This window comes from Cupriavidus pauculus, assembly GCF_002858765.1.
Taxonomy (GTDB): domain Bacteria; phylum Pseudomonadota; class Gammaproteobacteria; order Burkholderiales; family Burkholderiaceae; genus Cupriavidus; species Cupriavidus pauculus_B.
In genome coordinates, this window is record NZ_PJRP01000002.1 from 403035 (window position 1) to 458203 (window position 55169).

A 55169-nucleotide genomic window follows, 5' to 3' on the forward strand; every position below is an offset into this window, starting at 1 on the left:
TACCTGGACAGCGGGGGCCTCGCCGAAGAAGTTCGGCAAGGTGTAGGTGATACCGATGGCGAGGGCCACCAGGATCACGATGTATTTCCAAAGCGGATAGCGATTCATCTTTGGCCAGTCATTGCAGTTGGCATGCCGACAAGTCGCGCACGAGGCGCGCCGGTTCGGCGGGACCGGTTGGCAAACAGCCGCCTGGCAGCGCTGTCACGGTTCAGCAAGAACCGTGGAGGCTGGTGCAGGCGGCTGCGCAGGGCAGGGTCGGCGGAGCGTCTGGCGCCACACGACACCTGCCAGGATCAGGCTGGGAAGACCGTCCGGGCTCAGAGCGACTTCAGCGAGCCCTTCGGCAGCACGGTGGTCACGGCGTTCTTCTGCACGGTGATTTCCGTGCCTTCGGCCACTTCCAGCGTCACGTAGTTCTCGTTGACCTTGACCACACGGCCCAGGATACCGCCGGCGGTCACGACTTCGTCGTTCTTTGCCAGGGCTTCCAGCATAGCCTTCGATTCCTTCTGGCGCTTCATCTGAGGGCGGATCATGATGAACCACAGCACCGCGAACATCAGGATGATCGGCAGGAAGCTCATCAGGCCACCAGCCGCGCCGCCGACACCGGCGGTCTGCGCAAAAGCGTTCGAAATCAGCACGTTACTTCTCCGTCACAAAGGTCAATCAGGGAATCGGGCATTCTATCACCCGGTTGTTGTCCCGCCTTGGCATTCTAGGGCGAATTACGGGTTTGTTCGGGGTGCTTTAAAAGTACTTTGCGTACGTTGCAGAAAACACCCCGACGGCGTCCGTTGCGGGCAGTTATTCGACCAGCAGGCCGCCAAAAGTTCGGCTGCCTGTCTGGTTTTCAGAACATTCTCTATTTGGTGCCGCGGGCGCGGTTTTCGGCGAACTGGCGGCGGAACGCCTCGAAGCGGTGTTCCTCGATGGCCTTGCGCATCTCGCGCATCAGTTCCAGGTAGTAATAGAGGTTGTGGATCGTGTTCAGGCGTGCGCCCAGGATCTCGCCCACGCGGTGCAGGTGGTGCAGGTAGGCGCGCGAGAAGTTGCGGCAAGTGTAGCAGCCGCACTGTTCGTCCAGCGGGCGCGGGTCGTTGCGATGTGCCGCGTTGCGGATCTTGACGTCGCCAAACCGCGTGAACAGCCAGCCGTTGCGGGCATTGCGCGTGGGCATGACGCAGTCGAACATGTCCACGCCATGCGCCACGCCGGCCACCAGGTCTTCCGGCGTGCCCACGCCCATCAGGTAGTGCGGCTTGTGGGCCGGAAGGCGCGGGCCTACGTGCTCGAGCACGCGCATCATGTCTTCCTTGGGCTCGCCCACGGACAGGCCGCCGATGGCGTAACCGTGGAAGTCCAGTTCGGACAGCCCGGCCAGCGATTCGTCGCGCAGGTCCTCGAACATGCCGCCCTGGACGATGCCGAACAGCGCGTTCGGGTTGGCCAGGCGGTCGAATTCGTCGCGCGAACGCTTGGCCCAGCGCAGGCTCATACGCATCGAGCGGGCGGCTTCGTCATGCGTGGCCGGGCGACCGTCGATCTCGTAGGGCGTGCATTCGTCGAACTGCATGACGATGTCCGAGTTCAGCGTGCGCTGGATCTGCATCGAGATCTCGGGCGACAGGAACAGCTTGTCGCCATTCACCGGCGACGCGAACGTGACGCCTTCTTCGGTGATCTTGCGCAGTTCACCAAGCGAAAACACCTGAAAACCACCCGAATCGGTCAGGATCGGCTTGTCCCAGCCAATGAACTTGTGCAGGCCGTCGTGGGTGTCCACCACGTCCAGGCCCGGGCGCAGCCACAGGTGGAACGTGTTGCCCAGGATGATCTCGGCGCCGATCTCGTTCAGTTCCAGCGGCGACATCGCCTTGACCGATCCGTACGTGCCCACGGGCATGAAGATTGGCGTTTCCACTACACCGTGGTTCAGCGTGACGCGGCCACGGCGCGCGTTGCCATCGGTGGTCAGCAGTTCAAAGTTGAGCATGTTCGGTTCTCGAAATCGGTCGGTCGCGCCGGTCAGTCGCGGCGGGTCAGCAGCATGGCGTCGCCGTAGCTGAAGAAGCGGTAGCGTTGTGCCACGGCATGGCGGTAGGCGGCGCGGATCGCTTCCACGCCGGCCAGCGCGGATACCAGCATCAGCAGCGTCGACTTGGGCAGGTGGAAGTTCGTGATCAGCGCGTCCACGGCGCGGAAACGGTAGCCGGGGGTGATGAAGATGTCGGTGTCGCCAGTGCCGGCGCGCAGCGTGCCGTCCGCGTCGGCGGCCGATTCCAGCGCCCGCAGCGACGTGGTGCCCACGGCGATCACGCGGCCGCCACGGGCGCGCGTGTCGCGTACCGCATCGGCCAGTTCCGGGGTGACGGCGTACCACTCCGAGTGCATCTTGTGGTCGGACAAGTCCTCGGTGCGCACCGGCTGGAAGGTGCCGGCGCCCACGTGCAGCGTCAGGAAGGCGCGGCGGATGCCGGTCGCGTCGAGCCGCGCGAACAGCGCATCGTCGAAATGCAGACCGGCCGTGGGTGCGGCCACGGCGCCGGGGTTACGCGCGTACACGGTCTGATAGCGCGTTTCATCATAGGCGTCGGGATCGTGCGTGATGTACGGCGGCAGCGGCAGGCGGCCATAGCGTTCGATCAGGTCGAGCGCGGGTTCCGGAAAGCGCAGCGTGAAGAACTGGTCCACGCGGGGGCCCACGGTGACCGTGAAGGCCCCATCGGCCAGATGCAGCGGGCTGCCTTCGGCCGGCGTCTTCGACGCGCGGACCTGGGCCAGCACGGTGTGGCTGTCCACCACGCGTTCGACCAGCACCTCGATGCGGCCACCGCTGGGCTTCTGGCCGAAAAAGCGCGCCTTGATCACACGCGTGTCGTTGAAGACCAGCAGATCGTTGGAGCTCAGGTATTCGAGGATGTCGCTGAACGCGCGGTCCACCAGCCGCACCGCGTCGGCGGTGTCTTCGGGGGCTGTCCGCTCCACCACCAGCAGGCGGCTGGCGCTGCGGTCGGGCAGGGCAGACTGCGCGATCAGGTCGGGCGGCAGCGGGAAATCGAAATCGGACAGGGTCAGCATTGCGGTTCAGCGGGTATTCGGAGGGCAAAGCGCCAGGCAATACGCGAGCCGGGCAGCACTCCGGAACGAAGTGCCGCCGCAGGCATCGGTACGTCATGGGTACAATCGGCGAATCCGACATTGTAAGGCTTGGGCGCCCGGCTTCGCCCGATGCCCGCTTGTGACCCCTATATTCCCGCGCTGATGCCAGGCACCGCCACCGACCCGATCGACGATCCTGCCCCGACGGCCGCCCAGTCCACCCCGTCCACCCCGCCTGGCGACAAGCCGGCGCGGCGCGGCGCGGCCAAGGCCGAAGCCAGGGCAGAGGCCAAAGCCGGCGCCAAAGCCGGCGACAAGGCCAAGCCGTCGTCGGCCGTGGCCCGATTGGCCAAGCTGGGCCTGAGGCGTCCGGTCGACCTGGTGTTGCACCTGCCGCTGCGCTACGAGGACGAAACCACGCTGGAGCCGATCCGCGACGCCATTCATCGCGCGGGCATGGGCCTGGCCGCCCAGGTGGAAGGCGAGGTGGTGTCGAACGAGGTGACGTTCCGACCGCGCCGCCAGCTGGTGGTGAAGATCGCCGACGAAACGGGCGAACTGACGCTGCGCTTCATCAATTTCTACGGCAGCCAGACCAAGCAGATGGCCGAAGGCGTGCGGCTGCGCGTCCGAGGCGAGATTCGCGGCGGCTTCTTTGGCGCGGAGATGGTCCATCCCTCGGTACGGCCGATTACGCCCGACGAACCGCTGCCGGACCGCCTGACGCCGGTCTACCCGGCCACGGCCGGCATTTCGCAGGGCTATCTGCGCAAGGCCATCGGCGGGGCGATGTCGCGCACGCCAATGCCGGAGACCTTGCCGCAGGCCATCCTGCGCGGGCCGCTGGCGCCGCTGAAGCTGACGCCGCTGATCGACTGCCTGCGCCTGCTGCATAACCCGCCACCACAGGAAAGCGAGGCCGCGCTGGCCGATCGCTCGCATCCGGCCTGGGTCCGCATCAAGTTTGACGAACTGCTGGCGCAGCAGATCTCGCTGCGCCGCTCGCAGGCCGCGCGCAAGGAAAAGAACGCACCGCCGATGCCGCGCCGCGCCGACGGCCTGCTGACGCGCTTCCTGGCGGCGCTGCCGTTCAGGCTGACCGGCGCGCAGCAGCGCGTGGTGGAGGAAATCGCCGCCGACATGGCGCTGCCGCACCCGATGCACCGCCTGCTGCAGGGCGACGTGGGCAGCGGCAAGACCATCGTGGCCGCGCTGGCCGCCTGCCAGGCCATCGATGCCGGCTTCCAGGCCGCGCTGATGGCGCCGACCGAAATCCTGGCGGAGCAACACTACCGCAAGCTGTCTGCCTGGCTGGAGCCGCTGGGCGTGCCCGTGGCATGGTTGGCCGGCAGCCTCAAGACCCGCGCCAAGCGCGAAGCCGTGGCGCGGGCTGAATCGGGCGAAGCCCGGCTGGTGATCGGCACGCACGCGCTGATCCAGGACGGTGTGAAGTTCGCCAACCTGGGTTTGGCCGTGGTCGACGAGCAGCACCGCTTTGGCGTGGCGCAGCGGCTGGCACTGCGCGGAAAGGCGGGCGAAGGCGATCCGCCGACGCCCGTCGACGAGAAAGTGGCGCACCAGTTGATGATGTCGGCCACCCCGATTCCCCGCACGCTGGCGATGACGTACTACGCCGACCTCGACGTGTCGGTGATCGACGAATTGCCGCCGGGCCGCACCCCGATCGTGACGCGCCTGGTCAACGATGCGCGCCGTGACGAGGTGATCGAGCGCGTGCATCACGCGGCCGCCGAAGGGCGCCAGGTCTACTGGGTGTGTCCGCTGATCGAGGAAAGCGAGGCGCTGCAGCTGCAGACCGCCGTGGAAACCTTCGAGACGCTGGTGGCCGCGCTGCCCGACCTGCGCGTGGGGCTGGTGCATGGCCGCCTGCCGCCTGCCGCGAAGGCGGCCGTGATGGACGATTTCAGCGCCAACCGCCTGCAGGTGCTGGTGGCGACCACCGTGATCGAAGTGGGCGTGGACGTCCCCAACGCATCGCTGATGGTGATCGAGCATGCCGAGCGCTTCGGTCTGGCGCAGTTGCACCAGCTGCGCGGACGCGTGGGACGCGGCAGCGCGGAATCGGTCTGTCTGCTGATGTACCAGGCGCCGTTGTCGCCGACGGCGCGTGAACGCCTGGCGACGATGCGCGAGACCACCGATGGCTTCGAGATCGCCCGGCGAGACCTGCAGATCCGCGGGCCGGGCGAGTTCCTGGGCGCGCGGCAGTCGGGCGAGGCCATGTTGCGCTTTGCCGATCTGGAAACCGATGCCTGGCTGGTCGACTATGCCCAGGAGGCCGCCGAACAGATGCTGGAGCGGTTTCCAGAGGCGGTTGAAGCACATTTGTTGCGCTGGCTGGGCGGGCGCGAGCACTTTCTGAAGGCGTAGACGCTGTCAGGCGGAGTCGTCTGATGGGTCAGTAAAAGTGGTGCATGGCTGACATTGCTTCGACGATCTGACAGACGACGCAATCGAAGCTAAAATCTATCGCCTAACCGGATTTGATTAATCATGACGCTCACCGAACTCAAGTACATCGTCGCCGTAGCGCGCGAGCGCCATTTCGGCCGGGCGGCCGAGGCGTGCTTCGTTTCGCAGCCGACGCTGTCGGTTGCCATCAAGAAGCTGGAAGACGAGCTCACCGTGCAGATTTTCGAGCGCGGCACGTCCGAGGTGTCGGTGACGGCCATCGGCGAACAGATCGTGGCGCAGGCCCAGCGCGTGCTGGAACAGACCATGGCAATTCGTGAAATCGCCAAGCAGGGCAAGGATCCGCTGGCCGGTCCGCTGCGCGTGGGCGTCATCTACACGATCGGGCCGTACCTGCTGCCGGCGCTGGTCAAGCAGATGATCGACACCGTGCCGCAGATGCCGCTGATGCTGCAGGAAAACTACACGAACAAGCTGATCGAACTGCTCAAGCAGGGTGAAATCGACTGCGCGATCATGGCCGAGCCGTTCCCGGATTCGGGCCTGATGGTGCGTCCGCTCTATGACGAGCCGTTCGTGGTGGCCGTGCCGCGCGGACACAAGCTGGCCGAGCAGACCAAGGTGGACCCCGACGAACTGAAGCAGCAGACCATGCTGCTGCTGGGCAGCGGCCATTGTTTCCGCGACCACGTGCTGGGCGTGTGTCCGGAGCTATCGCGCTTCTCGCAGGCGGCGGACGGCATCCAGAAGACGTTCGAGGGTTCGTCGCTCGAGACCATTCGCCATATGGTGGCCAGCGGCGTGGGCATCACGGTGCTGCCGCGCACGTCGGTGCCCGATCTCAAGCCGCGCAACGACATGCTGTCCTATGTGCCGTTTGCCGATCCCGTGCCCGACCGTCGCGTGGTGCTGGCCTGGCGCAAGAGCTTTACGCGCCTGCCCGCCATGGAGGCGCTGGCCAACGCGGTGACGGCCTGTGACCTGCCCGGGGTGCACAGGATCAACAGCACGCCGGCCGAGGAAGCCGTGGCCGCCTGATCCGGCACCTGGACGACGCGATTTTTTGAACGGCAGGGGCGACCCTGCCGTTTTGCTTTGAGCGTCGCAATCTCCACATTCATACCAGATCCCATATGCAAGACATGGATATAGCAATCGCCTATTCAATAGTTTGAAATTATCAAATAGTCACATCGATAGCACGCGAATAGACTTATTCCATCGGTCGCAGGGCACACCAGGCGGATGTGCCGGACCCTTGGAACAGATGTGGAGAATCGTCATGGCAATGCTGAATCTTTTTGTGAGCGAATTCCGGCAGTTGAAGTCCGACGCGGCGCGGGATGGCGATGCCGGACGGCTGCACCGCAAGGTGGTGCGCAAGGAAATCGGCATGGCCGTGGTTGCGCTGGGGGCGATGGTCATGTTCCTCGATGCCGCGCAGGGGCTGTCCGTCCTTGTGACTTGAACCTGATACGATAATGGCCGCTGTTCGTCCGTGTAGCGCGGGCGGTCGATCCTCGTGGCCAGACCAGAATGGAGCTTAGAAAAATGGCAAAGAAGAATGAGATGAGCGTGAACATCGGTATTTCGGACAAGGACCGCAAGAAGATCGCGGAAGGCCTGAGCAAGCTGCTGGCTGACACCTACACCCTCTATCTCAAGACCCACAACTTCCACTGGAACGTGACGGGCCCGATGTTCAACACGCTGCATACCATGTTCGAGACGCAGTACACCGAACTGGCGCTGGCGGTTGACGCGATTGCCGAACGGATTCGCGCGCTGGGCTACCCGGCACCGGGTACCTACAAGGAATACGCGAAACTGTCGTCGATCGCCGAGGAAGAGGGCGTGCCCGAGGCCACCGAGATGATTCGCAAGCTCGTGGAAGGCCAGGAGGCCGTGGTGCGCACCGCGCGTTCGCTGTTTGCCGTGATCGACGCCGCGGGCGACGAGCCGTCGGCAGACCTGCTGACCCAGCGCATGCAGACGCACGAGAAGACGGCGTGGATGCTGCGCTCGCTGCTGGCCTGATTCCGGCCATGCCACACACCGGGTGAACCGGTACGACGCGCCTCGGCATGCCGGGGCGCGTTTTTGCTTTGTATTGCCCGAAGTATCTTCAGAAGTCTCGTCAGAAGTCTCGTCAGAAGTCCGCCGCCATGTCACATCCCTCCGCCGCCCCCCATCATCCGAGCCGCCTCGCGCTGTATGCCCGACTGGTGCGCATCGACAAGCCGATTGGCACGCTGCTGCTGCTCTGGCCTACGCTGTGGGCGATGTGGATGGCTGCCGGCGGGCCGCCGTCCTGGCAGATTTTCTGGATTTTCTTCGCCGGCACGTTCCTGATGCGCTCGGCGGGCTGCGCCATGAACGACTGGGCCGATCGCGATTTCGACAAGCACGTGAAGCGCACGAAGGAGCGGCCGCTGACCGCCGGGCTGATCGCCAGCTGGGAAGCCCTGGCCGTGGCCGCCGTGCTTGCGCTGATCGCGTTTGCACTGATCCTGCCGCTGAACGGGCTGACCAAATGGCTGGCCGTGGTGGCGGCGGTGCTGGCCGGGACGTATCCGTTCTTCAAGCGGTTCTTTGCGATTCCGCAGGCTTACCTGGGCATTGCCTTCGGGTTTGGCATTCCGATGTCGTTCGCCGCCATCCAGGGCGAGGTGCCGTTCGTGGCCTGGTTGATGCTGCTGGGCAACGTGTTCTGGGCGGTGGCGTACGACACGGCCTATGCTATGGTCGACCGCGATGACGACCTGCTGCTGGGCATGAAGACGTCGGCCATCACGTTCGGTCGCTTCGACGTGGCGGCGATCATGATCTGCTACGCGGTGTTCCTGGGGATGATGGCCTGGGCTGGCGCGCTGCTGGGCCTGGGCTGGGCCTACTACACGGGGCTGGTGGCTGCCGCCGTGCTGGCCGGTTACCACTACACGCTGATCCGCGAGCGCGACCGCATGAAGTGTTTTGCCGCGTTCCGGCACAACAACTGGCTGGGCGCCTGCGTGTTCGCGGGGACGTTCGTGGCGTACGTGCTGAAATAGACCCACTGCTTTCTCCCCTCTCCATGAAATGGGAAAGGGTCGAGGTAGCGGGGGCGGGGAGCGCGCGAGCGAGTCAATTCACGACAAGTCGCAATTTGAGCCTCGATGCCCTGTCCCCAGCCCGCCTCTCGCACGGCGGGAAACGGGAAAGAACCTCAGTCCTTGCCGAAGTCCGCGCCCATTTCGCGCCCGCGTGCTGCCGCCGCGTGCATGGCCTTGACGAAGGCGTCCTTCATGCCGCTGGCCTCCATTGCCGTCAACGCGGCGTAGGTTGTGCCGCCCTTGGACGTGACGCGCTCGCGCAGCGTAGCCACGGGCTCGGGCGACTCCGCGGCCAGCGCCGCCGCGCCGCGGAACGTTTCCACGGCCAGTTGCCGGCCCTGTTCGGCGGACAGCCCCATTTCCACGGCTGCGCGCTCCATCGCTTCCACAAAATAGAACACATAGGCCGGGCCGCTGCCCGAGATGGCGGTGACGGCGTCGATCTGGTCGTCGTTTTCCACCCAGACGCACCGGCCGACGGCTTCGGCCACGGCCGTGGCGATATCCCGGTCGGTGCCCGACAGACCCAGGGCTGCGGCCAGCCCGGTCATGCCCATGCCGGCCAGCGCCGGCGTGTTCGGCATGGCGCGCACCAGGCGCGTACGGCCCAGCCAGCGCGCCACGTCCTGCAGCCGGATGCCGGCCGCGACGCTGATGATGAGGTTGTCGGTCAGCAGCGGCACCAGCGGGGCGATGGCGTCACGGAACTGCTGCGGCTTGACGGCCAGCACGATCACGTTGCTGGCGCCAAAGGCGACATCCGGCGCCGCCAGCGCCTTTACGCCGCTCTGCGCCAGGCGCTGGCGGGCGTCTTCCGAGGGATCGACCACGCGGATCGCGCCCGCAGGCACGCCACGGGCCACCAGGCCGCCGATCAGGGCAGAGGCCATGTTGCCGCCGCCGAGGAAGCCGAAGGTGAGGGAATCGAGCATCAAGTTTCCTGGTCTGCCAGCGCGATACGTGTCGGCTGGCGTTTTGTCATGTCATGGGGAGGCGAAGGACCGGCGCGGACCCTGTCGGGCGCCGTCAGCGCCGCGCGCCGAAAATCGCGGTGCCGATACGCACCAGCGTGGCGCCCTCGGCAATGGCCGCGTCCATGTCGGCGGACATGCCCATCGAGAGCGTGTCCACCTTTAGCCCGGATTGCCGTAGTTGATCAAGCAACGCACGGAGGGCGGCAAACGGTTGACGCTGGGCGGCCGGGTCGGCCGCCGGCGCCGGAATGGCCATCAGGCCGCGCAGTTGCAGGTTCGGCAGGGCGGCGATCGCCTGGGCCAGCGCCGGCACCTCTGCCGGCGCCACGCCGCTCTTGGTGTCCTCGTTACTGATATTGACCTGGATGCAGACCTGCAGCGGTGGCAGCCCGGCCGGACGCTGGGCGGACAGCCGCTCGGCGATCTTCAGCCGGTCGATGGCATGGACCCAGTCGAACTGCTCGGCCACCGGCCGGGTCTTGTTGCTCTGCAGTGGGCCGATGAAATGCCACTGGATCTGGCCGCGCAGGGCGTCCAGCGCGGCAATCTTGTCCACCCCTTCCTGGACGTAGTTCTCGCCGAATGCCCGCTGGCCGGCGTCGAAGGCCTCGCGTACACGTCCGGCGGAAACCGTCTTGGAAACCGCCAGCAATGTGACAGCGTCAGGCGATCTGCCGGCTTGTTGTGCGGCCGCCGCGATGTCATTTTTCACGGCTTGCAAGTTGGCGGCGATTACAGACATAATCCAGCGGACATATTCCAAGAAGTACAACTAGAAGTACAACAATAAACCAGTGAAGGCCCGGTCAATCGATATTCCGCCAGGGCCTCTTTAGGGTGGGGTCATTATAGATGGACATCGCACAGCTTCTGGCCTTCGCGGTCAAGAACAAGGCTTCCGATCTTCACCTCTCGGCCGACATGCCGCCGATGGTGCGTATTCACGGAGACATGCGCCGCATCAACGTCGCGGCCATGACGCACAAGGACGTTCACGCCATGGTGTACGACATCATGAGCGACGTTCAGCGCAAATCCTATGAAGAACGGCTGGAAATCGATTTCTCGTTCGAGATTTCGGGCCTGTCCCGTTTCCGGGTCAACGCCTATACCACGCAGCGCGGGGCGGCCGCCGTATTCCGTACCATTCCGTCGAAGGTGCTGACACTGGACGACCTGCACGCGCCGGCGGTGTTCGCCGACCTGTGCATGAAGCCGCGCGGGCTGGTGCTGGTGACGGGGCCGACCGGTTCGGGCAAGTCCACCACGCTGGCGGCGATGGTCGACCATCGCAACGACAACGATATGGGCCACATCCTCACGGTGGAGGACCCGATCGAATTCGTCCACAACTCCAAGAAGAGCCTGATCAACCAGCGCGAACTGGGGCCGCACACGCATTCGTTTGCCAACGCGCTGCGTTCGGCGCTGCGTGAGGACCCGGACGTGATCCTGGTGGGTGAATTGCGTGACCTGGAAACGATCCGCCTGGCGCTGACCGCGGCCGAAACGGGCCACCTGGTCTTTGCCACGCTTCACACGAGTTCGGCCGCGAAGACCATCGACCGGGTGGTGGACGTGTTCCCGCCCGAGGAAAAGGACATGGTCCGCACCATGCTGTCCGAATCGCTCGAGGCGGTGATTTCGCAGACGCTGCTCAAGACGCGCGACGGCAACGGCCGCACGGCGGCACATGAGATCATGATCGCCACGCCCGCCATCCGCCACCTGATTCGAGAGAACAAGATCGCGCAGATGTACTCGATGATGCAGACGTCCAGCGGCATCGGCATGCAGACGCTGGACCAGTGCCTGAGCGACCTGATCAAGCGCGGCATGATCAACTACAACGATGCCAGGGCGAGCGCCAAAAACCCTGACGCATTCATGGGATAAAGGGTGATCATGCTCGACCGCGAATCCGCATCGAAGTACATCAACGACCTGCTCGAGCTGATGGTGAACAACCGCGGCTCCGACCTGTTCATCACCTCGGAATTCCCGCCGGCCATCAAGGTGGACGGCAAGATCACGCCGGTTTCGCAGCAGCCGCTGAACCCCACGCAGGCGCTGGGGCTGGTACGTTCGATCATGAACGAGCGCCAGGTGAAGGAATTCGACGACACGCGCGAGTGCAACTTTGCCATTACCGCGCCCAACGCCGGCCGGTTCCGGGTGTCGGCATTCATCCAGCAGGGCCGCGCCGGCATGGTGGTGCGGACCATCAATACGCGCATCCCGTCGGTGGAAGACCTGGATCTGCCGCAGTCGCTGCACGAGATCGTGATGTCCAAGCGCGGCCTGGTGATCGTGACCGGTGCCACGGGCTCGGGCAAGTCGACCTCGCTGGCGGCCATGCTGGACCACCGCAACGCGCATTCCTACGGCCACATCATCACGATCGAGGACCCGATCGAATACGTGCATGCGCACCAGAACTGCGTCGTCACGCAGCGCGAGGTGGGCATCGATACCGAGTCGTGGCACATCGCGCTGAAGAACACGCTGCGTCAGGCGCCCGACGTGATCCTGATCGGCGAAATCCGCGACCGCGAGACGATGGAATACGCGATGCAGTACGCCGAGACGGGCCACCTGTGCCTGGCCACGCTGCACGCGAACAATGCCAACCAGGCCATCGACCGGATCGTCAACTTCTTCCCCGAGGAAAAGCGCCAGCAGCTGCTGATCGACCTGTCGCTGAACCTGAAGGCGATGATCTCGCAGCGCCTGCTGCCGCGCGCCGGCCGCAAGGGCCGCGTGCCGGCCGTGGAAATCATGATCGGCACGCCGCTGGTGGCCGACCTGATCTTCAAGGGCGAGATCCACGAGCTCAAGGAAGTCATCAAGAAATCGCGCGAGCAGGGCATGATCTCGTTCGACCAGGCGCTGTTCGAGCTGTACGAGACCGAGAAGATCACGTACGAGGACGCGCTCAAGAATGCCGACTCGCTGAACGACCTGCGCCTGATGATCAAGCTCCATAGCGCGCGGCATCGCGACGCCGACCTCGGTGCCGGCACCGAACACCTGAACGTGATCTGACGCGGGCTGTCTGGGCGCGGTATCCTTGCGCCCATTACCTATCAGGAGACCGACGATGAGCAACGTCTACCAGTTCGAGGCCAGTTCGCTGACGGGTCAGCCGGTGCCGCTGACCGACTTCCGGGGCAAGGTGCTGCTGATCGTCAACACGGCCAGCGAGTGCGGTTTCACGCCGCAGTACGCGGGCCTGCAGACGCTGCAGGACACGTACCAGACGCGCGGTTTCGACGTGCTGGGCTTTCCGTGCAACCAGTTCGGCAAGCAGGAGCCGGGCGATGCCGAGCAGATCGGCGCGTTCTGCGAATCGCGCTTCCACGTCACGTTTCCGATGTTCGACAAGATCGACGTCAAGGGCGCCGACGCGCACCCGCTATACAAGTGGCTGACGTCGGAAAAGCCGGGCCTGCTCGGCACGCAGGCGATCAAGTGGAATTTCACCAAGTTCCTGGTGCGCCGCGACGGCACGATCTTCAAGCGCTACGCGCCGACCACCAAGCCTGACGAGCTCCGCGGCGACATCGAGACGCTACTGAACGACCCGGGCGCCTGAGCAGCCCGAACGACCCAAGGAACCGGCTTTCAGCCGTGCGAGTCCGCCCGGACCGCGCGCAGGAAGCCGTTGAGTGACCGTTCTGGCGTTTCGTGGAAATGCTCGGCGAGCATGGTCAGCTTGCGGCAGCGGTCCAGCCGGAAGCTGCGATAGTCCTCGCGCGCCGTACACCAGGCAGCCACCAGCCAGACATTGCCCCAGAAGAACAGCCCCAGCGGCTGCACCACGCGCACCGTGTCGCGCTGCTGTGCATCCGAATAGTCGATCTGCAGCAGCCGCTGCGCGCCAATGGCCGTGTGGACGATGTCGAACGCCTCGCGCACGGCGGGGTGGTTGGCATATTCGGGCGCGAAGATGCGGCTTTGCTGCGCGGCCAGGCGCCGTTGCGGCGGCAGGGCGGCCATCAGCTTTTCCAGCGACGGCTCGGCCGCAGCGGCCAGTGCGCCGCCACCCCAGGCCTTGAGCAGGCGCAGGCCCGCGACCATGGCCTCGACTTCCATCGACGTGAACATCAGCGGCGGCACATCGTAGTCCGGGCGCAGGCGGTAGCCGATGCCGGCTTCGCCTTCCACGGGGACGCCGGACAGCGACAGGGCCTGGATATCGCGGTAGACGGTGCGCTCGGACACGCCCAGCCGCTGCGCGAGCAGGGCCGCCGTGGTCAGGCGGCGCCCGCGCAGGACTTGCACGATCTGGAAGAGGCGGTCGGCGCGTCGGCTCATGGCGATGTCAGTGCGCGACGGCCGAGGGCGCGTCCGCCATGGCCGGCTCGTGCAGCCCGATCCGGTTGCCTTCGCTGTCGGTGATATGGGCGAAGCGGCCCATGTTGTCGGGCAACTGCACCGGACCGCGCACGGTGCGGCCACCGGCGTAGGTCACCCGCGCCAGCACGTCGTCGAGTTGCGGGGCATTGAAGTACGGCACCGGGCCATAGAACGCGCTGGACCGGTACTGCTCGCCGCGTACCAGCGCTCCGGCCGAGGCCGCGTGGGTGAACACGGCCAGGTCGACATCGCCGACGGTCTCGCGCCGCAGCGGATGCTCGAACACCGTTTCGTAGAACTGCATGGCGCGCTTCATGTCGGTCACCGGGATTTCCAGCCAGTTGACCAGCGCATTGGACGGATTGGCCATGGGGCTCTCCTCTTCATCATGTCGGGAGAACGGATGATGCGCGGGCGCTCCTGACAGCGTGCTGTCAGGAGCTTGTCAGGGGCGTCAGTGGGGCATCCAGGCCGCCATCACCGGCACCAGGATAGCCGTCAGCACGCCATTCAGGCCCATGCCCAGCGCCGAGAACGCGCCGGCTTCCTGGCTGACCTGGAAGGCGCGGGCGGTGCCGATGCCATGCGCCGCCACGCCGGTGGCAAAGCCGCGCACGGTGTAGTCACGCACCCGCAGCAGGTTCAGCAGGCCGGTGGCGCTGACCGCGCCGATGATGCCCGTGGCCATCACCATCACGGCGGTCAGCGACGGCAGGCCGCCGATCTTCTCGGACACACCCATCGCAATCGGAATCGTCACTGATTTCGGCGCCAGCGAACGCACCACCTCGGGCGATGCCCCAAGCAGGTACGCGATGCCGACGGCCGATACCACGGCAGCCACCGAACCCGCCAGCAGGCCCGCCAGCAGGGGCAGCACATTGCTGCGCAGCTTCGGCAACTGCGTGTACAGCGGCACGGCCAGCGCCACGGTAGCCGGCCCCAGCAGGAAGTGCACGAACTGCGCGCCGTCGAAGTAGGTCTTGTAGGGCGTGCCGGTCACGGTCAGCACCGTGACCAGGATCGCCACCGAGATCATCACCGGATTGGCCAGCGGCGAGAACCGGGCGCGCTCGTAGATGCGGAAGGCGAACACATAGGCGATCAGCGTGGCGGTCAGCCCGATCAGGGGACTGGCGGCCAGGTACACCCAGATTTCATTGAGGCGTGGCGACATCATGGCTGCGCTCCGGCATCCACGGCATCGGCCGGCTGCCCCGCTGGCGGCTTGCGCATCAGCGCACGCGTGACCAGCGCGGTGACGGCGATGGCCACCCAGGTGGAGATCACCAGCGCGATGACGATCGGCATCCATTCACTGCCGATGCGGTGGGCATGCACCATGATGCCGACGCCGGCCGGCACGAACAGCAGCGACAGGTGCTTGAGCAGGTCATTGGCGGCGCCCTGGATCACGGGCAGCAGCCGGTTGTCGAATACGAGCCAGCCGAACAGCAAAAGCATGCCGATCACCGGACCGGGCACGGGCAGGCGCAGCGCGTAGCTGATTACCTCGCCCACGGTCTGAAAGACCAGCAGGATGGCAAAAGTCTGAAGCATGGGGGCAGCCTGGAGAGACCAGCGGGGACTGAATGTGCCGACATGGTACTCCCGTACAAGATGCGTGCAAGATGAGGCATCAAGAGAGCGGCGGTCAGGTTTGCTCCCCGCTCCTGCAATGCGGGAGAAGGGTTGGGGGAGAGCACCAGCTTTTCCATCACGAGAAACGTGTTCGTGCCGCAACGGCTTGCCCTCTCCCTCTCCCTCTCCCTCTCCCTCTCCCTCTCCCTCTTCCACAAGCGGGAGAGGGAAGACACGTGCGGTCCTGCGCTGCCTGCGTCCCCTATGTCCCCTACGCCGCCTGCGCTGCCACCGTCGGCGCCAGCATCCGGTCCACCAGTTCCACCCAGTGGATCACCGGCGTGTCCGTGCCGCTTTGCAGGTGCGTGATGCAGCCGATATTGGCCGTGGCGATGGCGTCGGGCGATGTAGCCTGCAGCTTGTTCAGCTTGTCGTCGCGCAGCTTGTACGACAGTTCGGGCTGCAGCACCGAATACGTGCCCGCCGAGCCGCAGCACAGGTGGCTGTCGGCGCAGAGCCGCACATCCACGCCCAGGCGCGTCAGCAGCGCCTCCACCTTGCCGCGGATCTGCTGGCCGTGCTGCAGCGTGCAGGGCGGATGCCATGCCACGCGGCGGCCATCGCGCGGTACCGCGCCGGCCAGGCGGTGCAGGTCGTCGGCAAAATCGGGCAGCAGCTCGGACAGGTCGCGCGTCAGTGCCGACACGCGCGCGGCGCGTTCGGCGTATTTGGGGTCGTTGCGCAGCAGGTGGCCGTAGTCCTTGACCATCGCGCCGCAGCCCGATGCCGTCATGACGATGGCTTCCGCGCCGGCCTGGATATGGGGCCACCAGGCGTCGATATTGGCGCGCATATTGTCGAGCCCGCCTGCATGGTCACCCGTGTGGAAGCGAATGGCGCCACAACATCCGGCCTCGCGCGCCAACACCAGTTGCACGCCGAGTTTGTCGAGCACACGTGCCGTCGCGGCATTGATGTTGGGCGACATCGCCGGTTGCACACAGCCGTCGAGCAACAGCATCTTGCGTGGATGTTCGTTGCGCGGCCACGTGCCGGGCGGTGTCGGGTGCGCCGGCACCTTGTTGCGCAGCGTCTGCGGCAGAAGCGGGCGGACGATCTGGCCAAGCTTGAGCGCCGGGCCGAACAGCCCGGGCCGCGTCAGGCCCTCGCGCAGCATCCAGCGCGCAATGCGCTGCTTCGCCGGACGCTGCACGCCTTGTTCGGCCAGCCGGTCGTCCACGATCTGCCGCCCGATGTCGACCAGCCGCCCGTACGTGACCCCCGACGGACAGGTCGATTCGCAGTTGCGGCAGGTCAGGCAGCGATCCAGGTGCAGGCGCGTGCTTTCGGTCACCGCGCTGCCTTCCAGCACCTGCTTCATCAGGTAGATACGGCCGCGCGGGCCGTCCAGCTCGTCGCCCAGCAACTGGTAGGTGGGGCAGGTGGCGGTACAGAAGCCGCAATGCACGCATTTGCCGACGATCGATTTCGCCTCTTCGCCTTCGGGCGTGTTGCGCAGGAATTCGGCCAGTGTGGTTTGCATGGTGGGGGATCGTTATCGTTGGGGACCGTGTCCGGACGGTGGCTCAGAGCCCGCTGTACATGCGCTGCGGATTGAAGATGCCCGCTGGATCGAAGCTGGCCTTCAGCCGCTGGTGGATCGCGGCCAGCGGCGTCGAGAGCGGCGTGAACACACCCACGGCCTTGTCGCCGTTGCGGAACAGCGTGGCATGGCCACCCGCGGCCTGGGCGATGGCGCGGACCCGGTCGGCCGACGCGGTGCTGTCGTCCGGCGCCAGCCACCAGCGCTGGCCGCCGCCCCATTCCACAAGCTGTTCGCCGGGCAGGTCCAGCGGCTTTGTCACCGGCGGCACGGCAATGCGCCACAGTGCGCGGTCGGCGTCGCGTGCCGGCGTGAAGAACGGATGCGTCTGTTCGCGCAGGGCGGCCCACAGTTGCCCGGCGTGGCTGGCATCGACCACCTCGCCGCCCAGGCTGTCGCGCGCCGCGCAAACGGCGGCCGTGGCGCCGCTCAGGCGCACATGCAGCGCGCCGTCATGCCAGGCCGAAGCGGCAATTGGCAGCGGCTTGCCGCCCCATTTGTTGAGCTGGTCGATCGCGTCGGCCTGGGACAGCGCAAAACGCAGCGTGGCGTCGTCGAACGGCACCGGCAGCACCTTCAGCGATACCTCGGTGACCAGGCCCAGCGTGCCGAGCGAGCCGGCCAGCAGGCGCGACACATCGTAGCCGGCCACATTCTTCATGACCTGCCCGCCGAAGTTCAGGATCTCGCCCTTGCCGTCCATCAGCTGCGCACCCAGCACGAAATCGCGCAGGGCGCCCACCGACTGGCGACGCGGCCCCGACAGACCCGCCGCGAAGGCGCCGCCCAGCGTGGCGGTGCTGGCCTGGCCGCGCGTGGCAAAGTGGGGCGCCTCGAAGGCCAGCATCTGGCGATGTTCGGCCAGCACGTCCTCGATCTCGGCCAGCGGCGTGCCGCAGCGTGCGGTGATCACCAGTTCGGCCGGGTCGTAGTCGACGATGCCGCGATACGCCCGCGTGTCGAGCACGGTGCCGACCAGCGCCTGGCCATAGAAATCCTTGCTGCCGCCGCCGCGCAGCCGCAGCGGGGTGCGGCTGTCGCCGGCCTGGCGAATCGCGTCGCGGAAGGTCGCGAGTGTGGCGTCGAGGGTGGCTTGCATGAGGACGTGTCGGTATGGGGGTGGGTCGGTCAGCGGCGCAGCGGGCCAATTATGTGCGCGGCGGCTTGGGCGGCGGCCGGTTCTCCACGGCGCCTTCGAGCCGGCCCTCCAGGCCGGGCTCGCTGCGGTAATCGGGCAGCGCGCTGCCGCAATGCTGGCAATACTTCGCGGACGGCTCGTGCCCTTCGGTCAGGCAGTGCTCGCACGAACGCGTGGTCAGCGGCCGCTTGATGATGCTGGCGGCCAGTTCGGCGCCGACGATGCCGGTCGGGAAGGCGATGATCCCGTAGCCCAGCAGGATCGTCAGCGACGTGATGAACTGCCCGATCGGCGTCTTGGGCACCATGTCGCCAAAGCCCGTGGTGGTCAGCGTGACGATGGCCCAGTACATGCTGAGGGGAATGCTGGTGAAGCCGTGCTCGGGCCCTTCCACCACGTACATCACGGTGCCCAGGATCACCGTGATGATGAACACGGTGCCCAGGAACACGAAGATCTTGCGCCGGCTGTTGGCCAGCGCGCGGGCCAGGATCTCGGCTTCCTCGAAGTACACGGTGAGCTTGAGGATCCGGAATACCCGCAGCAGGCGCAGCAGCCGCACGTCGATCAGGAAGGCCAGCTCGGGCACGAAGAACGACGCCCAGGTGGGCATGATCGAGATGAAGTCGATGATGCCGTAGAAGCTCAGCGCGTAACGCAGCGGGCGCTTCACCACGCACAGCCGCATGATGTACTCGGCCGTGAACAGCAGCGTGAACATCCATTCCAGCGCCGTGAAGGCCGTGCCCAGGCGCGCGTGGATGGACGGCACGCTGTCCAGCATCACCACGCCGACGCTGGCGACGATGGCAATCAGCAGCACGACGTCGAACAGCCGCCCCGGGCGGGTGTCGGCTTCAAAGATGATCGTGTACCAGTGCTGGCGCCAGCCCGATTCGGGCTGGCCCAGGCGCTGGCGGATCATGGCGTTGGTGTGGCGTTGTGGCATGTCTGACGAAACGGTTGAGCGGGTGAGCGGAAAGGCGGCGTGCCGCCCGCCCCGCCGGGCCCTGCGCGTCGATCAGAATCGCGGGATGTCGGGGTGGGGCAGCAAGCCGCGCCTGACGTGCATCTTGCCGTATTCGGCACAGCGCGCCAGGGTCGGGATGGCCTTGTCCGGGTTGAGCAGGCGTGCCGGATCGAACGCCGCCTTCACGCCGAAGAACGCCTCGCATTCCTCGCGCGAGAACTGCACGCACATCGAATTGAGCTTTTCCACGCCCACGCCGTGCTCGCCGGTCACGGTGCCGCCCAGTTCGACGCAGGTCTCCAGGATGTCGGAGCCGAACAGCTCGGCGCGGTGCCATTCATCGACATCGCCGCCATCGAACAGGATCAGCGGGTGCATGTTGCCATCGCCGGCATGGAACACGTTGATGCACCGCAAGCCGTACTTCTGCTCCATCTTTTCGATGCGCTTGAGCAGCGTGCCGATGTGCTTGCGCGGGATGGTGCCGTCCATGCAGTAGTAGTCGGGCGAGATGCGGCCCGCCGCCGGGAAGGCGTTCTTGCGCCCGCTCCAGAAGCGCAGGCGTTCGGCCTCGTTCTGCGACACCGTGATGCGCGTGGCGCCCGATGCGCGAAGCACCTCGCTCATGCGGCCGATTTCCTCGGCCACTTCCTCGGGCGTGCCGTCGGACTCGCACAGCAGGATCGCGGCGGCGTCGAGGTCGTAGCCGGCCTTGACGAATTCCTCCACGGCGGCCGTGGCGGGCCGATCCATCATTTCCAGGCCGGCCGGGATGATGCCCGCGGCGATCACATCGGCCACGGCATTGCCGCCCTTTTCCACGTCGTCGAAGCTGGCCATGATGACCTGTGCCAGCTGCGGCTTGGGGATGAGCCGGACGGTGACTTCGGTGACCACGGCCAGCATGCCTTCGGAGCCGATGATCGTGGCCAGCAGGTCCAGGCCCGGCGAATCGGGCGCCTCGGAGCCGAACACCACCACATCGCCTTCCATCGTCACGGCGCGCACGCGCAGCACGTTGTGCACGGTCAGGCCGTACTTCAGGCAATGCACGCCGCCCGAGTTTTCGGCCACGTTGCCGCCGATGGAGCAGGCGATCTGCGACGAGGGATCAGGTGCGTAATAGAGATTGTGCGGCGCGGCCGCTTCGGAAATGGCCAGGTTGCGCACGCCGGGCTGGACCACCGCCGTGCGCGAATACGGATCGACCGACAGGATGCGCTTGAACTTGGCCAGCGACAGCACCAGGCCGCCCGCGACCGGCATGGCACCGCCCGACAGGCTGGTGCCGGAACCACGCGGCACCACGGGCACGCCCAGTTCATGGCACAGGCGCAGCACGGCGCAGACCTGGTCCTCGGTGTCGGGCAGCACCACGGCGTCGGGCACCTGCCGATAGGCCGCCAGGCCATCGCACTCGTAGGGGACGGTGTCTTCGGCCCGCCACAGCACGGCGGCGTCGGGCAGGATGGCCGCAAGCCTGGCCAGCAGCGCGGCGCGGCGACTCTCGGCGGATCCATCCGCAACGGTGTGGGCGTCTTGCGGGGCGTTCATGGCAGCAACTCCTGTGACGGACCGGGCGCCGCATGCTGCTTCGCAGGCACGCGGCCGGGACGGCAGACTATAGCGCAGGCACCTCGCCAGGCGGGCGCCCGGGTACGTGAATTCCGCATGCCGACCCGATCAAAATGGTTCATGCCGGCGCGGCAGGGGTGGTTGACCGGCGCACACCGTCGTCGGGCAGGGGACGCTTCCAGCGTAGTGGCTCAGGCGCTACCAGTCCAGCCCGAGCAGCCAGTCGATGAAGTAGCGCGCCTCGGGCATCAGCGGCGCCTGCTCGCGTTCCACGATGTAGTAGCCGTGCGGCGAGATCGATTCCACGTCCAGCAGCTTCACCATCTGGCCGGCCGCCAGCCACTGGCGCGCCATGCGCTGGCGCACCAGGCCCACGCCCTGGTTCGACACGATGGCCTCCAGCATCAGGCCGATGTCGTTGAACTGGGCGCCGGTCTGCGGCTCCGGCCAGTCCAGGCCCGCGGTCTCGAACCACGGACGCCAAGGTTCCAACGGGCTGCGCAGCAGCGTCAGGTTGTGCAGGTCCTCGGGCTTCGTGATGGCAAAGCCGTTCACGCGCTCGTAGTATTCGCGGCCGCAGGCCGGGAACACCGGCTCTACCAGCAGCTTCGTGGTCTTCAGGTCCGGATAGCGGCCCGTGCCGTAGCGGATCTCGATGTCGGTATCCTCGGCCTTCACATCCAGAAACGGCACGGCCAGGTGCAGCTCCAGGTCGATATGCGGATACAGCGCGCTGAACTCGGGCAGGCGCGGCACCAGGTGCTGGCGGCCGAAGGTGGGCGGAATGGCCACGCGCAGGCGCGTGCGCAGCTTGTTGTACTCGGGCCGGGCCAGTTCGTTGAGCGATTTCAGCGCATCCTGCACGTTGCGCTGGTAGCGCGTGCCGGCCGCCGTGAGCCGCAGCGCGGCATTCGAGCGCACGAACAGATCCTCGCCCCAGAGCTCCTCCAGGTTCTTGATGCGGTGCGAGACCGCGCTGGGCGTGACCGAGAGTTCTTCGGCCGCGCGGGCAAAGCTGCCCAGGCGCGCCGCGGACTCGAAGGCGATCAGCAGGTGCAGCGGCGGAACGCGTTGAAAGACCGATGCCATGGCTGCGGCCTCAGCGCGAGGCGCTGAAGATCTTGCCCGGGTTCAGGATATGGTTCGGGTCCAGCGCGTCCTTGATGGCGCGCATCAGGTCCAGCGCATCCTCGCCGTGCTCCTGCACCAGGAAGCCGATCTTGTGCAGGCCCACGCCGTGTTCGCCGGTGCAGGTGCCGCCCATCGACAGCGCGCGCTCCACGATCCGGCGGTTGATGTCCTCGGCCTCGGCCATTTCCTCGGGCTTGCTGGTATCGACCAGGATCGCCACGTGGAAATTGCCGTCGCCAACGTGGCCGACGATCGGGCAGGGCAGCGACGAGGCGTTCAGGTCGCGCTCGGTCTCGGTCACGCAATCGGCCAGGCGCGAAATCGGCACGCAGACGTCGGTGGTCACCGCGCGGCAGCCGGGCTTGAGCTGCAGCATCGCAAAGTAGGCCGTGTGGCGGGCATTCCAGAGTCGCGTGCGGTCTTCGGGGCGGGTGGCCCACTCGAAGCCCTGGCCGCCGTGCTCGGCCACGATTTCCTGCACGGTTTCGGCCTGCTCGCGCACGCCGGCCTCGGTGCCGTGGAATTCAAAGAACAGGTGCGGGGTTTCGGGCAGCGTCAGGTTGTCGTGCCGGTTGATGGCGCGGATGGCCAGCGCATCGACGAATTCCACGCGCGCCACCGGCACGCCCAGCTGGATGGTCTGGATGGTCGCGCGTACCGCGTCGCCCATGCTCGGGAACGCGCACACGGCCGCCGAAATGGCCTCGGGCTGCGGATACAGGCGCACCGTGACCTCGGTGATGATGCCCAGCGTGCCTTCGCTGCCGATGAACAGGCGGGTCAGGTCGTAGCCGGCCGACGACTTGCGCGCGTGCGTGCCGGTGCGGATCACGCGGCCATCCGCCGTGACCACGGTCAAGGCCAGCACGTTCTCGCGCATGGTGCCGTAGCGCACGGCGTTGGTGCCCGACGCGCGCGTGGCGCACATGCCGCCCAGCGACGCGTCCGCGCCCGGATCGATCGGGAAGAACAGGCCCGTGTCCTTGATTTCCTGGTTCAGCTGCTTGCGCGTGACGCCCGGCTGCACGGTGACGGTCAGGTCTTCGGGGTGGACGGCCAGCACGCGGTTCATTTGTGACAGGTCGAGGCTGACCCCGCCGGCCACGGCCAGCAGGTGGCCTTCGAGCGACGAACCGGCGCCATAGGGGATCAGCGGCACACCATGTGCGTTGCACAGTTTGGCCACCTCGGCCACTTCCTCGGTGCTGTGGGCAAACACCACGGCATCGGGCAGGGCGGGCGGAAACGGCGATTCGTCGCGGCCATGGTGCTCGCGCACGCCGTTCGAGGTGGAAAACCGGTCGCCGAAGCGGGAAGTCAGGGCATCGGCCAGCGCGGAGGGGAACGGACGGCGCGCCAGGGCGGCGGCAGGTGTGGGGTGGTTCATGCGGGTCTCCGGGCGGGCCGTATGGCTCTGTATGCAGTGGAATGCCGCTATTCTACGACTCGCCTACGCCGTGTGCGCCACCTGATGGATGGGCAAGAGCCGTCGGTCGGCCGATAAACGGCCATCCAGGACCGGAAGCAGGCCATAATTGCGCCACTTCAGAAGGAACCACCCTAGAACACAAGGAGACCGGCATGGGAAACCGCCTGTCCAAGATTGCCACGCGCACCGGCGATGCCGGCACCACCGGCCTCGGTGACGGCAGCCGCGTGGGCAAGAACAGCCTGCGCATCGCCGCAATCGGCGACGTCGACGAGCTGAATTCCCACATCGGCCTGCTGCTGACCGAGCCGGAGGTGCCGGCCGATGTGCGCGATGCGCTGCTTCATATCCAGCATGACCTGTTCGACCTGGGCGGCGAGCTGTCGATTCCCGGGTACACGCTGCTGAAGGAACCCCAGGTGGCGCAACTCGATACCTGGCTGGCGCACTACAACGCCAGCCTGCCGCGCCTGGCCGAATTCATCCTGCCGGGCGGCAGCCGCACCGCCGCCCAAGCCCACGTCTGCCGTACCGTGTGCCGGCGCGCCGAGCGTTCGCTGGTGGAACTGGGCGCCGCCGAAGCGCTCAACGAGGCGCCGCGCCAGTATCTGAACCGGCTCTCGGACCTGTTGTTCGTGCTGGCCCGCGTGCTGAACCGCGTGGGCGGCGGCACCGACGTGCTGTGGCAGCGCGAGCGTCAATCCTGAATGTTATCTTTAGATAACTTTTGAACATTTGGCCGATGCGGCCGGATAAACCGAGAAAATTACTCGGAATTGCAGATTACACCCTTGAAATGGCCCGGGACGGCCACATTTCGCTCTCAGTCGAGATTGCAGTCCCTGACTGAGAGACAGGGCAATAGGAGAGAACATTATGGGTAAGATCATCGGTATCGACCTGGGTACCACCAACAGCTGCGTGTCGGTCCTGGAAGGCAACACGCCGAAAGTCATCGAAAACTCGGAAGGCACGCGCACCACGCCGTCGATCATCGCCTATATGGAAGACGGCGAGATCCTGGTGGGCGCCCCTGCCAAGCGCCAGGCCGTCACGAACCCGCGCAACACGCTGTACGCCGTGAAGCGCCTGATCGGCCGCAAGTTTGAAGAGAAGGAAGTCCAGAAGGACATCGGCCTGATGCCGTACGCGATCGTCAAGGCCGACAACGGCGACGCCTGGGTTGGCGTGCGCGACCAGAAGCTGGCCCCGCCGCAGGTGTCGGCCGAAGTGCTGCGCAAGATGAAGAAGACCGCCGAGGACTACCTGGGCGAGCCGGTGACCGAAGCCGTGATCACGGTGCCGGCGTACTTCAACGACTCGCAGCGCCAGGCCACCAAGGACGCCGGCCGCATCGCCGGTCTGGACGTCAAGCGCATCATCAACGAACCGACCGCCGCGGCGCTCGCGTTCGGCATGGACAAGAACGAGAAGGGCGATCGCAAGATCGCCGTGTATGACCTGGGTGGCGGCACGTTCGACATCTCGATCATCGAAATCGCCGACGTGGATGGCGAGAAGCAGTTTGAAGTGCTGTCGACCAACGGCGACACGTTCCTGGGCGGCGAAGACTTCGACCAGCGCATCATCGACTACATCATCGGCGAGTTCAAGAAGGAACAGGGCGTCGACCTGTCGAAGGACGTGCTGGCCCTGCAGCGCCTGAAGGAAGCCGCCGAAAAGGCCAAGATCGAACTGTCGAGCTCGCAGCAGACCGAGATCAACCTGCCGTACATCACGGCCGATGCCTCGGGTCCGAAGCACTTGAACCTGAAGATCACGCGCGCCAAGCTCGAAGCGCTGGTGGAAGAACTGATCACCCGCACGATCGAACCGTGCCGTACCGCGATCAAGGACGCCGGCGTCAAGGTCAGCGACATCGACGACGTGATCCTGGTGGGCGGCATGACCCGCATGCCCAAGGTGCAGGAGCAGGTGCGCGAGTTCTTCGGCAAGGAAGCCCGCAAGGACGTGAACCCGGACGAAGCCGTGGCCGTGGGTGCCGCCATCCAGGGTTCGGTGCTGTCGGGTGACCGTACCGACGTGCTGCTGCTGGACGTGACGCCGCTGTCGCTGGGCATCGAGACGCTGGGTGGCGTGATGACCAAGATGATCTCGAAGAACACGACCATCCCGACCAAGCACGCCCAGGTGTTCTCGACCGCTGACGACAACCAGCCGGCCGTGACGATCAAGGTGTTCCAGGGCGAGCGCGAGATGGCCAGCGGCAACAAGCTGCTGGGCGAGTTCAACCTGGAAGGCATTCCGCCGTCGCCGCGCGGCATGCCGCAGATCGAGGTCTCGTTCGATATCGACGCCAACGGCATTCTGCACGTGGGCGCCAAGGACAAGGCCACCGGCAAGGAAAACCGCATCACGATCAAGGCCAACTCGGGTCTGTCGGAAGACGAGATCCAACGCATGGTCAAGGACGCCGAGGCCAACGCCGAGGAAGACAAGAAGGCCCGCGAGCTGGCTGATGCCCGCAACCAGGCCGATGCGCTGATCCACTCGACCCGCAAGGCCCTGACCGAGCATGGCGACAAGCTCGAGGCCGGCGAGAAGGAAAAGATCGAAGCCGCGATCAAGGAACTGGAAGACGCCGCACGCGGCGGCGACAAGGCCGAGATCGATGCCAAGGTCAACGCGCTGTCCGAAGTCAGCCAGAAGCTGGGCGAGAAGGTGTACGCCGACATGCAGGCCAAGGCGGGTGAAGCCGGTGCGGCAGGTGCAGGCGCGGCCGGTGCCGGCCAGCAGCAGGCCCAGCCCCAGGACGACAACGTCGTGGACGCCGAGTTCAAGGAAGTGAACGACAAGAAGTAAGCGGGAAGGGGGCGGCGGCGCGGGTGATGCCGGCGCCGCCGCCGCCCGTTCCCGACGCCGGGCGACGGTAGTCTGATCAGGGTGCAAACCGTGGTCGGACACCGCGCTCGGCTTTTTTGCTTATCGCCCGCCGGGTGTTTTCGTGACCCGCCGGGCCCATCAGGTATTGAGCCACCATGGCAAAACGTGACTACTACGAAGTGCTCGGGGTAGGCAAGAACGCGACCGAAGACGAGATCAAGAAGGTTTATCGCAAGCTCGCGATGAAGTACCACCCGGACCGTAATCCGGACAACAAGGAAGCCGAGGAAAAATTCAAGGAGGTCAAGGAAGCCTACGAGATGCTTTCCGACCCCGAGAAAAAGGCGGCCTATGACCAGTACGGCCACGCGGGCGTGGATCCGAACATGGCCGGCGGCTTCGGTGCGGGCGGGTTTGGCGGCGGCGGCTTTGCCGAGGCGTTCGGCGACATCTTTGGCGACATCTTCGGCCAGCAGGCCGGCGGTGGCGGCCGGCGCGGCAACGGCCCGCAGGCCTACCGTGGCGCCGACCTGCGCTACAGCATGGAGATTTCGCTGGAGCAGGCCGCGCACGGCCACGAGGCGCAGATCCGCGTGCCGCACTGGGACGATTGCGATCACTGCCACGGCAACGGCGCCGAGCCGGGGTCGTCGGTGGAAACCTGCCCGACCTGTAACGGCGTGGGCCAGGTACGCGTGTCGCAGGGCTTCTTCACGATGCAACAGACCTGCCCGAAGTGCCACGGCAGCGGCAAGTTCATCCCCAAGCCCTGCACCAAGTGCCACGGCCAGGGCAAGCTGAAGTCGCAGAAGACGCTCGAGGTGAAGATTCCCGCGGGGATCGACGAAGGCATGCGCATCCGCTCGTCGGGCAACGGCGAGCCGGGCATCAACGGCGGGCCGCCGGGCGACCTGTACGTGGAAGTGCATATCAAGGCGCACGAGGTATTCGAGCGTGACGGCGACGACCTGCACTGCCAGATGCCGATCTCGTTCGCCACGGCGGCGCTGGGCGGCGAGCTTGAAGTGCCGACGCTGGGCGGCAAGGCCAGTTTCCCGGTGCCCGAAGGTACGCAGGCCGGCAAGACGTTCCGTCTGCGCGGCAAGGGCATCAAGGGCGTGCGCTCGGGCTATCCCGGCGACCTCTACGTGCATGTGAACGTGGAAACGCCGGTCAAGCTGACCGACGCCCAGAAGGAACTGCTGCGCCAGTTCGACCGCTCGGTGCATGAGGGCGGCTCGCGCCACAGCCCGCAGGAGCAATCCTGGCTGGACAAGGTGAAGAGCTTCTTCAGCTAAGCCTTTGCGCCGCTGGAAACAGAAACCGGCTACGTGAGCAACGTGGCCGGTTTTTTTATGTATCGTTGGTGTGGAACGGCTCGCCCTCTCCCCCCGACCCCTCTCCCGCACGCGGGAGAGGGGAGCAAGCCATTGGCGATCGATATGCCCGTGGTGTTCTCCCCTCTCCCGCTAGCGGGAGAGGGGCTGGGGGAGAGGGCAAGCGGTTCGTATGCCGACCACGCTCGCCAAATTGATGTCTCCCACCGACCCCTTCGTCCTGCTCGACGATGCCCACGCGCCGGGCGTTGCCGCATCGCGCCTGTACACCGGCTTCGTGCGCCAGGACGTCGTACCGGCCGGCACCGATGCCGTCGCGCTCGACACGCTGCTGGCGCAAGGCTGGCGCGACGGCCTGCACGTCACGCTGTTTGCGCCGTACGAATTCGGCGGCCACCTTGTCGGCGCCCCGGTCCATCTGGACGCGTGTCTGGACGAACCGCTACCGTTTCACGATGGCGCCTTGCGCCTGCTGTGGTTTCGCACGCTGGCGCTGCTCGATGCCGGACAGGTGAAGCAGTGGGTGGACGCCCAGGCCCGGCCCGGCCCGGCTGGCGTGCTCGACGTGGCGGGCAACCTGTCGCGCCAGCAGTACACCGACGCCATCGCGCGCATCCATGCGTACATCGAGGCGGGCGATACCTATCAGGTCAACTTCACGCAGCGGCTGCGTTTCCAGGCCTTCGGCGATCCGGTGGCCTTCTACGCCGCCCTGCGCGACGCCCAGCCCGTGCCGTTCGGCGCGCTGGCACGGTTGCCCGGCGATGGGTGGGTGCTGTCGCTGTCACCGGAATTGTTCGTGGCGCACGATGGCGCCGGACATCTGGTGGCGCGCCCGATGAAAGGCACGGCACCGCGAACCGGCGAGGTGGACGTGGACGCGCGATCGGCAAAAATCCTTGCCACCGACCCGAAGAATCGCGCCGAGAACGTGATGATTGTCGACCTGCTGCGCAACGACCTCGGACGCCTTGCCGTGCCAGGCAGCGTGACGGTGCCCGATCGCTTTGTGGTCGAACCCTTTGGCCGCGTGCTGCAGATGACGTCGACCGTCACCGCCACGGCGCAGACTGGCACGTCGTTCGGCGGGCTGATGCAGGCGCTGTTCCCGTGCGGGTCGATCACGGGCGCGCCCAAGCGCCGCACCATGCAGATCATCGCCGAGCTGGAATCCTCGCCACGCGGTCTTTACACAGGGTCGATCGGTTGGCTCGATGCGCCGCGCGACGGCGCCGTGCTGGGCGCCTTCGGCATGTCCGTGGCAATCCGTACGCTGGTGCTGGCCGCCGCCGACGCGGGCGGTCTGCGGCGCGGCGAGATGGGGGTGGGCGGCGGCATCGTCCACGACAGCGTGGCCGACGACGAATTTGCCGAATGCGGCTGGAAGGCCCGTTTTCTCACCGCGCACGATCCGGGCTTCACGCTGTTCGAGACCTTGCATGCGCACGACGGCGTGGTGCCGCATCGCGAACGGCATCTCGCACGCATCGCCAAATCTTCAAAAACCTGCGGATTCGCGTTCGAGCTGCCTGCGGTGCGCGCGGCGTTGCAGGCCGAGGCCGCGCGGCTGGGTGATGGCGACTGGCGGTTGCGCATGAGCGTCGACAAGCGCGGTGCCATCGCATTTGCCAGCGGGGCGCTGGTGCCGCTGCCGGCCGCGATCGTCGATCTCGAATTGGCGGAATTGCGATTGCCTGTGGCCGACCCACTGCGCCGCCACAAGCTCAGCGCGCGCAGCACATTCGATCAGGGCTGGCAGGCCGCCGAGCGTGCCGGGGCATTCGATTGCCTGTTCTTCAATACGCGCGACGAACTGCTCGAAGGCGGCCGCAGTTCGGTGTTCGTCAAGGTTGATGGACGGTGGCTGACGCCGCCGCTGTCGGCCGACATCCTGCCGGGTGTGATGCGCGCGGTGGTGCTGGAAGCGGGCGATGCGCTGGTCGACGGGCCGGTGGCCGAGACCACGGTGACGCGCGAGATGGTGCTGCGGGCCGAGGCGATCGTCATCGCCAATGCGCTGCGGGGGGCGATGCCGGCACGGCTGCGTACCGAGGCCTGATGGTTTTCTCCCCTCCCCCGCAGGCGGGAGAGGGGAGTCAAACAATCCGGCAAACGAGTCGAATCAAGCCGAGAACGTGTGCTCGACCGCCGGGAAGCTGCCGTTCTTCACGGCGGCCACGTAGGCGCGCACGGCGCCTTCGATCGAGGTCTGGCCGTCCATGAAGTTGCGGACGAACTTGGCCTTGCGGCCCGGGTAGATATTCAGCATGTCCTGCAGCACCAGCACCTGGCCCGAGCAGTCCACGCCGGCGCCGATGCCGATGGTCGGCACCTTCAGCATCGCGGTCACCTCGCCAGCCAGCTTGGCGGGCACGGCTTCCATCAGGATCACCTGCGCGCCGGCTTGCTCCAGCGCTTGCGCTTCGCGTTTCAGTTGGGCGGCGCCGGCCTCGGTCTTGCCTTGTACCTTGAAGCCGCCGAACGCGTGGACCGACTGCGGAGTCAGGCCAATATGGGCGCACACCGGGATGCTGCGCTCGACCAGGAATTTCACGGTGGGCGCCAGCCATTCGCCGCCTTCGAGCTTCACCATCTGCGCGCCCGCGCGCATCAGCGTGGCCGCGCTTTCAAAGGCTTTCTCAGGGGTGGGATACGTGCCGAACGGCAGGTCCGTCACCAGCAGCGCGGTCTGGTTGCCGCGCGCCACGCATTCGGTGTGATACGTCATGTGCTCGAGCGTCACCGGCAGCGTGGTCTGCTGGCCCTGCATCACATTGCCCAGCGAATCGCCCACCAGGATCATCTCGACGCCGCAGTAGTCGAGCAGCGCGGCGAAGCTGGAATCGTAGGCGGTCAGCATGGCGATCTTGTCGCCGGCGTCACGCATGGCCTGGAGTTTGGGCGCGGTGACGGTCTTGCGGGAAGGGTCGAGGAGGTAACTCATGGCAGTGCCCGTAGGAGTGGCGGCCGTGTGTCGCACGAACAAGTTTCGGCGGCGGCCGTTGTCGTTATCGTGTTGTGCTGCCGGGGGCCTTAGGCGCGTCTTTGCAGCGGCTTCGGAGCAGATCAGCGGGCAGCGAGATTCAGGAAGGCCTTGCGGCCCCGCATGTTCTCGATGCGCGACAGTAGTGTACGGAAATCGCCGTCGTTGTCTACCGGATTGAAGTGGGCGGTATCGACGATCAGCACCGGGGCGTCGTCGTAGCGATGGAACAGTTCGCCGTAGGCGTCGTGCAGCCGTTGCAGGTACGCCTCGTCGATAGCAGTTTCGCCAGGCAGGCCACGTCGCAGAATGCGTTCGCGCAGCAGCGACGGCGTGGCCTGCAGCATGATGACCAGGTCCGCGCGTTGTGCGGGCACTTGCAGCCGCGCCGCCAGCGCGTCGTAGAGCGCCAGTTCATCGGTCTCCAGCGTCAGCGACGCATAGAGACGGTCGCGCGCCTGCAGGAAATTCGTGATCATGCGATGGCCGGCAAGCATTGCCGTCTGCCATTGCTGCAACTGGGTCGCGCGCTGGTTCAGGCAAGCCAGCTGCATCGGCAGCGCGTAACGCTGCGGCTCGCGATAGAAACGTTCCAGGAAGGGATTGTGGCGTGCGCCGTCGGGAAGTTCGCCGGCCCGCAGGTGTTGCGCCAGGCGTTGGGCCAGCGCGGATTTGCCCGAACCCACCGGGCCTTCAACGACGATGCGGCGCAGATGATCGAGCATGCGTCAGGGGCGCTGCGCGCTCAGGATGGGGGGTTGCCTTCCTGCAGGCGCGTGCACTTGCATGTGGAAAGCTTCTCGATGCGCTGGTCCTGCACGCCGGGCAGGAAGTCCGCCGCGCGGCCGCGGCCGGGAATGTCCAGCGTGGCGTCCAGCTCGATCAGCGGAACCAGCACGAATGCGCGTTCCGTGATGCGCGGATGGGGTACGGTCAGAGCCTCGGTGTTGATTGCATCGGTGCCGAACAGCAGCAGGTCAAGGTCCAGCGTGCGCGGCGCGTTGCGGAACGGCCGCTCGCGGCCGAACTGATCTTCGATATGGTGGCAGATGCGCAGCAGTTGCGACGCCGTGAACGGCGTTTCGATCTTGACCACGGCGTTGAAGTAATCGTCGCCGGTGGCGTCGACCGGGGCCGTCCGGTAGAACGACGAGCGCGCAACGACCGTGACGCCGACCTGCTGGGCCAGGCACACGATGGCGTCTTTCAACGCCTGGCGCGCATCTCCAAGATTGGCGCCGATGCCGATGAAGGCAAGCGTCATGTTATTCCTCCGGCTGGGCGCGGCGCGTTTCCGGCTCGGGCTGACCTCCATCGGCCCCGTCAGTCGATTGCGCCTCGCTGCGGGAAGACACTGTATCTGATTTCCGCGGACCGCGTCGGCGGCGCCGTTTGCGCGCCGGCGCGTCGCCGTCGTGGCCGGTGCCGTCCTCGGCGCCTTCCGGGCCACCGTCCTGGCCCCCGTCGTGGCTCTCACCCGCACCGCCCCTGGCGCCCTTGCCGGACTTGCCGCGCGCTGGGCGGGTCGATTCGATCAGCGCCTCGCGCTCGTCGGGGTGGGCGTTCTGGAAGTCGGTCCACCACTGGCCCACCTCGGCCGGCTGCTCGCCGGCCTCGCAACGCAGTTGCAGGAAGTCGTAGCCGGCGCGGAAGCGCGGCGATTCCAGCAGGCGGTACGGCATGCGGCCCACGCGCTTTTCAAAGCGCGGCTGCATGCCCCAGATGTCGCGCATGTCGGTGACAAAGCGGCGCTGGATGGCCAGTTGGCCGGTCTGCTTTTCCAGCACCATGTCCATGGCCGTGTTCAGCGCGGCAATCGGATGCTCGCCTTCGTCGCGCAGCTTGGTCCAGCGCTGCAGTACGTGGTGCCACAGCAGCGACGCGAACAGGAAACCCGGCGATACCGGCTTGCCGGCCTGTACGCGCCGGTCGGTGTTGTCGAGCGCCAGTTGTACGAAGCGCTGGCCCATCGGTTGTTCGATCGCCACATCCAGCAGCGGCAGCAGGCCCTTGTGCAGGCCGGCCTTGCGCAGTTCCTGCAGCGATGCCCAGGCGTGGCCCGACATCAGCAGCTTGAGCATTTCGTCGAACAGGCGCGCGCTGGGCACGTTGTGGATCAGCGGTGCCAGTTCTGCGATCGGCACACGCGTTTCCTCGTCGATGCCGAAGCCGGTCTTGGCGGCAAAGCGCACCACGCGCAGCATGCGGACGGGGTCTTCGCGGTAGCGCGTGACCGGGTCGCCGATCATGCGCAGCGTGCGGGCGCGGATGTCTTCCATGCCGTGATGGTAGTCATGCACGGTCTGCGCGGCCGGATCGTAGTACATCGCGTTGATCGTGAAGTCGCGGCGCTCCGCATCCTCGGCCTGCGATCCCCAGACGTTGTCGCGCAGCACGCGGCCGCTGGCGTCGATCGCGTGCGTCTTGCTGTCGAGTTCGGCCCGCTTCAGGCGGCGGCCTTCGGGCAGCGTCTCGCTGGCCACGGCATCCACCAGCGCGCGGAACGTCGAGACCTCGATGATCTCCTGCTCGCGCCCGCCGTAGAACGTCACGTGCACGATCTGGAAGCGGCGGCCAATGATGCGCGAGCGGCGGAACAGCGCCTGCACCTGCTCCGGCGTGGCGTTGGTGGCCACGTCGAAATCCTTCGGCTTGATGCCGAGCAGCAGGTCGCGCACGGCGCCGCCCACGATGAAGGCCTGGTAGCCGGCCTGCTGCAGCGTGGACGTGACCTTGACCGCGTTGCGCGAGATCAGCGCTGGGTCGATCTTGTGTTCTTCCACGCCAACCACGCGTGGGGTATGGGCGCGGCCCGTGCGGCGCTGTTTCGGCCCCGGCTTGCCCAGCAGCCGGGTGATGAGCTTCTTGATCACGTCAGAACAGGTCCATGATGCGCCAGCCAGCCGCCGCGGCGTGGGTACGCAGGCGGTCGTCGGGATTGGCGGCGATCGGCTCGCTGACCTTTTCGAGCAGCGGCAGGTCGTTGGCCGAATCGCTATAGAACGTGGTGGTGCCGAAGTCGTCCCACTTGGCGCCCAGGCTCTTGAGCCAGCTTTCCACGCGGGTGATCTTGCCTTCGCGGAAGCTCGGCACGCCAGCCACTTCGCCGGTGAAGGCGCTCTCGGCCTTGCCGTCGACCGTTTCCGGGTCGGTGGCGATCAGGTGCTTGATGCCGAAGGCCTGGGCGATCGGCGCCGTGACAAAGCTGTTGGTGGCCGTCACCACCGCGCACAGGTCGCCGGCTTCCAGGTGCTTGTACACCAGGGCCTTCGCCTGCGGCGTGATTACCGGCTCGATGACCTCGTGCATGAAGCGCACGCGCCATTGATCCAGGCGGTCGCGCGGGTTGGCCGCCAGCGGGGCCAGCGCGAAGCGCAGGAATTCCTGGATATTGAGCGTCCCAGCCTTGTATTGGCTATAGAACTCGTCGTTCTTGCGACGATACGATTCCTCGTCGACGACGCCCATGCGGACCAGGAAGCGGCCCCATTCGTGGTCGCTATCGGTCGGGATCAGGGTGTGGTCGAGGTCAAACAGTGCCAGATTCATGGGGCGCGATTTTACATTAAGGTGCCGCGAGCGGTCGGCCGGGCCCGGGCGGGGAGCAGGGCGGTGTCTCGCCAGCCCCACGGAGAAACCAATGGAACCGGCGGTTACTCCCGGAATTCGGCAAACATTTCGCGCAGCAGCGGCAGGGTCACCGCGCGCTTGCGCTCCAGCGCGTACATGTCCAGCGCGTCAAGCAGCGCCATCAGGCTGGGCATGTCGCGATAGTGGCGCGTGACCAGCCAGTGCGGGATTTCGGGCGACAACTGCAGCCCGCGCTCCTTGGCCGCCTGCACCAGCGCGGCCATCTTGTCTTCGTCGGACAGCGGCTGGAGCTGGTAGACCAGCCCCCAGCCCAGCCGTGTGCGCAGGTCTTCACGAACCGGCATGGCGCGCGGCGCCAGACCGCCCGCCACCACCAGCGCGCAGCGCACATGGGCGCGCACTTCGTTATAGAGCGAAAACACGGCAATCTGGCGGGCTTCGTCCAGCAGATCGACGTTGTCGACGGTATAGATCTGGCAAGCCGGGTCGAACATGAAGTCGGCCAGCGCGTGGTGCGGGCTCAGGTAGCGGCAGTTCAGGCCGGCGTGGATCGCGGTGTCGCATACGGCATGCAGCAGGTGGGTGCGGCCGGAACCCATGTCGCCCCACAGGTAGAACAGGCGGTCGTTGGCCTGCTCGCGCGCCACCAGGCCGGGCAGGTCGCGCAGGCGCTGCACCGGCTCGCGATTGGCCGACACGAAGAAATTGTCGAAGGTGGACGGGGGCGGGCTGCCCAGTTCCAGCGACAGCTGCTTATGACTTTGACGCGATGACATGACGAATCCGTTACTTGCCCGATACGTGCCTGCAGTATGCCTAGTGCCGGCCTAGTGCCGATAGAGGTCGCTGGCCAGGTAAACGCGCCGCAGCTGACGCGCGCCGACCAGTAGCACCGCACAGGTTGGCAAAGCCAGCAGCACGCCAAAGAAGCCGAACAGCTGCCCGAACGCCAGCAGCGCGAAGATCACCACCAGCGGGTGCAGGCCAATACGCTCGCCCACCAGGCGCGGTGTCAGGTAGAAGCTTTCCACGAATTGGCCGATGCCGTATACCACCGCCACGGCGCCCAGCCCGTACCAGTTGCCGAATTGCAGCAGCGCGGCCACGACCGCCAGCGTCAATCCGATGCCAAAGCCGATATACGGGATGAACACGGCCAGCCCGGTAAAGATGCCCACCGGAATGCCCACGTCGAAGCCGGCCACGGTCAGGCCGATCGAGTAGATCGCAGCCAGGATCACCATGACCAGGATTTGCCCGCGCAGGTACTGGGACAGCAGGGCGTCGGTCTCGGCGGACAGCTCATGCACCTTGGGCACCCAGCGGCGCGGCACCAGGCGCTCGATACGCCGCATGACCATATGCCAGTCCATCAGCAGGTAGAACATGAGGATCGGCACGATGAACAGTAGCCCGGCCAACTCGATCAGTGCCGAACCCGACACCCGCACGTAGTCGAACAGGGTCTGCATCAGGTCCTCGGGGCTGGCCGCGAAGCGGTTCTGCAGCATGCTGCGCAGTCCGGGGAAGTCGAATCGCACCCGCACGCCCAGTTCGGCCAGCTTGGGCGCCAGCACGCTGTTGAGCTTTTGCAGCAGGATAGGCACCTGTTCGCGCAATTGCGGGATCTCGCGCTGCAGCACGGCGATCAGCAGCAGCACCAGCAGCAGCAGGATCACGCCCAGCAGCCCGATCATCAGCGCCACGCCGATAAAACGGGGCACCCGGCGGCGTTGCAGCCAGTCCACGCCCGGATTGAGGATGTACGCGAAGATGAAGGCGACCAGAAACGGCGTCAGCACGGGCGCCAGCGCCAGAATCACGGCGAACAGGGCGGCGGCGACAACAATCCACAGCAGGATGCGCTTGGTGTCTTGGGAAAGCAGGGGGGCGGTCATCGGAGGGGCCGGCGCGTCATGGGTTGGCAGTGTGGCAGGTGGATTCGTCCGCGATCACTGGTCGCCGGGAGCCTGTATCCGTTAAAATCATGATTTTACTGGACTCGCGTCCGTGCTCCGTGCCCGATTGGCCCCCCGGCCCGGGACGCAGCGAAAAAGCGACGGATTCCACACTTCACCCTCATCCAAGACAAGCAGGTTCTCATGAGCGCATCCCCGACCGCCGGCCAGGCAGGCCTTTCCTACCGCGATGCCGGTGTTGACATCGACGCCGGCGACGCCCTGATCGACCGGATCAAGCCGTTTGCCAAGCGCACCATGCGCGAAGGCGTGATGGCTGGTATCGGCGGATTCGGCGCCCTGTTCGAGCTGTCGAAGAAGTACCAGGAGCCGGTGCTGGTGTCTGGCACCGACGGCGTGGGCACCAAGCTCAAGCTGGCGTTCCAGCTGAACCGCCACGACACCGTGGGCCAGGATCTGGTGGCCATGAGCGTGAACGACATCCTGGTGCAGGGTGCCGAGCCGCTGTTCTTCCTGGACTATTTCGCCTGCGGCAAGCTGGACGTGGACACCGCCGCCACCGTGATCCAGGGCATCGCCCATGGTTGTGAACTGTCGGGCTGCGCGCTGATCGGCGGCGAAACCGCCGAAATGCCGAGCATGTACCCGGACGGCGAATACGACCTGGCCGGTTTCGCGGTCGGCGCCGTGGAAAAGAAGAAGATCATCGACGGCACCACGATCCACCCGGGCGACGTGGTACTGGGCCTGGCCTCTTCGGGTGCACACTCGAACGGTTACTCGCTGGTGCGCAAGATCATCGAAGTGGCCAAGCCGGACCTGAATGCCGACTTCCACGGCCAGCGCCTGCAGGACGCCATCATGGCGCCGACGCGCATCTACGTGAAGCCGCTGCTGTCGCTGATCGACACGCTGCCGGTCAAGGGCATGGCCCACATCACCGGCGGTGGCCTGACCGAGAACGTGCCGCGCGTGCTGGCCGACAACCTGACGGCCGTGATCCAGCGCGATGCCTGGACGCTGCCGCCGCTGTTCCAGTGGCTGCAGGCGCAGGGCAACGTGGCCGACGCCGAAATGCACCGCGTGTTCAACTGCGGCATCGGCATGGTCGTGATCGTGGCCAAGGAAGACGCCGAACGCGCCATCCGCCACCTGCAGGCCGCCGGTGAAGCCGTATGGCAGATCGGCGAGATCCAGGAACGCGCCGAAGGCCAGGCGCAGACCGTGGTGGTTTAAGCCGTTTGTGTTTTCTCCCCTCTCCCGCTGCGCGGGAGAGGGGCCGGGGGAGAGGGTTCAGCGGTTCACATTGCGTTGATCAGCAAGCAGAACCTCATTGCCCTCTCCCCCAACCCCTCTCCCGCAGGCGGGAGAGGGGAGCACCCCCAGCACCTCCAGCACTCAGCACCTCCAGCATCGCCGGAGCATCCCAAGCCCGCCTTACGCGGCGCCCAGTTTGGTCAGCGCGTCGCCCGTCACGCGGCAGATCCGCCAGTCCGGCATCACGTCGGCACCCATCGCCTGGTAGAAATCGATCGACGGCTGGTTCCAGTCCAGCACCGACCACTCGAAGCGGCCGCAGCCGCGTTCCACGGCCAGTGCCGCCAGATGCTTGAGCAGGGCCTTGCCCAGCCCGTGGCCGCGCCAGGCCGGCTCGACGAACAGGTCTTCCAGGTACAGGCCGGGCTTGGCCAGGAAGGTCGAGAAGTTGTGGAAGAACAGGGCAAAGCCGACGGCCTGCTTCGCGCCGTCCTGGTCGACTTCCACCAGCACGGCTTCGGCATGGGGCTTGGCACCGAACAGCGCGTCGCCAAGCTTCTGCGGCGTGGCTTCCACCAGATGCGTCAGCTTTTCGTATTCGGCCAGGTCCGAGATCAGACGGAACAGCGTGGCGCTGTCGGCGGGCGTGGCGGGGCGGATCGAGAAGGCGGTCATCGCAATTCGCTTAAAAAACGGAAGCGATGATTATCGGTCACCCGGCGCGCGATCACCAGTCCGCGGCGCGGGCCACCTGCGTGACGTAGTCGGGCGCCAAGGCATCGACGCAGATGCGCTCCGGCGTGCTGCGCAGCCACGTCAACTGCCGCTTGCAGAGCTGGCGCGTGGCGGCAATGCCGCGCTCGCGCATGGTGGCGGCATCGCAGTCGCCATCGAGGAATTCCCACACCTGCCGGTAGCCCACGCAGCGCATCGACGGCAGCCCCAGATGCAGGTCGCCGCGTGCGCGAAGCCGCTGCACCTCGTCGATCAGCCCGCCATCGAGCATCGCGTCGAAACGGTCGGCAATACGGGTGTGCAGCATGGCGCGATCCGACGGCTCCAGCGCGATGACCCGGTAGCGCGCATCGGCCGCGCCGGTGAAGGTTCGCGCGTCAGCCTGCCGCGCCAGCAGCGTCGACATCGGCTGGCCGCTCAGGCGGTGAATCTCCAGCGCACGCTGGATGCGCTGCGCATCGTTGGGCGCCAGGCGCGCGGCCGTGACCGGATCGACCTCGGCCAGCATCGCATGCAGCGCTGGCCAGCCGCGCTCGGCGGCCAGGGCATCGAGTTCGGCGCGCACCGTGGCATCGGCCTGCGGCAGGTCGTTCAGGCCCTGCGTCAGCGCCTTGTAGTAGAGCATGGTCCCGCCGACGATCAGCGGCGTGCGTCCGCGCTTGCGGATGTCGTCGATCAGCCGCTCGGCATCGGTCACGAACTGCGCGGCCGAGTAACTGGCGAGCGGATCGATGATGTCGATCAGGTGGTGCGGCACGCTGGCCAGTTCGGCCGGCGTCGGCTTGGCCGTGCCGATATCCATCTCGCGATAAATCAGCGCGGAATCGAGGCTGATGATCTCCACCGGCTTGCGCGCGGCCAGCTCCAGCGCGGCAGCCGTCTTGCCGGACGCGGTGGGCCCCAGCAGGCAGACGATGGGCGGAAAGTCGGAAAACTGCGATGACATCATCAAACGGCCAACAGGGAACAGGGATTACTGGCCGCGCAGGAACAGGCGGTCGAGTTCGGTCACGGTCAGCTGCACCCACGTGGGACGACCGTGATTGCACTGGTCGGCGCGTTCGGTCTGTTCCATCTGACGCAGCAGCGCGTTCATTTCCTCGACGGTCAGCTTGCGATTGGCACGCACTGCGCTATGGCAGGCCAGCGTGGCCAGCAGTTCGTTCTGGCGCTCGGCCAGCACGCGCGAGCCGCCGTACGACTGCAGGTCGCGCAGCACGTCGCGCGCCAGCGCTTCGGCATCGGCCTGCTTGAGCAGCGCCGGAATGGCGCGCACGGCCAGCGTGGTGGGCGACATCGGCGCGATGTCGAAGCCCAGCAGTTGCAGGGTTTCCTGGTGCTCCTCGGCCGCGCCGATTTCCACCGGATTGGCCGGCAGCGTGACCGGGATCAGCAGCGGCTGCACGGCAAGCTGGCGCGCGGCCAGGCCGTCCTTGATCTGTTCGTACAGGATGCGCTCGTGGGCCGCGTGCATGTCCACCAGCACCAGCCCGCGCGCGTTCTGCGCCAGCACGTAGATGCCGTGCAACTGGGCGATGGCATAGCCCAGCGGATGGTCGGCGTCGCTGGCGGCGGTATCCGCCTCGGACAGGTTCGATACACGCGGCGGCAGGCGGTCCAGCAGGCTGGGCGGGTCGTCGGCACGGACGGCCTGGGCGTCGGCCAGCCACGCAGGCGGGCGCGACGATGGCTGCCACGATGCCGGATTTGCAGACCCCGGCGAGGTAGCGTCGCGCACCATGCCCAGATAGGCCTGGCGCGGTTGCGCGATGCCCAGCTCGGTCTGGCGGCCCGCCGAATAGTTGATCCATTGCGGCGCGGCGCCAGGCACCCCGGGCGCGGGCGCAGCCGGACGCGCGGACGGCATCGGCATCAGGCCCGCGCCGTCGTCGGTATCGGAATGCAGGCTGTCGCCCTGTTCGCCGGCCTGCCGGGCCAGGCATCGCTGTACGGCGTGATAGACGAACTGGTGGACGGCGCGCGATTCGCGGAAGCGCACTTCGATCTTCGACGGGTGGACGTTGACGTCGACCAGTTCGGGCGGCAGGTCCAGGCACAGCACGTACGACGGAAAGCGGTCGCCGTGCAGCACGTCCTGGTAGGCGCTGCGCACTGCGTGGTTCAGCAGCTTGTCGCGCACGAAGCGCCCGTTGACGAAGAAGTACTGCTGGTCGGGCCGTCCGCGCGACGCCGTGGGCAGGCCCGCAAAGCCATACAGGTGCAGCGCATCGGCATCTTCGTCCAGCGCCAGCCGTGCCCGCGCGAAATCGCCCCCCAGCACCTGCGCGGTGCGCGTGGCCACGTCGCCGGCATTCCAGTGCTCCAGCGGCTTGCCGTTGTGGTGGACGGAGATCGTGACGTCGGGCCGCGCCAGCGCCACACGCCGGATCATCTCCAGGCAGTGGCCCAGCTCGGTTTGCTCCGATTTAAGGAACTTTCTACGCGCTGGCGTGTTGAAGTACAGGTGCTGTACATCGATCATCGTGCCCACGCCGCCCGATGCGGGCTGCAACTGGCCGTTGTCGGCGCTGATCTGGGTGGCGTGCGCGGCGGTGGCGGTGCGGCTGGTCAGTACCAGGTGCGAGACCGAGGCAATCGACGCCAGAGCCTCGCCCCGGAAGCCGAGCGTCAGGACCGATTCCAGCTCGTCGAGCGAGGCGATCTTGCTGGTGGCGTGGCGCATCAGCGCAACGGGCAGTTCGTCGGCGGGAATGCCGCAGCCGTTGTCGGTGATAACAATACGCCGCACGCCGCCTTCCTCGAGCCGGATGCCAAGTTGCGTGGTGCCGGCATCGAGCGCGTTTTCGAGCAGTTCCTTGACCACTGAAGCGGGCCGCTCCACCACTTCGCCAGCCGCAATCTGGCTGATCAGTTGATCCGGCAACGGACGGATGGGGCGGCCAGGCTGGGTGGTGCGGAGGGGGTTTGAGGCTTCAGGCAGGGCGGCGTCGGCGGGCATGCGGGCGATTATACGTGCGGGCGGACACGTTTTCGGCACAAGCCCCGCCAAGAGGTGACGGATTGTCGTAATGGCTCTTGTATGATGGGGGCCTTCTTTGGAGAGAGGCTAATTTGGATACCGTATTGCATCTGATCGACATGGTTCTCCACGTCGACAAATTCCTGGGACAGTTCGTCCTGGACTATGGGGTCTGGGTCTACGGCATCCTGTTTGCCATCGTCTTTGCCGAGACCGGGCTGGTGGTGCTGCCGTTCCTGCCGGGCGACTCGCTGCTGTTCATCGCCGGCGCCATGTGCGCGGCTGGCGCCATGAACGAGTGGATGCTGGCGGGCCTGCTGTTCGTCGCCGCCATCACGGGCAACACGGTCAACTACTTCGTGGGCAGCTGGATCGGGCCCAAGGTATTCGACCAGCACTGGCGCTTCCTGGACCAACAAGCCCTGCGCAAGACGCACGACTTCTATGAACGCCACGGCGGCAAGACGCTGGTGATGGCACGCTTCATCCCGATCGTGCGCACCTTCGCGCCGTTCGTGGCGGGCGTGTCGCAGATGACGTTCGGGCGGTTCCAGCTGTTCAATGTGATCGGGGCGGCCACGTGGGTGTTCGGTCTGGTGTTCGCCGGCTACTTCTTCGGCAACCTGCCGTTCATCAAGCAGTACCTGAACCTGATCGTGCTGGCGGGCATTGGCGCGGCGGTGGTACCGCTCGTGCTGGGTGGCCTGTGGAAGCTGGTGCGCGGCAAGGGCCGCACGCGCGCCCCGGCTGACCGCTGAGCTGCGCAATACGCCGAGCGCCGCGGCCGGACGTCAGTTCAGGCTGCGGCTCATCATGCGCAAGGCCGGCATGCGGTCGCGAATCTGCGTGGTGTCGGCGGCATCGGGCCGCGCCTGGACATAGGCCTCCAGGTCTTCCAGCGCCGGCCGGAAGCACTCCAGGTTCGCGTAGGCCAGGCCGCGATCGCGGACTTCCTCGATCGAATCGGGCAGCAGGATCACCAGCCGGTTCTGTACTGCCAGCAGCCGTTGCCAGCGCGATTCCTGCAGATAGATTGCCTTCAGGTTGCGCAGCAGGCGCGCCACGATCTCGCGATGGCCGGCCACTTGCAGGAACAGCCCCAGCGGCACTTCATTCGACCCCGTGATGCCCTCGCGCTCCAGAAACGGGTCAAGCATCTCCTGCAACTGTTCCTTCGACAGCGTTTCGCCGGTCAACGGGTCGAGCACGACTTCGCCGGCGGGAATCGTCATGCGCACCAGGAAATGGTTGGGAAACGACACACCTTTCAGCGGCAGGCCGATCTGCTGGCCAAGCTCCATGTACAGCACGGCCAGTGAGATCGGAATACCCCGGCGCTGCTTGAGCACCACGTTCAGGTACGAATTGTCCGGGTCGTAGTAGTCGTTGGCGTTGGGTCCGAAACCCAGGTCCCGGTAGAAGAAATGGTTCAGCAGGCGCAGACGCTGGATGGCAGGCGTGCCTTCGGCGATCCGCCGCTTCAGACGCACCGCCAGCACGTCGAGGGCGGCCAGTTCGGCCTGCAGGTCAAGGTCAGGATAGGCGTCCTGGGCGATCGCGAGCGCGGTCTCGGTCAGCGGGATCGCGTCGTCGTCGGCCACGAGGCTGGCGAAGTAATCCAGGACTTTCGTGGAGGTCATGGGGCGGTGTTCCTGACTAGCCGGCGCGGCGCCGGAAGGCTGCGTAGCGCAGGCCCATGAGCCACAGTGTACCGAAGTAGACCGCCGCCGCAAGTACCAGGCAGGCGGCCATCAGCGCGATGCGCAGCCACGGCGTGGCCCCCATCGCCACCCAGTCGAAATTGCGCGAGAACCACAGCAGCATGCCGGAAAGGATCAGCATGGCCGCCGCCAGCCGCAGCAGGAAAATGCCCCAGCCCGGCGCCGGATGGTAGAAGCCGCGCCGGCGCAATCCGAAGAACAGCAGCAGCGCATTGACCGTGGCGCCGAAGCTGATCGACAGCGGCAGGCCGGCATGACCCAGCACCGGCACGAACACGAAGTTCGACAGCTGCGTGATGATCAGCACCAGGATCGCGATCTTGACCGGGGTGCGAATGTCCTGTCGTGCGTAGAAGCCCGGCGTCAGGATCTTGATGAGAATCAGCGCCAGCAGGCCCACGCCATAGGTGGCCAGCGCCTGGCGTGTCATCTCCACGGCATGGGCGTCGAAGCGGCCATAGTTGAACAGCACGGATGTCAGCGGCGCGCCGAACAGCATCAGCCCGGCAGCGCAGGGCAGGGCCAGCAGGAAGGTCAGCCGCAGGCCCCAGTCGAGCAGGCCCGAGTATTCCTCGCGATTGTCGTCGGCGTTGGCGCGCGACAGGCTCGGCAGCAGGATGGTGCCCAGCGCCACGCCCAGCAGCGCCGTCGGGAATTCCATCAAACGGTCTGCATAGGTGATGTACGACACGGCGCCCGCGCCCAGGCGCGACGCGATATTCGTATTGATGATCAGGCTGATCTGGGCCACCGAGACGGCCAGCAGAGCCGGCGCCATCTGCTTGACCACGCGCCGAACGCCGGGATTGGCCCAGGCTTCGCGCAGGTTCAGCGAGATCCGTGGCAGCACGCCCAGGCGGCGCATGGCGGGCACCTGGATCGCCAGTTGCAGCACGCCGCCGACCAGCACGCCCCACGCCTGCGCGTAGATCGGCTGCTTCATGTGGGGCCCGACCCAGACCGCGGCCACGATCAGGCAGAGATTGAGCAGCACGGGCGTGAACGCGGGCACGGCAAAGTTGCGCCAGGAGTTCAGGACCCCCGACGCCAGCGCCACCATCGAGATCAAGCCGATGTACGGGAACATCACGCGCGTCATGAACACCGCGGAGTCGTAGGTTTCGGCGTCGCCACGGAAGCCCGTGGCCACCACGGTCATGACAATCGGCGCGGCAATCACGCCCACCAGCGAGACGGCGGCCAGCACCCAGGCCATGACCGTGGCCACGGCGTCGATCAGCAGATGGGTTTCGGCGTCGCCGCGCTTGCCGTGGTACTCGTTCAGGATCGGCACGAAGGCCTGCGAGAAAGCCCCCTCGCCAAAGATGCGGCGCAGCAGGTTGGGGATCCGGAACGCCACGTTGAAGGCGTCGGTCATGTCCGACGCACCGAAGGCCCGGGCAATCAGGATTTCGCGCATCAGGCCCGTGATGCGCGATAGCATCGTCAGGCCGCTGATGGTGGCAAGCGCTTTGAGAAGGTTCAAGGTGGTATTCGGGGAAAGCTTCGGGCCGGCCGGCGGCTGCGCAGCCAGGGCGGAACGCCGTTCAGACGCCCGTTTGGCCCCAAAAGTTGCCGCGGCGCCACGGCATTTGACCAGGCGGCGCCGGATGTGGCGCTTATTATACGGATCGGCCGTTGTTGGGCGACCTTCGTCACGGGTATACGAATCGCCCTTGCCTGTGGCGAAGGCATGTGTGTATAATCATCGATTCGCAAGGACAGTCGCGTCCAGGATTCGTTTGTCGAAACATCCCGGGTCGCAAGATGTGACTTAATTGTTGCGTCCCAAATTATTGCGTCGCCCCGGGCGCGCATTCTGAATTCAGGAAGAGATACATGGCAAATTCCGCACAAGCTCGCAAGCGCGCGCGCCAAGCCGTCGCCGCGAACGCCCACAACTCCAGCCTGCGCTCGCGTCTGCGCACGGCCGTCAAGGCAGTTCGCAAGGCCATCAGCGCTGGCGACAAGGCCGCTGCTGCTGAGATCTTCAAGCAGTCGCAAACGATCATCGACAGCATCGCTGACAAGAAGATCGTGCACAAGAACAAGGCCGCACGTCACAAGTCGCGCCTGTCGGCCGCCATCAAGGGCATGGCCGCCTAAGTCTGCCTCGGCCGCCACGGTGGCCTGCAGAAACGAAAAGCTCGTCTCCGGACGGGCTTTTTTGTTTTCTGGCCTGTCTTTGTTGCGGTCCCGGTTGCGGTCGGGGTTGTGAGCGACCGGCCAACAAAAAACCCGGCGTCGACCGGGTTTCTTCGTCTTGGGGTGCGGCGTCTTCGGTGTCAGTTATCGACCGAGCAGGCTTCCACCACCTGGAGGTTGTTGTCGCGGGCGAAGTTCAGGACGAAATCGAGCGCCTTCGGCTCGATGTCACGCAGCCGCGTATCGACCACCACGTTCTTGACGCCCGCCACGATCACCGGGCGCACATATGGCGAGTAGGTCAGGCGGGGATCGCCGGTATCGCCTTCGGGGCGGAATTGCGCCATCACGCCGCACAGCCGCTCGGCCCAGTCGCTGGGGCGAAAGGTCTTGCCTTCCTTCGTAACGCCTTGGATGAAGTATTCGCGGACTTGGGGGGTGGTCATGGGACTGCGGGGATCTGCTTGGTGACTCGACGGTAAACCCGCTTCTACGGGCGCACCGTTTGACGCATCCGGCGAGCGATTGGTTCGCACGCATCCGGACGTGACCAGCGGGGCGGTGGTGTCGGCGGGGGCACTTTTGATGCCGGCGGCGGGCTGGTGGCATGGGTATGCCGGGCCCCGCGTGAATCAGCGAGTATTATATCTTATATAAGACCTGCGCATAAGGCTGAATCCTGTCGGAAACCTGTCAATGGCCCGCCAGTGCTGCCTCTGGACGTTAACCGCCCGGGCTCGCCAAAGCTGGAATAATCCCTTATGATCTTTGCAACTACATTGCGCAAGCGACGCGAAAGGCGGCTCCGCGACACGCTCCAGCCCTGAAAGATTGCCTTCCCGCGCAATCGGGCTGCGTGTCCCAAGCGAGCCGCTTTCTTTGTTTTATGAGCCCAACCCCGATCAAGCATTACCTCCAGTTCAGCGACCTCGGTGCCGACGAGTACGCGTACCTGCTGGACCGCGCGAGGATCCTGAAGGCGAAGTTCAAGAACTACGAGACATGGCACCCGCTGCACGACCGCACGCTGGCCATGATCTTCGAAAAGAATTCCACGCGTACGCGACTGTCGTTCGAGGCCGGTGTCCACCAGCTGGGTGGCCACGCCGTGTTCCTGAACACGCGCGATTCGCAGCTGGGCCGCGGCGAGCCGATCGAGGATGCCGCACAGGTGATCTCGCGCATGGTGGACATCATCATGATCCGCACCTACGGCCAGGACATCATCGACCGCTTTGCCGCGCATTCGCGCGTGCCGGTGATCAACGGGCTGACCAACGAATACCACCCCTGCCAGGTGCTGGCCGATATCTTCACGTACATCGAGCAGCGCGGCAGCATCGCCGGCAAGACCGTGGCCTGGATTGGCGACGCCAACAACATGGCGTACACCTGGATCCAGGCAGCGGAACGGCTCGATTTCACGTTCACGTTCTCGGCGCCCCCGGGCTACCAGCTCGATCCGGCCATGGTGCCGGCATTGGCCGCGCCGCGCGTGAAGGTGTTCGCCGATCCGCTGGAAGCCTGCCGGGGCGCGCACCTGGTGACCACCGATGTCTGGACCAGCATGGGCTTCGAGGCCGAGAACGAAGCGCGCAAGCGTGCGTTCAAGGACTGGATGGTGACGACGGCGATGATGGACCGCGCCGCTGACGACGCCCTGTTCATGCACTGCCTGCCGGCGCATCGTGGCGAAGAAGTGGAAGCCGCCGTGATCGACGGCCCGCGCAGCGTGGTCTGGGAAGAAGCCGAGAACCGCCTGCACGTGCAGAAGGCACTGATGGAATATCTGCTCTGCGGCCGCTACTGAGCCGGCGCATGAGCCAGAACATGTAGGAAAAGGGGGCCGCCATGGCTCCCTTTTTTACGTCCCCGATTTACGTCTTTACGAAACCCCAAGATCCGAGGAGATTGAGATGAGCCAGTTCGACAATGTGTCGGTCGTCAAGAAGGCCAACCTGTACTTCGATGGCAAGTGCGTGAGCCACACGGTGCTGTTTGCCGACGGCACGCGCAAGACGCTGGGCGTGATCTTCCCGGCCGCGCTGTCGTTCAACACGGGCGCGCCGGAAGTCATGGAAATCAATGCAGGCAGCTGCCGCGTGCGCCTGGCCGGCGCGGAAGCGTGGCAGACCTACGGCGCGGGCCAGCAGTTCGACGTGCCGGGCAACAGCAGCTTCGACATCGAAGTGACCGAGACCCTGGACTACGTCTGCCACTTCAAGTGATGCCGACGGTCGCGCCGGAACTCAGAGAATCACCGGTTCCGGCTCGATCCTGACGCCAAAGCGTGCCTGGACTGTGTCTGCGATGCGGTCCGCCAGCTTCAGCAGCGCGGCGCCCGTGCCGCCGCCGTGATGCACCAGCACCAGAGCCTGCTTGCCGTAGACGCCCACCGGGCCGTCGTCCAGGCCCTTGAAGCCACACTGGTCGATCAGCCAGCCCGCCGCCAGCTTGTAGCGGCCGTCGGGCTGCGGATAACTGACCAGGGTGGGGTGCTGCACCAGCAGCGCATCGCGCTGAGCCGCTTCGACCACCGGATTCTTGAAGAACGATCCCGCGTTGCCGACCTGTGCCGGATCGGGCAATTTGCGCGAGCGGATGGCGATAATGGCCTCGCGCACCTGCGCGGCACTGGGCGATGCAATGTCCTGCAGTTCGCGCGCCAGTTCGCCGTAGTTCAGTACCGGCTGCCAGGCTTTGGGCAGACGCAGCGTCACGGCCGTGATGATGTAGCGATCGCGACCTTCGCGCTTGAACAGGCTGTCACGGTAGCCGAACGCGCACGCGTCCAGATCGAGCGTGACGAATTCGTGGGCCTGGCGATCGTAAGCGCGCAGCTGCGCAAAGCGCTCGCGCAGTTCCACGCCATAGGCACCAATGTTCTGGATCGGGGCGGCACCGGCCGTGCCCGGGATCAGGGCCAGGTTTTCGAGGCCAGGCATGCCGTCGGCGACCGTGCGGCTCACCAGGCCGTGCCAGTTTTCACCTGCACCGGCCGTCACGAGCCATTCGGAGCCATCGTCGGCGATGTCGTAGCCCGGGATTTCCATCAGCAGCACGCAGGCATCGAGATCGCCCGTCAGCACGACGTTACTGCCACCCCCGAGCACCACGACCGGCATACTGGCCGCGCGCGGGTCGGACAGGGCCGAAAGCAGGTCAGATTCGCTGCGAATATGCGCTGCCAGACGCGCACGCGCATCGAACCCGAATGTATTGTGGGCGCGCAGGGGATAAAATTCGTAAAAATCTGCCATGAAGGACGGGGAAAGCACCCCGGACCGGGGCAGGCCAAGATTATACGTAACCGCATGGACCGGCCGCCGGGGCAAACGGCGCGCCGCGCAAGACCAGGAGAATCGATATGCCGTCGTTTGACGTAGTGTGTGAAGCCAATATGGTGGAAGTGAAGAACGCCGTGGAGCAGGCCAACAAGGAAATCTCCACGCGCTTCGACTTCAAGGGGTCCGACGCCCGCGTCGAGCAGAAGGAAGGCGAACTGACCGCGTTTGCCGACGACGACTTCAAGCTCAGCCAGGTCAAGGACGTGATGATCAACAAGATGGCCAAGCGCAACGTGGACGTGCGCTTCCTGGACTACGGCAAGGTCGAGAAGATCAGCGGCGACAAGGTCAAGCAGGTCATCACGATCAAGAAGGGCGTGACCGGCGACCTGTCCAAGAAAATCGTGCGCATGATCAAGGACAGCAAGATCAAGGTACAGGCCAGCATCCAGGGCGATGCCGTGCGCGTGACGGGCACCAAGCGCGACGACCTGCAGTCGGTGATCGCGCTGCTGCGCAAGGACGTCAGCGAGGCGCCCCTGGACTTCAACAACTTCCGCGATTAAGCGCCCGTCGGGGCGTTCTTACTGCCCCTGCCGCGCCTGCGGCAGGCCGCCGATCTTTGCGCCGGCCTTGATGCCCTTCTGCGCAAACCAGCCCTTGTTCATCTCCAGTGCGTAGCGCACGGCGGCGCGCGGGCAGTGGTTGTCTTCGGTTTGCGGCTTCATGTCCTCGATGTTCACGATGCTGCCGTCATCGGCCAGGAAGGCGATGGAGAGGGGCAGGTCCGTGTTGCGCATCCAGAAGCAGTGGCCAGCCTTTTCGTCAAACACGAACAGCATGCCGGCGTTGGCGGGCATCGACTTGCGGAACATCAACCCGCGCTCGCGCGCTTCGGACGATGCAGCCACTTCCGCCTGGATGGCGTACATGCCGGCAGTCAGCGGGATGACGGGCAGCGCGGATTGCGCCTGGGCCGGGCTCGTCAGCGCGGCGGCGCCCACGGCCATCAGGGTCTTGAACACGGGGTGCATGGCGGATCTTGTCGTTTGAGGTCTTGCTGCAGGCGAGAGCATAGCGCAGCCATGCCAGCCGTGCCGAAAGCGCCGGACATGAAAAAAGGCAGGTCGCATGTGCGCCTGCCTTTCTACAGACGCGCGGACGCAGGCCCGCGCGATGGCCACCTTACTGGGCGGCCGGTGCCGAAGCTTCCGCCTTCTTGGCGTGGTGCTTGGTCGACGAATGCTTCTTGTGGGTGGACTTCGCGGGCTTCGCGGCTTCCTTGGCGGCCGGCGCAGCGTCAGCAGCGGGAGCCGAAGCCTGGGCGAAAGCGCCAGTAGCGAACAGGCCAACAACCAGGGCAGCGATCAGTTTTTTCATTGCGAGTACCTCAGAGATGTATCCAGTATTTGGAAGGTTCGACGCGCGTAGACGTGTCACTCGCAAAAACGAAACGCCATCTTCTGCCGTTGACGTCATGTTTATCACTATTTGTAACTGCGTTTTACCGACGCCTGGGCACTTGTATTGCGCCACGGACATGTGAAGCCATGGTGGGAAGTCCCAGTGTGCGGACATCCGTCTCGCACCATTGCCCTGGCATCAGGCCAAGATCGGGCAGCGACAGGTTGCCGATGGCCACGCGGATCAGCCTAAGCGTGGGAAAGCCGACGGCGGCCGTCATCCGACGCACCTGCCGATTCTTGCCTTCGCGAATCTGCAACTCGACCCAGGTGGTGGGAATGGCCGCGCGATACCGGATCGGCGGATCGCGATCCCACAGCCAGGCGGGCGTGTCGACCACGCGCACGGTCGCCGGCAGCGTCCTGAAATCGCCAAGGTCCACGCCGGCGCGCAGGCGGGCCAGCGCGGCGTCGTCGGGCATGCCTTCCACCTGGGCCAGATAGGTCTTGGCCAGCTTGTGCTTCGGATCGGCGATGCGCGTCTGCAACGCGCCGTCGTCGGTCAGCAGCAGCAGGCCTTCGCTGTCCGCGTCGAGCCGTCCGGCCGGATAGACGCCTGGCACGTCGACGCAATCGGCCAGCGTCGCCCGCGACGGATGCGCGGAGAACTGGCTCATCATCTGGAAGGGTTTGTTGAGGGCGATCAGGGTCATGGGCGCGCATTATCCACCAGTGCCGCCACGACCGGCGCGCAAAGGTTGGCGCGCAAAGGTTGGCGCGTCATCGCGCTTTATGCATAAAATACGGATAGTCTTATGTCTTATATAAGACTGATATGCGATCCTGGACTCGGTGGTGCGCGGGCGCCGTTGGCCTGGGTCACGAGGCGGTGGCGAAACGCCCGTTACAATGCCTCGCACAACACAATCGCGTCGCCGGGCTCTGCGGCCTGGTGCCAGCCATCACCCCATCCGTAGTTGGAGACGAACATGTATCAGCACATCAAGGTGCCGGCAGGCGAGAAGATCACCGTGAACGCCGATTTCTCGCTGAACGTGCCGGACAACCCGATCATTCCGTATATCGAAGGCGACGGCACTGGCGTCGATATCACCCCGGTGATGCTGAAGGTGGTGGACGCCGCCGTGGCCAAGGCCTACGGCGGCCAGCGCAAGATCGCGTGGATGGAAGTCTTTGCCGGCGAGAAGTCCACGCGTATCTACGGGCCAGATGTGTGGCTGCCTGACGAAACGCTCGAGGTGGTCAAGGAATATGTGGTGTCGATCAAGGGCCCGCTGACAACGCCGGTCGGCGGTGGCATCCGGTCGCTGAACGTGGCGTTGCGCCAGCAGCTCGATCTGTACGTGTGCCTGCGCCCCGTACGCTATTTCAAGGGCGTACCGTCGCCCGTGCGCGAGCCGGAGAAGACCAACATGGTGATCTTCCGCGAAAACTCGGAAGACATCTATGCCGGCATCGAGTGGGAGGCCGGCAGCGAGGGCGCGAAGAAGCTGATCGCCTTCCTGCAGGAAGAAATGGGCGTCAAGAAGATCCGCTTCCCGGATACATCGGCGGTGGGGGTGAAGCCCGTGTCCAAACAGGGCACGCAGCGCCTGGTGCGCAAGGCCATCCAGTATGCGATCGACAACGACAAGCCTTCGGTCACCCTGGTGCACAAGGGCAACATCATGAAGTTCACCGAGGGTGGCTTCCGTGACTGGGGCTACGAGCTGGCGCAGCAGGAATTCGGTGCCGAACTGGTCGATGGCGGCCCATGGTGCAGGTTCAAGAACCCGAAGACCGGCCGCGACATCGTGATCAAGGACGTCATCGCCGATGCGTTCCTGCAGCAGGTGCTGCTGCGTCCGGCCGAGTACTCTGTGATCGCCACGCTGAACCTCAATGGGGACTACATCTCCGATGCGCTGGCGGCCCAGGTGGGCGGCATCGGCATCGCGCCCGGCGCCAACATGTCTGACGAGGTGGCGATGTTCGAGGCCACGCACGGCACCGCGCCGAAGTACGCCGGCAAGGACTACGTGAATCCGGGCTCGGAAATCCTGTCCGCCGAAATGATGCTGCGGCACATGGGCTGGACCGAGGCCGCCGACCTGATCATCGAGTCGATGGAAAAGTCGATCCAGTCGAAGAAGGTGACCTACGACTTCGCGCGGCTGCTGGAGGGCGCTACGCAGGTCTCGTGCTCGGGCTTCGGCCAGGTGATGATCGACAACATGTAAGCCTGGCAGACGCAGGCGGCAACCGCCCCGGCACCGCGAGGTGGCCGGGGCGTTTTTTCATGTTTATCGCTCAGTACCCCGCCATGGGGATGGTGCCTGCGAAGTCGGCGCGACGCTGGGAAGTTTCCTTGACGTGGACTACAACTCCAGCACGACAACGTTGCTGGAGACCCGACCATGGATGACCCATTCAAGCGAACCGCCCTGGGCGCGGCGGTCTACTACCAGGACCCGAAGGCTGCCCTGGACTGGCTCGAACGCGCGTTTGGCTTCGAGCGCGTGATGGTGATCACTGACAAGGACGGAAACCTCGCGCATTCGGAAATGCGCTTCCGCGACAGCTATCTGATGGTGGGCAGCGAATGGGCGGACTACACAGCCAGCCCGGCGTCGGTGGGCGGCAAGAACACCCAGGCGGTGCATGTGCAGCTGGCAGAAGGGATCGATGCCCATTGCGAACGCGCTCGCGCCGCCGGCGCGCAGATCGTCCGCGAGCCCGAAGACCAGTTTTATGGCAATCGCGTCTACGCGGCGCGCGATCCCGAAGGCCATGTCTGGAGCTTTGGTCAGTCCGTTCGCAACGTCAGCCGGGAAGAGGCCGAGCGCGTGTCGGGCCTGACGATTGAAGGGTGGCCAGCGTAGCGCGGAAACAGAAACGCCCGGCCCATGGTTCACATGGGCCGGGCGTCTTGCCGGATGCTTGGCGTACGCGCTTGGCGCGTGCCCCGGGCTGACATTGCCAGCCGTGGCACAGGATCCCGTTCCGAAGGGAGCTTGCCCCCTTCACACCCGCATTGGCCGACGCTGCTCTGTGTGGCGCGCTCGGCCGCGGCGCACTTTACTGGGCGGCGTCCTGGATGTTCGTGGCTTGCTTGCCCTTCGGGCCTTGCACCACCTCGAACGAAACGCGCTGGCCTTCCTTCAGCGTCTTGAAGCCCGCCATCTGGATTGCCGAAAAGTGCGCAAACAGTTCTTCCTCGCCATCGTCCGGCTTGATAAATCCGAAACCCTTGGCGTCATTGAACCATTTGACGATACCGCTTGCCATAAACTCCCCCAACGAAAAAACAGATTTCAAGCGGGGAAACCAATGGCCAGCTGAAAACCACCCTGGCGGGCTCTGGCGTGCCGCTCCTGACGGACCGGCCGCGAAAAGCGCCGCGCAAATGAAATTCGCGTGACCAGCCGCCGCGCCCGTCCGGAAACAAACCGTCTCCGGAACCGAACTGCAAATGGCTGATCTACGCCGGTCGTGGGCCTCCCTGCTCACGGATACATCCGGTCTGGACTTTTTGCTTGGCTCGCTGCCCAGGCCCCGATGTGCGAACGATTTTTCTGGCAAACCTACATGCTGTCAAGCTGGCAGATTCCCCACTCGGCGTGGGGTGTGGCGGGATTGAAACGGCGCGAGATGGTACCTTTGTCGCCGTGGTGCATGGAATTTTGAAATCGCCGCCGGGCGGCCGCGCTGGTGCCCCGGCAAGGGCCGGCAGGCGTGCATCATGCACCGTGAACGTGCGCCGGGCGCCCTTTGTGCGGTAGCCCACGCTAGGAATTTTCCGAAGGGCTGCCCTTGAATACCAGGCCAGTTCCCCAAATTGCAGACTTGTGAGTAAGAGTTAGAATAAAAGCCATGGCGACACGGCTGGCGAACACCCCCCAACGCGAAGCAGGCACAGTCATCGAGCGGAAAGAGCAGCAGCTCAAGCCGCCGGCGATGTACAAGGTGCTCCTGCTCAATGACGACTACACTCCGATGGAGTTTGTCGTGATGATCCTGCAGCAGTATTTCAGCAGGGACCGGGAAACGGCGACGCAGATCATGCTCACCGTCCACCGGGAAGGTAAAGGCGTTTGTGGTATCTACACGCGGGATATTGCGGCGACCAAGGTCGAGCTTGTATCAACCCATGCGCGGCAGGCGGGCCATCCCCTGCAGTGCGTGATGGAGGAAGCATGATTGCGCAAGAATTGGAAGTAAGTCTGCACATGGCCTTTGTCGAGGCTCGCCAGGCACGCCACGAGTTCATTACCGTGGAACACCTGTTGCAGGCGTTGCTCGACAACCCCACAGCGGCTGAAGTGCTGCGCGCGTGCGCGGCCAATATCGAGGACTTGCGCACCAGTCTGAAGAATTTCATCGCAGACAACACGCCTGTGGTGCCAGGCACCGATGAAGTGGACACGCAGCCCACACTGGGCTTCCAGCGTGTGATCCAGCGCGCCATCATGCACGTGCAGTCGACGTCGAATGGCAAGAAGGAGGTGACCGGCGCCAACGTGCTGGTGGCCATCTTCGGCGAAAAGGACTCTCACGCGGTGTACTACCTGCAGCAGCAGGGCGTGACGCGCCTGGACGTGGTCAATTTCATCAGCCACGGCATCCGCAAGGACCAGGCCGAACCGGCCAAGCACGGCGAGGGCAACCCCGAAGGGGAGGGCGGCGACGGCAAGGAAAGCCCGCTCGAGCAATACACCCAGAACCTGAACGCGCTGGCCAAGGCCGGCAAGATCGATCCGCTGATCGGCCGCGACAGCGAGGTGGAGCGCGTGGTCCAGGTGCTGTGCCGCCGGCGCAAGAACAACCCGCTGCTGGTGGGCGAAGCCGGCGTGGGCAAGACCGCCATTGCGGAAGGCCTGGCCTGGCGCATCACCAAGAACGAAGTGCCCGATATCCTTGAAAAGGCTACCGTGTACTCGCTCGACATGGGCGCGCTGCTGGCTGGCACCAAGTACCGCGGTGATTTCGAGCAGCGTCTGAAGGGCGTGCTGAAGTCGCTCAAGGACAATCCGCACGCGATCCTGTTCATCGACGAAATCCACACGCTGATTGGCGCGGGCGCCGCATCGGGCGGCACGCTGGACGCCAGCAACCTGCTCAAGCCGGCGTTGTCGTCGGGACAGCTCAAGTGCGTAGGTGCCACCACGTTCACGGAATATCGCGGCATTTTCGAGAAGGATGCGGCCTTGTCGCGTCGTTTCCAGAAGATCGACGTGGTCGAGCCGACCGTGGACCAGACCGTGCAGATCCTGCGCGGCCTGAAGTCGCGCTTCGAGGAGCACCACGGCGTCAAGTACGCGGCGTCGGCGCTGACTGCGGCCGCCGAACTGTCGGCACGCTTCATCACCGATCGTCATCTGCCCGACAAGGCGATCGATGTGATCGATGAGGCAGGTGCTGCACAACGTATCCTGCCGAAGTCGAAGCAGAAGAAGACGATTGGCAAGGGCGAGATCGAGGACATCGTGTCGCGCATCGCCCGCATCCCGCCGCAGAGCGTGAACCAGGACGACCGTAGCAAGCTGCAGACGCTGGAACGCGATCTGAAGTCGGTGG

General features: G+C 65.5%; 56 protein-coding genes (2 of these 56 cut by a window edge). 22 read left to right on the plus strand and 34 right to left on the minus strand.

All coding sequences use genetic code 11. The features are described 5' to 3' along the window. The 4 genes from secD to queA all read right to left on the minus strand — a co-directional run. Window positions 1–108: the 5' portion of a protein translocase subunit SecD gene (gene secD, locus CYJ10_RS06690; RefSeq protein ID WP_101680724.1), read on the minus strand. 1755 nt of this gene lie to the left of the window's left edge; 108 of the gene's 1863 nt are visible here — the first part of the coding sequence; it begins with the start codon at window positions 106–108; the stop codon falls past the left edge of the window. Window positions 109–320: 212 nt separating this feature from the next. After that, on the minus strand, window positions 321–647 hold the full coding sequence (gene yajC / locus CYJ10_RS06695) for a preprotein translocase subunit YajC (protein ID WP_101680725.1): 327 nt from the start codon (window positions 645–647) through the stop codon (window positions 321–323). Window positions 648–868: 221 nt separating this feature from the next. Next, a complete protein-coding gene (tgt, locus tag CYJ10_RS06700) occupies window positions 869–1999 on the minus strand; it encodes a tRNA guanosine(34) transglycosylase Tgt (protein WP_101680726.1) in 1131 nt (376 codons plus the stop codon). Window positions 2000–2031: 32 nt separating this feature from the next. Beyond that, window positions 2032–3084, minus strand: a complete 1053-nt coding sequence (gene queA, locus CYJ10_RS06705) for a tRNA preQ1(34) S-adenosylmethionine ribosyltransferase-isomerase QueA (RefSeq protein ID WP_101680727.1) — start codon at window positions 3082–3084, stop codon at window positions 2032–2034. 183 nt (window positions 3085–3267) lie between these two features. Here queA and recG point away from each other — a divergent pair, with 183 nt between their 5' ends. From recG to ubiA, 5 genes are all read left to right on the plus strand, one after another. Beyond that, complete coding sequence (gene recG, locus CYJ10_RS06710; protein WP_101681055.1) at window positions 3268–5496, plus strand: ATP-dependent DNA helicase RecG; 2229 nt, start codon at window positions 3268–3270, stop codon at window positions 5494–5496. Window positions 5497–5619: 123 nt separating this feature from the next. Beyond that, window positions 5620–6576: a LysR substrate-binding domain-containing protein gene (locus tag CYJ10_RS06715; RefSeq protein WP_101680728.1), complete on the plus strand. Its 957-nt coding sequence runs from the start codon at window positions 5620–5622 to the stop codon at window positions 6574–6576. A gap of 244 nt (window positions 6577–6820) precedes the next feature. Next, window positions 6821–7006: a hypothetical protein gene (locus CYJ10_RS06720; protein WP_101680729.1), complete on the plus strand. Its 186-nt coding sequence runs from the start codon at window positions 6821–6823 to the stop codon at window positions 7004–7006. Window positions 7007–7089: 83 nt separating this feature from the next. Beyond that, window positions 7090–7575: a Dps family protein gene (locus CYJ10_RS06725; RefSeq protein WP_066732182.1), complete on the plus strand. Its 486-nt coding sequence runs from the start codon at window positions 7090–7092 to the stop codon at window positions 7573–7575. Window positions 7576–7703: 128 nt separating this feature from the next. Further along, window positions 7704–8588: a 4-hydroxybenzoate octaprenyltransferase gene (ubiA, locus tag CYJ10_RS06730; protein WP_101680730.1), complete on the plus strand. Its 885-nt coding sequence runs from the start codon at window positions 7704–7706 to the stop codon at window positions 8586–8588. 155 nt (window positions 8589–8743) lie between these two features. Here the strand turns inward: ubiA and proC are convergent, their stop codons facing one another. After that, window positions 8744–9562, minus strand: a complete 819-nt coding sequence (proC, locus tag CYJ10_RS06735) for a pyrroline-5-carboxylate reductase (RefSeq protein ID WP_101680731.1) — start codon at window positions 9560–9562, stop codon at window positions 8744–8746. Between the two features lie 94 nt (window positions 9563–9656). Next, window positions 9657–10346 carry a YggS family pyridoxal phosphate-dependent enzyme gene (locus tag CYJ10_RS06740; protein ID WP_101680732.1) on the minus strand — a complete coding sequence of 230 codons (690 nt, stop codon included), beginning with the start codon at window positions 10344–10346 and terminating at the stop codon, window positions 9657–9659. 110 nt (window positions 10347–10456) lie between these two features. On the opposite strand from CYJ10_RS06740, the gene CYJ10_RS06745 reads away from it, so the two are divergent. Genes CYJ10_RS06745 through CYJ10_RS06755 form a run of 3 tightly spaced genes read left to right on the plus strand, consistent with a single transcriptional unit; the run spans window position 10457 to window position 13199 of the window. Beyond that, window positions 10457–11500, plus strand: a complete 1044-nt coding sequence (locus tag CYJ10_RS06745; RefSeq protein WP_101680733.1) for a type IV pilus twitching motility protein PilT — start codon at window positions 10457–10459, stop codon at window positions 11498–11500. Between the two features lie 9 nt (window positions 11501–11509). Further along, the gene (locus CYJ10_RS06750) at window positions 11510–12649 is read left to right on the plus strand and encodes a PilT/PilU family type 4a pilus ATPase (RefSeq protein WP_101681056.1); all 1140 of its coding nucleotides are present in this window, start codon (window positions 11510–11512) and stop codon (window positions 12647–12649) included. A gap of 55 nt (window positions 12650–12704) precedes the next feature. Beyond that, on the plus strand, window positions 12705–13199 hold the full coding sequence (locus tag CYJ10_RS06755) for a glutathione peroxidase (protein WP_101680734.1): 495 nt from the start codon (window positions 12705–12707) through the stop codon (window positions 13197–13199). A 29-nt stretch (window positions 13200–13228) separates the two neighbouring features. On the opposite strand, the gene CYJ10_RS06760 is transcribed toward CYJ10_RS06755, so the two are convergent. From CYJ10_RS06760 to CYJ10_RS06805, 10 genes are all read right to left on the minus strand, one after another. Next, on the minus strand, window positions 13229–13921 hold the full coding sequence (locus CYJ10_RS06760; protein ID WP_092601546.1) for a helix-turn-helix transcriptional regulator: 693 nt from the start codon (window positions 13919–13921) through the stop codon (window positions 13229–13231). A gap of 7 nt (window positions 13922–13928) precedes the next feature. Beyond that, window positions 13929–14333 carry a VOC family protein gene (locus CYJ10_RS06765; protein WP_101680735.1) on the minus strand — a complete coding sequence of 135 codons (405 nt, stop codon included), beginning with the start codon at window positions 14331–14333 and terminating at the stop codon, window positions 13929–13931. 84 nt (window positions 14334–14417) lie between these two features. Further along, a complete protein-coding gene (locus tag CYJ10_RS06770; RefSeq protein WP_101680736.1) occupies window positions 14418–15143 on the minus strand; it encodes an LrgB family protein in 726 nt (241 codons plus the stop codon). Further along, window positions 15140–15523 carry a CidA/LrgA family protein gene (locus CYJ10_RS06775; RefSeq protein ID WP_101680737.1) on the minus strand — a complete coding sequence of 128 codons (384 nt, stop codon included), beginning with the start codon at window positions 15521–15523 and terminating at the stop codon, window positions 15140–15142. Before CYJ10_RS06775 ends, CYJ10_RS06770 begins: the two co-directional genes overlap by 4 nt. A gap of 292 nt (window positions 15524–15815) precedes the next feature. Next, window positions 15816–17087 (minus strand): glycolate oxidase subunit GlcF, encoded by a 1272-nt coding sequence (gene glcF / locus CYJ10_RS06780; RefSeq protein WP_101680738.1) that lies wholly within the window; start codon window positions 17085–17087, stop codon window positions 15816–15818. 43 nt (window positions 17088–17130) lie between these two features. Beyond that, window positions 17131–18246, minus strand: a complete 1116-nt coding sequence (glcE, locus tag CYJ10_RS06785) for a glycolate oxidase subunit GlcE (protein WP_101680739.1) — start codon at window positions 18244–18246, stop codon at window positions 17131–17133. A gap of 49 nt (window positions 18247–18295) precedes the next feature. Then, window positions 18296–19234 carry an ion transporter gene (locus CYJ10_RS06790; RefSeq protein WP_101680740.1) on the minus strand — a complete coding sequence of 313 codons (939 nt, stop codon included), beginning with the start codon at window positions 19232–19234 and terminating at the stop codon, window positions 18296–18298. Between the two features lie 72 nt (window positions 19235–19306). Then, window positions 19307–20809 carry an FAD-linked oxidase C-terminal domain-containing protein gene (locus tag CYJ10_RS06795; RefSeq protein ID WP_101680741.1) on the minus strand — a complete coding sequence of 501 codons (1503 nt, stop codon included), beginning with the start codon at window positions 20807–20809 and terminating at the stop codon, window positions 19307–19309. A gap of 219 nt (window positions 20810–21028) precedes the next feature. After that, the gene (locus CYJ10_RS06800; RefSeq protein ID WP_101680742.1) at window positions 21029–21919 is read right to left on the minus strand and encodes a LysR substrate-binding domain-containing protein; all 891 of its coding nucleotides are present in this window, start codon (window positions 21917–21919) and stop codon (window positions 21029–21031) included. A 10-nt stretch (window positions 21920–21929) separates the two neighbouring features. After that, a complete protein-coding gene (locus CYJ10_RS06805) occupies window positions 21930–23348 on the minus strand; it encodes an FAD-binding oxidoreductase (protein WP_101680743.1) in 1419 nt (472 codons plus the stop codon). Between the two features lie 194 nt (window positions 23349–23542). Between CYJ10_RS06805 and CYJ10_RS06810 the strand changes: the two genes are divergently transcribed. The 4 genes from CYJ10_RS06810 (at window position 23543) to CYJ10_RS06830 (ending at window position 29630) form a co-directional block, all read left to right on the plus strand. Next, window positions 23543–24097: a cob(I)yrinic acid a,c-diamide adenosyltransferase gene (locus CYJ10_RS06810; protein ID WP_101680744.1), complete on the plus strand. Its 555-nt coding sequence runs from the start codon at window positions 23543–23545 to the stop codon at window positions 24095–24097. A gap of 169 nt (window positions 24098–24266) precedes the next feature. Beyond that, window positions 24267–26213 (plus strand): molecular chaperone DnaK, encoded by a 1947-nt coding sequence (gene dnaK / locus CYJ10_RS06815; protein ID WP_101680745.1) that lies wholly within the window; start codon window positions 24267–24269, stop codon window positions 26211–26213. A gap of 176 nt (window positions 26214–26389) precedes the next feature. Further along, complete coding sequence (dnaJ, locus tag CYJ10_RS06820; protein ID WP_101680747.1) at window positions 26390–27532, plus strand: molecular chaperone DnaJ; 1143 nt, start codon at window positions 26390–26392, stop codon at window positions 27530–27532. A gap of 211 nt (window positions 27533–27743) precedes the next feature. Next, complete coding sequence (locus CYJ10_RS06830; RefSeq protein ID WP_101680748.1) at window positions 27744–29630, plus strand: chorismate-binding protein; 1887 nt, start codon at window positions 27744–27746, stop codon at window positions 29628–29630. A 63-nt stretch (window positions 29631–29693) separates the two neighbouring features. On the opposite strand, the gene panB is transcribed toward CYJ10_RS06830, so the two are convergent. From panB to CYJ10_RS06865, 7 genes are all read right to left on the minus strand, one after another. Further along, window positions 29694–30515, minus strand: coding sequence for a 3-methyl-2-oxobutanoate hydroxymethyltransferase (gene panB / locus CYJ10_RS06835; RefSeq protein ID WP_101680749.1), 822 nt, complete (start codon window positions 30513–30515; stop codon window positions 29694–29696). Between the two features lie 122 nt (window positions 30516–30637). Further along, window positions 30638–31279 (minus strand): deoxynucleoside kinase, encoded by a 642-nt coding sequence (locus CYJ10_RS06840; protein WP_101680750.1) that lies wholly within the window; start codon window positions 31277–31279, stop codon window positions 30638–30640. Between the two features lie 20 nt (window positions 31280–31299). Continuing rightward, complete coding sequence (gene folK / locus CYJ10_RS06845; protein WP_101680751.1) at window positions 31300–31818, minus strand: 2-amino-4-hydroxy-6-hydroxymethyldihydropteridine diphosphokinase; 519 nt, start codon at window positions 31816–31818, stop codon at window positions 31300–31302. Between the two features lies 1 nt (window position 31819). Beyond that, window positions 31820–33427: a polynucleotide adenylyltransferase PcnB gene (gene pcnB / locus CYJ10_RS06850; RefSeq protein WP_101680752.1), complete on the minus strand. Its 1608-nt coding sequence runs from the start codon at window positions 33425–33427 to the stop codon at window positions 31820–31822. Between the two features lies 1 nt (window position 33428). Then, a complete protein-coding gene (locus CYJ10_RS06855) occupies window positions 33429–34103 on the minus strand; it encodes a histidinol-phosphatase (RefSeq protein ID WP_101680753.1) in 675 nt (224 codons plus the stop codon). 104 nt (window positions 34104–34207) lie between these two features. Then, on the minus strand, window positions 34208–34921 hold the full coding sequence (gene hda / locus CYJ10_RS06860) for a DnaA regulatory inactivator Hda (RefSeq protein WP_101680754.1): 714 nt from the start codon (window positions 34919–34921) through the stop codon (window positions 34208–34210). 51 nt (window positions 34922–34972) lie between these two features. Then, window positions 34973–36043 carry an AI-2E family transporter gene (locus CYJ10_RS06865; RefSeq protein ID WP_101680755.1) on the minus strand — a complete coding sequence of 357 codons (1071 nt, stop codon included), beginning with the start codon at window positions 36041–36043 and terminating at the stop codon, window positions 34973–34975. 204 nt (window positions 36044–36247) lie between these two features. Here CYJ10_RS06865 and purM point away from each other — a divergent pair, with 204 nt between their 5' ends. Next, window positions 36248–37300, plus strand: coding sequence for a phosphoribosylformylglycinamidine cyclo-ligase (gene purM, locus CYJ10_RS06870; RefSeq protein WP_101680756.1), 1053 nt, complete (start codon window positions 36248–36250; stop codon window positions 37298–37300). Between the two features lie 201 nt (window positions 37301–37501). Here the strand turns inward: purM and CYJ10_RS06875 are convergent, their stop codons facing one another. From CYJ10_RS06875 to mutL, 3 genes are read right to left on the minus strand one after another with little or no spacing between them, the layout of a single operon-like run. After that, on the minus strand, window positions 37502–37996 hold the full coding sequence (locus tag CYJ10_RS06875) for a GNAT family N-acetyltransferase (protein ID WP_374703234.1): 495 nt from the start codon (window positions 37994–37996) through the stop codon (window positions 37502–37504). Between the two features lie 52 nt (window positions 37997–38048). After that, entirely contained in the window at window positions 38049–39002 is a 954-nt protein-coding gene (gene miaA, locus CYJ10_RS06880) for a tRNA (adenosine(37)-N6)-dimethylallyltransferase MiaA (protein WP_101681057.1), read from the minus strand. Between the two features lie 27 nt (window positions 39003–39029). Continuing rightward, window positions 39030–41015, minus strand: a complete 1986-nt coding sequence (gene mutL, locus CYJ10_RS06885; protein ID WP_101680758.1) for a DNA mismatch repair endonuclease MutL — start codon at window positions 41013–41015, stop codon at window positions 39030–39032. Between the two features lie 140 nt (window positions 41016–41155). Between mutL and CYJ10_RS06890 the strand changes: the two genes are divergently transcribed. Next, window positions 41156–41794: a VTT domain-containing protein gene (locus CYJ10_RS06890; protein ID WP_180862866.1), complete on the plus strand. Its 639-nt coding sequence runs from the start codon at window positions 41156–41158 to the stop codon at window positions 41792–41794. A gap of 33 nt (window positions 41795–41827) precedes the next feature. Here CYJ10_RS06890 and CYJ10_RS06895 read toward each other — a convergent pair whose 3' ends face one another. Together CYJ10_RS06895 and murJ are read right to left on the minus strand one after the other, a co-directional pair. Beyond that, window positions 41828–42676 carry a SirB1 family protein gene (locus CYJ10_RS06895; protein WP_101680761.1) on the minus strand — a complete coding sequence of 283 codons (849 nt, stop codon included), beginning with the start codon at window positions 42674–42676 and terminating at the stop codon, window positions 41828–41830. A gap of 16 nt (window positions 42677–42692) precedes the next feature. Next, on the minus strand, window positions 42693–44243 hold the full coding sequence (gene murJ, locus CYJ10_RS06900; protein ID WP_101680762.1) for a murein biosynthesis integral membrane protein MurJ: 1551 nt from the start codon (window positions 44241–44243) through the stop codon (window positions 42693–42695). 353 nt (window positions 44244–44596) lie between these two features. Between murJ and rpsT the strand changes: the two genes are divergently transcribed. After that, on the plus strand, window positions 44597–44863 hold the full coding sequence (gene rpsT, locus CYJ10_RS06905; RefSeq protein WP_101680763.1) for a 30S ribosomal protein S20: 267 nt from the start codon (window positions 44597–44599) through the stop codon (window positions 44861–44863). A 179-nt stretch (window positions 44864–45042) separates the two neighbouring features. Here the strand turns inward: rpsT and CYJ10_RS06910 are convergent, their stop codons facing one another. Next, window positions 45043–45348 carry a DUF3579 domain-containing protein gene (locus tag CYJ10_RS06910; protein ID WP_066732114.1) on the minus strand — a complete coding sequence of 102 codons (306 nt, stop codon included), beginning with the start codon at window positions 45346–45348 and terminating at the stop codon, window positions 45043–45045. Between the two features lie 440 nt (window positions 45349–45788). Here CYJ10_RS06910 and argF point away from each other — a divergent pair, with 440 nt between their 5' ends. Then, a complete protein-coding gene (gene argF / locus CYJ10_RS06915) occupies window positions 45789–46712 on the plus strand; it encodes an ornithine carbamoyltransferase (RefSeq protein WP_101680764.1) in 924 nt (307 codons plus the stop codon). Between the two features lie 106 nt (window positions 46713–46818). Then, window positions 46819–47130, plus strand: coding sequence for a pyrimidine/purine nucleoside phosphorylase (gene ppnP / locus CYJ10_RS06920; protein WP_101680765.1), 312 nt, complete (start codon window positions 46819–46821; stop codon window positions 47128–47130). 21 nt (window positions 47131–47151) lie between these two features. On the opposite strand, the gene murB is transcribed toward ppnP, so the two are convergent. After that, on the minus strand, window positions 47152–48162 hold the full coding sequence (gene murB, locus CYJ10_RS06925; protein ID WP_101680766.1) for a UDP-N-acetylmuramate dehydrogenase: 1011 nt from the start codon (window positions 48160–48162) through the stop codon (window positions 47152–47154). Between the two features lie 107 nt (window positions 48163–48269). Here murB and CYJ10_RS06930 point away from each other — a divergent pair, with 107 nt between their 5' ends. Next, a complete protein-coding gene (locus CYJ10_RS06930; RefSeq protein ID WP_101680767.1) occupies window positions 48270–48755 on the plus strand; it encodes a YajQ family cyclic di-GMP-binding protein in 486 nt (161 codons plus the stop codon). 18 nt (window positions 48756–48773) lie between these two features. Here CYJ10_RS06930 and CYJ10_RS06935 read toward each other — a convergent pair whose 3' ends face one another. The 3 genes from CYJ10_RS06935 to CYJ10_RS06945 form a co-directional block, all read right to left on the minus strand. Next, complete coding sequence (locus CYJ10_RS06935) at window positions 48774–49223, minus strand: DUF192 domain-containing protein (RefSeq protein ID WP_101680768.1); 450 nt, start codon at window positions 49221–49223, stop codon at window positions 48774–48776. 151 nt (window positions 49224–49374) lie between these two features. Continuing rightward, window positions 49375–49569, minus strand: a complete 195-nt coding sequence (locus CYJ10_RS06940) for a hypothetical protein (protein ID WP_101680769.1) — start codon at window positions 49567–49569, stop codon at window positions 49375–49377. A 124-nt stretch (window positions 49570–49693) separates the two neighbouring features. Continuing rightward, window positions 49694–50305 (minus strand): pseudouridine synthase, encoded by a 612-nt coding sequence (locus CYJ10_RS06945; protein WP_101680770.1) that lies wholly within the window; start codon window positions 50303–50305, stop codon window positions 49694–49696. 276 nt (window positions 50306–50581) lie between these two features. Between CYJ10_RS06945 and icd the strand changes: the two genes are divergently transcribed. Both icd and CYJ10_RS06955 read left to right on the plus strand, forming a co-directional pair. Then, window positions 50582–51832, plus strand: coding sequence for an NADP-dependent isocitrate dehydrogenase (icd, locus tag CYJ10_RS06950; protein ID WP_101680771.1), 1251 nt, complete (start codon window positions 50582–50584; stop codon window positions 51830–51832). A 177-nt stretch (window positions 51833–52009) separates the two neighbouring features. Continuing rightward, window positions 52010–52474, plus strand: a complete 465-nt coding sequence (locus tag CYJ10_RS06955; RefSeq protein ID WP_101680772.1) for a VOC family protein — start codon at window positions 52010–52012, stop codon at window positions 52472–52474. Window positions 52475–52670: 196 nt separating this feature from the next. On the opposite strand, the gene CYJ10_RS06960 is transcribed toward CYJ10_RS06955, so the two are convergent. Continuing rightward, window positions 52671–52880 (minus strand): cold-shock protein, encoded by a 210-nt coding sequence (locus tag CYJ10_RS06960; protein ID WP_029051623.1) that lies wholly within the window; start codon window positions 52878–52880, stop codon window positions 52671–52673. A gap of 585 nt (window positions 52881–53465) precedes the next feature. Here CYJ10_RS06960 and clpS point away from each other — a divergent pair. Together clpS and clpA are read left to right on the plus strand one after the other, a co-directional pair. Beyond that, on the plus strand, window positions 53466–53792 hold the full coding sequence (clpS, locus tag CYJ10_RS06965) for an ATP-dependent Clp protease adapter ClpS (RefSeq protein ID WP_049815983.1): 327 nt from the start codon (window positions 53466–53468) through the stop codon (window positions 53790–53792). Next, window positions 53789–55169 carry the 5' portion of an ATP-dependent Clp protease ATP-binding subunit ClpA gene (gene clpA, locus CYJ10_RS06970; RefSeq protein ID WP_101680773.1) on the plus strand. 917 nt of this gene lie beyond the right edge of the window, so 1381 of the gene's 2298 nt are visible here — the first part of the coding sequence; its start codon is at window positions 53789–53791; its stop codon lies beyond the right edge, outside the window. Before clpS ends, clpA begins: the two co-directional genes overlap by 4 nt.

Bases quoted from the DNA above. Each gene is read 5' to 3' on its own strand.
- CYJ10_RS06750 (WP_101681056.1), top strand. From the start codon at position 11,510: ATGCTCGACCGCGAATCCGCATCGAAGTACATCAACGACCTGCTCGAG.
- icd (WP_101680771.1), top strand. From the start codon at position 50,582: ATGTATCAGCACATCAAGGTGCCGGCAGGCGAGAAGATCACCGTGAAC.
- dnaK (WP_101680745.1), top strand. From the start codon at position 24,267: ATGGGTAAGATCATCGGTATCGACCTGGGTACCACCAACAGCTGCGTG.
- miaA (WP_101681057.1), bottom strand. From the start codon at position 39,002: ATGTCATCGCAGTTTTCCGACTTTCCGCCCATCGTCTGCCTGCTGGGG.
- clpS (WP_049815983.1), top strand. From the start codon at position 53,466: ATGGCGACACGGCTGGCGAACACCCCCCAACGCGAAGCAGGCACAGTC.
- CYJ10_RS06720 (WP_101680729.1), top strand. From the start codon at position 6,821: ATGGCAATGCTGAATCTTTTTGTGAGCGAATTCCGGCAGTTGAAGTCC.
- recG (WP_101681055.1), top strand. From the start codon at position 3,268: ATGCCAGGCACCGCCACCGACCCGATCGACGATCCTGCCCCGACGGCC.
- CYJ10_RS06935 (WP_101680768.1), bottom strand. From the start codon at position 49,223: ATGCACCCCGTGTTCAAGACCCTGATGGCCGTGGGCGCCGCCGCGCTG.
- CYJ10_RS06930 (WP_101680767.1), top strand. From the start codon at position 48,270: ATGCCGTCGTTTGACGTAGTGTGTGAAGCCAATATGGTGGAAGTGAAG.
- CYJ10_RS06945 (WP_101680770.1), bottom strand. From the start codon at position 50,305: ATGACCCTGATCGCCCTCAACAAACCCTTCCAGATGATGAGCCAGTTC.
- CYJ10_RS06910 (WP_066732114.1), bottom strand. From the start codon at position 45,348: ATGACCACCCCCCAAGTCCGCGAATACTTCATCCAAGGCGTTACGAAG.
- CYJ10_RS06840 (WP_101680750.1), bottom strand. From the start codon at position 31,279: ATGCTCGATCATCTGCGCCGCATCGTCGTTGAAGGCCCGGTGGGTTCG.
- CYJ10_RS06765 (WP_101680735.1), bottom strand. From the start codon at position 14,333: ATGGCCAATCCGTCCAATGCGCTGGTCAACTGGCTGGAAATCCCGGTG.
- CYJ10_RS06745 (WP_101680733.1), top strand. From the start codon at position 10,457: ATGGACATCGCACAGCTTCTGGCCTTCGCGGTCAAGAACAAGGCTTCC.
- CYJ10_RS06740 (WP_101680732.1), bottom strand. From the start codon at position 10,346: ATGTCTGTAATCGCCGCCAACTTGCAAGCCGTGAAAAATGACATCGCG.
- CYJ10_RS06725 (WP_066732182.1), top strand. From the start codon at position 7,090: ATGGCAAAGAAGAATGAGATGAGCGTGAACATCGGTATTTCGGACAAG.
- CYJ10_RS06760 (WP_092601546.1), bottom strand. From the start codon at position 13,921: ATGAGCCGACGCGCCGACCGCCTCTTCCAGATCGTGCAAGTCCTGCGC.
- CYJ10_RS06790 (WP_101680740.1), bottom strand. From the start codon at position 19,234: ATGCCACAACGCCACACCAACGCCATGATCCGCCAGCGCCTGGGCCAG.
- rpsT (WP_101680763.1), top strand. From the start codon at position 44,597: ATGGCAAATTCCGCACAAGCTCGCAAGCGCGCGCGCCAAGCCGTCGCC.
- CYJ10_RS06810 (WP_101680744.1), top strand. From the start codon at position 23,543: ATGGGAAACCGCCTGTCCAAGATTGCCACGCGCACCGGCGATGCCGGC.
- CYJ10_RS06855 (WP_101680753.1), bottom strand. From the start codon at position 34,103: ATGAATCTGGCACTGTTTGACCTCGACCACACCCTGATCCCGACCGAT.
- queA (WP_101680727.1), bottom strand. From the start codon at position 3,084: ATGCTGACCCTGTCCGATTTCGATTTCCCGCTGCCGCCCGACCTGATC.
- mutL (WP_101680758.1), bottom strand. From the start codon at position 41,015: ATGCCCGCCGACGCCGCCCTGCCTGAAGCCTCAAACCCCCTCCGCACC.
- CYJ10_RS06895 (WP_101680761.1), bottom strand. From the start codon at position 42,676: ATGACCTCCACGAAAGTCCTGGATTACTTCGCCAGCCTCGTGGCCGAC.
- CYJ10_RS06875 (WP_374703234.1), bottom strand. From the start codon at position 37,996: ATGACCGCCTTCTCGATCCGCCCCGCCACGCCCGCCGACAGCGCCACG.
- panB (WP_101680749.1), bottom strand. From the start codon at position 30,515: ATGAGTTACCTCCTCGACCCTTCCCGCAAGACCGTCACCGCGCCCAAA.
- CYJ10_RS06960 (WP_029051623.1), bottom strand. From the start codon at position 52,880: ATGGCAAGCGGTATCGTCAAATGGTTCAATGACGCCAAGGGTTTCGGA.
- CYJ10_RS06830 (WP_101680748.1), top strand. From the start codon at position 27,744: ATGCCGACCACGCTCGCCAAATTGATGTCTCCCACCGACCCCTTCGTC.
- CYJ10_RS06865 (WP_101680755.1), bottom strand. From the start codon at position 36,043: ATGACCGCCCCCCTGCTTTCCCAAGACACCAAGCGCATCCTGCTGTGG.
- proC (WP_101680731.1), bottom strand. From the start codon at position 9,562: ATGCTCGATTCCCTCACCTTCGGCTTCCTCGGCGGCGGCAACATGGCC.
- CYJ10_RS06940 (WP_101680769.1), bottom strand. From the start codon at position 49,569: ATGAAAAAACTGATCGCTGCCCTGGTTGTTGGCCTGTTCGCTACTGGC.
- murB (WP_101680766.1), bottom strand. From the start codon at position 48,162: ATGGCAGATTTTTACGAATTTTATCCCCTGCGCGCCCACAATACATTC.
- CYJ10_RS06770 (WP_101680736.1), bottom strand. From the start codon at position 15,143: ATGATGTCGCCACGCCTCAATGAAATCTGGGTGTACCTGGCCGCCAGT.
- CYJ10_RS06795 (WP_101680741.1), bottom strand. From the start codon at position 20,809: ATGAACGCCCCGCAAGACGCCCACACCGTTGCGGATGGATCCGCCGAG.
- dnaJ (WP_101680747.1), top strand. From the start codon at position 26,390: ATGGCAAAACGTGACTACTACGAAGTGCTCGGGGTAGGCAAGAACGCG.
- CYJ10_RS06775 (WP_101680737.1), bottom strand. From the start codon at position 15,523: ATGCTTCAGACTTTTGCCATCCTGCTGGTCTTTCAGACCGTGGGCGAG.
- glcE (WP_101680739.1), bottom strand. From the start codon at position 18,246: ATGCAAGCCACCCTCGACGCCACACTCGCGACCTTCCGCGACGCGATT.
- hda (WP_101680754.1), bottom strand. From the start codon at position 34,921: ATGTCATCGCGTCAAAGTCATAAGCAGCTGTCGCTGGAACTGGGCAGC.
- ppnP (WP_101680765.1), top strand. From the start codon at position 46,819: ATGAGCCAGTTCGACAATGTGTCGGTCGTCAAGAAGGCCAACCTGTAC.
- glcF (WP_101680738.1), bottom strand. From the start codon at position 17,087: ATGCAAACCACACTGGCCGAATTCCTGCGCAACACGCCCGAAGGCGAA.
- ubiA (WP_101680730.1), top strand. From the start codon at position 7,704: ATGTCACATCCCTCCGCCGCCCCCCATCATCCGAGCCGCCTCGCGCTG.
- CYJ10_RS06890 (WP_180862866.1), top strand. From the start codon at position 41,156: ATGGTTCTCCACGTCGACAAATTCCTGGGACAGTTCGTCCTGGACTAT.
- argF (WP_101680764.1), top strand. From the start codon at position 45,789: ATGAGCCCAACCCCGATCAAGCATTACCTCCAGTTCAGCGACCTCGGT.
- CYJ10_RS06800 (WP_101680742.1), bottom strand. From the start codon at position 21,919: ATGGCATCGGTCTTTCAACGCGTTCCGCCGCTGCACCTGCTGATCGCC.
- CYJ10_RS06805 (WP_101680743.1), bottom strand. From the start codon at position 23,348: ATGAACCACCCCACACCTGCCGCCGCCCTGGCGCGCCGTCCGTTCCCC.
- tgt (WP_101680726.1), bottom strand. From the start codon at position 1,999: ATGCTCAACTTTGAACTGCTGACCACCGATGGCAACGCGCGCCGTGGC.
- CYJ10_RS06955 (WP_101680772.1), top strand. From the start codon at position 52,010: ATGGATGACCCATTCAAGCGAACCGCCCTGGGCGCGGCGGTCTACTAC.
- folK (WP_101680751.1), bottom strand. From the start codon at position 31,818: ATGACGCTTGCCTTCATCGGCATCGGCGCCAATCTTGGAGATGCGCGC.
- CYJ10_RS06755 (WP_101680734.1), top strand. From the start codon at position 12,705: ATGAGCAACGTCTACCAGTTCGAGGCCAGTTCGCTGACGGGTCAGCCG.
- CYJ10_RS06715 (WP_101680728.1), top strand. From the start codon at position 5,620: ATGACGCTCACCGAACTCAAGTACATCGTCGCCGTAGCGCGCGAGCGC.
- purM (WP_101680756.1), top strand. From the start codon at position 36,248: ATGAGCGCATCCCCGACCGCCGGCCAGGCAGGCCTTTCCTACCGCGAT.